At 25.0% G+C, this 57,671-nt stretch carries 44 protein-coding genes and 1 other RNA gene (1 of these 45 cut by a window edge); 31 read left to right on the top strand and 14 right to left on the bottom strand.

Annotated features, from left to right (window positions below; all coding sequences use genetic code 4):
- Nucleotides 1-831 carry the 3' portion of a DUF2130 domain-containing protein gene (locus T383_RS0101795; RefSeq protein ID WP_033159961.1) on the top strand. 420 nt of this gene lie to the left of the window's left edge, so 831 of the gene's 1,251 nt are visible here — the last part of the coding sequence; its start codon lies off the left edge, out of view; it ends in the stop codon at nt 829-831.
- A gap of 278 nt (nt 832-1,109) precedes the next feature.
- Nucleotides 1,110-3,710 (top strand): vitamin B12-dependent ribonucleotide reductase, encoded by a 2,601-nt coding sequence (locus T383_RS0101790; RefSeq protein ID WP_033159960.1) that lies wholly within the window; start codon nt 1,110-1,112, stop codon nt 3,708-3,710.
- 468 nt (nt 3,711-4,178) lie between these two features.
- Here the strand turns inward: T383_RS0101790 and T383_RS0101785 are convergent, their stop codons facing one another.
- Nucleotides 4,179-7,409: a hypothetical protein gene (locus tag T383_RS0101785; protein WP_033159959.1), complete on the bottom strand. Its 3,231-nt coding sequence runs from the start codon at nt 7,407-7,409 to the stop codon at nt 4,179-4,181.
- A gap of 628 nt (nt 7,410-8,037) precedes the next feature.
- On the opposite strand from T383_RS0101785, the gene pstB reads away from it, so the two are divergent.
- The 19 genes from pstB to T383_RS0101685 all read left to right on the top strand — a co-directional run bounded on the left by pstB (nt 8,038) and on the right by T383_RS0101685 (nt 34,286).
- Nucleotides 8,038-8,949, top strand: a complete 912-nt coding sequence (pstB, locus tag T383_RS0101780; protein ID WP_456299001.1) for a phosphate ABC transporter ATP-binding protein PstB — start codon at nt 8,038-8,040, stop codon at nt 8,947-8,949.
- 7 nt (nt 8,950-8,956) lie between these two features.
- Nucleotides 8,957-10,105, top strand: a complete 1,149-nt coding sequence (locus tag T383_RS0101775; protein WP_156940241.1) for a substrate-binding domain-containing protein — start codon at nt 8,957-8,959, stop codon at nt 10,103-10,105.
- Entirely contained in the window at nt 10,105-12,105 is a 2,001-nt protein-coding gene (gene pstA, locus T383_RS0101770) for a phosphate ABC transporter permease PstA (protein ID WP_033159958.1), read from the top strand. The genes T383_RS0101775 and pstA overlap by 1 nt, the downstream gene beginning before the upstream one ends.
- Entirely contained in the window at nt 12,095-12,799 is a 705-nt protein-coding gene (locus T383_RS0101765) for a PhoU domain-containing protein (RefSeq protein WP_033159957.1), read from the top strand. The genes pstA and T383_RS0101765 overlap by 11 nt, the downstream gene beginning before the upstream one ends.
- A 325-nt stretch (nt 12,800-13,124) precedes the next feature.
- Nucleotides 13,125-13,547: a hypothetical protein gene (locus tag T383_RS0101755; protein WP_033159955.1), complete on the top strand. Its 423-nt coding sequence runs from the start codon at nt 13,125-13,127 to the stop codon at nt 13,545-13,547.
- 87 nt (nt 13,548-13,634) lie between these two features.
- Nucleotides 13,635-14,087, top strand: a complete 453-nt coding sequence (rplK, locus tag T383_RS0101750; protein WP_033159954.1) for a 50S ribosomal protein L11 — start codon at nt 13,635-13,637, stop codon at nt 14,085-14,087.
- A 2-nt stretch (nt 14,088-14,089) separates the two neighbouring features.
- Entirely contained in the window at nt 14,090-14,764 is a 675-nt protein-coding gene (rplA, locus tag T383_RS0101745; protein WP_033159953.1) for a 50S ribosomal protein L1, read from the top strand.
- Between the two features lie 617 nt (nt 14,765-15,381).
- A complete protein-coding gene (locus T383_RS0101740) occupies nt 15,382-15,648 on the top strand; it encodes an HPr family phosphocarrier protein (RefSeq protein WP_033159952.1) in 267 nt (88 codons plus the stop codon).
- Nucleotides 15,649-15,660: 12 nt separating this feature from the next.
- Complete coding sequence (locus tag T383_RS0101735; RefSeq protein ID WP_033159951.1) at nt 15,661-16,143, top strand: 2-C-methyl-D-erythritol 2,4-cyclodiphosphate synthase; 483 nt, start codon at nt 15,661-15,663, stop codon at nt 16,141-16,143.
- Nucleotides 16,130-16,738, top strand: a complete 609-nt coding sequence (hpt, locus tag T383_RS0101730) for a hypoxanthine phosphoribosyltransferase (protein ID WP_084269048.1) — start codon at nt 16,130-16,132, stop codon at nt 16,736-16,738. The genes T383_RS0101735 and hpt overlap by 14 nt, the downstream gene beginning before the upstream one ends.
- A gap of 155 nt (nt 16,739-16,893) precedes the next feature.
- A complete protein-coding gene (ftsH, locus tag T383_RS0101725) occupies nt 16,894-19,047 on the top strand; it encodes an ATP-dependent zinc metalloprotease FtsH (protein ID WP_084269060.1) in 2,154 nt (717 codons plus the stop codon).
- The gene (locus T383_RS03750) at nt 19,001-19,666 is read left to right on the top strand and encodes a hypothetical protein (RefSeq protein WP_052663995.1); all 666 of its coding nucleotides are present in this window, start codon (nt 19,001-19,003) and stop codon (nt 19,664-19,666) included. The genes ftsH and T383_RS03750 overlap by 47 nt, the downstream gene beginning before the upstream one ends.
- Nucleotide 19,667: 1 nt before the next feature.
- On the top strand, nt 19,668-20,636 hold the full coding sequence (locus T383_RS0101715) for an MPN670 family protein (protein WP_033159950.1): 969 nt from the start codon (nt 19,668-19,670) through the stop codon (nt 20,634-20,636).
- A 73-nt stretch (nt 20,637-20,709) separates the two neighbouring features.
- On the top strand, nt 20,710-24,792 hold the full coding sequence (locus tag T383_RS0101710; RefSeq protein WP_033159949.1) for an ABC transporter permease: 4,083 nt from the start codon (nt 20,710-20,712) through the stop codon (nt 24,790-24,792).
- Between the two features lie 15 nt (nt 24,793-24,807).
- The gene (locus tag T383_RS03990; RefSeq protein WP_052663993.1) at nt 24,808-26,379 is read left to right on the top strand and encodes an ABC transporter ATP-binding protein; all 1,572 of its coding nucleotides are present in this window, start codon (nt 24,808-24,810) and stop codon (nt 26,377-26,379) included.
- A 195-nt stretch (nt 26,380-26,574) separates the two neighbouring features.
- The gene (gene secA / locus T383_RS0101700; RefSeq protein ID WP_084269046.1) at nt 26,575-29,121 is read left to right on the top strand and encodes a preprotein translocase subunit SecA; all 2,547 of its coding nucleotides are present in this window, start codon (nt 26,575-26,577) and stop codon (nt 29,119-29,121) included.
- A 90-nt stretch (nt 29,122-29,211) separates the two neighbouring features.
- Complete coding sequence (locus tag T383_RS0101695; protein WP_033159948.1) at nt 29,212-31,575, top strand: hypothetical protein; 2,364 nt, start codon at nt 29,212-29,214, stop codon at nt 31,573-31,575.
- Nucleotides 31,576-31,740: 165 nt separating this feature from the next.
- Nucleotides 31,741-32,898 (top strand): glycosyltransferase family 4 protein, encoded by a 1,158-nt coding sequence (locus tag T383_RS0101690; protein ID WP_033159947.1) that lies wholly within the window; start codon nt 31,741-31,743, stop codon nt 32,896-32,898.
- 188 nt (nt 32,899-33,086) lie between these two features.
- Nucleotides 33,087-34,286: a DUF5378 family protein gene (locus tag T383_RS0101685; RefSeq protein ID WP_156940240.1), complete on the top strand. Its 1,200-nt coding sequence runs from the start codon at nt 33,087-33,089 to the stop codon at nt 34,284-34,286.
- 128 nt (nt 34,287-34,414) lie between these two features.
- Here the strand turns inward: T383_RS0101685 and T383_RS0101680 are convergent, their stop codons facing one another.
- Nucleotides 34,415-34,579 carry a hypothetical protein gene (locus T383_RS0101680; protein ID WP_156940239.1) on the bottom strand — a complete coding sequence of 55 codons (165 nt, stop codon included), beginning with the start codon at nt 34,577-34,579 and terminating at the stop codon, nt 34,415-34,417.
- A gap of 406 nt (nt 34,580-34,985) precedes the next feature.
- On the opposite strand from T383_RS0101680, the gene T383_RS0101675 reads away from it, so the two are divergent.
- A complete protein-coding gene (locus T383_RS0101675) occupies nt 34,986-35,243 on the top strand; it encodes a hypothetical protein (protein ID WP_033159944.1) in 258 nt (85 codons plus the stop codon).
- A gap of 590 nt (nt 35,244-35,833) precedes the next feature.
- On the opposite strand, the gene T383_RS0101670 is transcribed toward T383_RS0101675, so the two are convergent.
- Both T383_RS0101670 and T383_RS0101665 read right to left on the bottom strand, forming a co-directional pair.
- A complete protein-coding gene (locus T383_RS0101670; RefSeq protein WP_052663991.1) occupies nt 35,834-36,661 on the bottom strand; it encodes an ABC transporter ATP-binding protein in 828 nt (275 codons plus the stop codon).
- Between the two features lie 3 nt (nt 36,662-36,664).
- On the bottom strand, nt 36,665-37,759 hold the full coding sequence (locus tag T383_RS0101665; protein ID WP_169735589.1) for a hypothetical protein: 1,095 nt from the start codon (nt 37,757-37,759) through the stop codon (nt 36,665-36,667).
- 189 nt (nt 37,760-37,948) lie between these two features.
- Here T383_RS0101665 and T383_RS0101655 point away from each other — a divergent pair, with 189 nt between their 5' ends.
- From T383_RS0101655 to T383_RS0101640, 4 genes are read left to right on the top strand one after another with little or no spacing between them, the layout of a single operon-like run.
- Entirely contained in the window at nt 37,949-38,992 is a 1,044-nt protein-coding gene (locus T383_RS0101655) for a ribose-phosphate diphosphokinase (RefSeq protein ID WP_033159941.1), read from the top strand.
- Nucleotides 38,935-39,498, top strand: coding sequence for a ribonuclease M5 (gene rnmV, locus T383_RS0101650; protein WP_052663988.1), 564 nt, complete (start codon nt 38,935-38,937; stop codon nt 39,496-39,498). Before T383_RS0101655 ends, rnmV begins: the two co-directional genes overlap by 58 nt.
- Nucleotides 39,491-40,333, top strand: coding sequence for a 16S rRNA (cytidine(1402)-2'-O)-methyltransferase (gene rsmI, locus T383_RS0101645; protein ID WP_033159940.1), 843 nt, complete (start codon nt 39,491-39,493; stop codon nt 40,331-40,333). Before rnmV ends, rsmI begins: the two co-directional genes overlap by 8 nt.
- A complete protein-coding gene (locus T383_RS0101640; protein WP_033159939.1) occupies nt 40,326-41,573 on the top strand; it encodes a replication-associated recombination protein A in 1,248 nt (415 codons plus the stop codon). Before rsmI ends, T383_RS0101640 begins: the two co-directional genes overlap by 8 nt.
- Here T383_RS0101640 and T383_RS0101635 read toward each other — a convergent pair.
- Nucleotides 41,570-42,472 (bottom strand): glycosyltransferase family A protein, encoded by a 903-nt coding sequence (locus tag T383_RS0101635; RefSeq protein ID WP_033159938.1) that lies wholly within the window; start codon nt 42,470-42,472, stop codon nt 41,570-41,572. The two genes, T383_RS0101640 and T383_RS0101635, sit on opposite strands and share 4 nt — an antisense overlap.
- A gap of 60 nt (nt 42,473-42,532) precedes the next feature.
- The gene (locus T383_RS0101630; protein ID WP_156940238.1) at nt 42,533-43,270 is read right to left on the bottom strand and encodes a hypothetical protein; all 738 of its coding nucleotides are present in this window, start codon (nt 43,268-43,270) and stop codon (nt 42,533-42,535) included.
- Between the two features lie 421 nt (nt 43,271-43,691).
- Between T383_RS0101630 and T383_RS03740 the strand changes: the two genes are divergently transcribed.
- From T383_RS03740 to T383_RS0101610, 4 genes are all read left to right on the top strand, one after another.
- Nucleotides 43,692-44,015: a hypothetical protein gene (locus T383_RS03740; RefSeq protein ID WP_052663986.1), complete on the top strand. Its 324-nt coding sequence runs from the start codon at nt 43,692-43,694 to the stop codon at nt 44,013-44,015.
- On the top strand, nt 43,960-44,949 hold the full coding sequence (dcm, locus tag T383_RS0101620) for a DNA (cytosine-5-)-methyltransferase (protein WP_211246830.1): 990 nt from the start codon (nt 43,960-43,962) through the stop codon (nt 44,947-44,949). The genes T383_RS03740 and dcm overlap by 56 nt, the downstream gene beginning before the upstream one ends.
- 2 nt (nt 44,950-44,951) lie before the next feature.
- On the top strand, nt 44,952-46,079 hold the full coding sequence (locus tag T383_RS0101615; RefSeq protein WP_033159936.1) for an MAG4270 family putative restriction endonuclease: 1,128 nt from the start codon (nt 44,952-44,954) through the stop codon (nt 46,077-46,079).
- Nucleotides 46,080-46,161: 82 nt separating this feature from the next.
- Entirely contained in the window at nt 46,162-46,602 is a 441-nt protein-coding gene (locus T383_RS0101610) for a hypothetical protein (RefSeq protein WP_033159935.1), read from the top strand.
- A 319-nt stretch (nt 46,603-46,921) separates the two neighbouring features.
- On the opposite strand, the gene ssrA is transcribed toward T383_RS0101610, so the two are convergent.
- Nucleotides 46,922-47,325: a transfer-messenger RNA gene (gene ssrA / locus T383_RS03840) on the bottom strand.
- A gap of 591 nt (nt 47,326-47,916) precedes the next feature.
- Here ssrA and T383_RS0101600 point away from each other — a divergent pair.
- Nucleotides 47,917-51,279 (top strand): hypothetical protein, encoded by a 3,363-nt coding sequence (locus tag T383_RS0101600; protein WP_033159933.1) that lies wholly within the window; start codon nt 47,917-47,919, stop codon nt 51,277-51,279.
- A gap of 82 nt (nt 51,280-51,361) precedes the next feature.
- Here the strand turns inward: T383_RS0101600 and T383_RS0101595 are convergent, their stop codons facing one another.
- From T383_RS0101595 to argF, 7 genes are all read right to left on the bottom strand, one after another.
- Complete coding sequence (locus tag T383_RS0101595) at nt 51,362-52,075, bottom strand: IspD/TarI family cytidylyltransferase (RefSeq protein ID WP_033159932.1); 714 nt, start codon at nt 52,073-52,075, stop codon at nt 51,362-51,364.
- Between the two features lie 15 nt (nt 52,076-52,090).
- Nucleotides 52,091-52,639 (bottom strand): phosphoribosyltransferase, encoded by a 549-nt coding sequence (locus T383_RS0101590; protein ID WP_033159931.1) that lies wholly within the window; start codon nt 52,637-52,639, stop codon nt 52,091-52,093.
- Between the two features lies 1 nt (nt 52,640).
- Entirely contained in the window at nt 52,641-53,942 is a 1,302-nt protein-coding gene (gene purB / locus T383_RS0101585) for an adenylosuccinate lyase (RefSeq protein WP_033159930.1), read from the bottom strand.
- Entirely contained in the window at nt 53,932-55,221 is a 1,290-nt protein-coding gene (locus tag T383_RS0101580) for an adenylosuccinate synthase (RefSeq protein ID WP_033159929.1), read from the bottom strand. The genes purB and T383_RS0101580 overlap by 11 nt, the downstream gene beginning before the upstream one ends.
- Nucleotides 55,222-55,307: 86 nt before the next feature.
- A complete protein-coding gene (gene rpmB / locus T383_RS0101575) occupies nt 55,308-55,505 on the bottom strand; it encodes a 50S ribosomal protein L28 (RefSeq protein ID WP_033159928.1) in 198 nt (65 codons plus the stop codon).
- A gap of 95 nt (nt 55,506-55,600) precedes the next feature.
- Nucleotides 55,601-56,536 carry a carbamate kinase gene (arcC, locus tag T383_RS0101570; RefSeq protein ID WP_033159927.1) on the bottom strand — a complete coding sequence of 312 codons (936 nt, stop codon included), beginning with the start codon at nt 56,534-56,536 and terminating at the stop codon, nt 55,601-55,603.
- A 4-nt stretch (nt 56,537-56,540) separates the two neighbouring features.
- Nucleotides 56,541-57,569, bottom strand: coding sequence for an ornithine carbamoyltransferase (gene argF, locus T383_RS0101565; RefSeq protein ID WP_033159926.1), 1,029 nt, complete (start codon nt 57,567-57,569; stop codon nt 56,541-56,543).
- Nucleotides 57,570-57,671 lie beyond the last annotated feature (102 nt).

Raw genomic sequence — 57,671 nt, 5'->3', positions numbered from 1 at the left:
CATACTCGTGATTTGCTTAATGTAAAACAATTAGGTGAAGACTTAGAAAAATGAAGTGAGAATGAATATAGAAAATATTTCCAATGATCAGAAGATACAATTTATGATAAAACAACAAAAGGTAGTTCATATCCAGATTTTTCTTTTAGAGTTTTTAATTGTAAAACCTCAGATTTAAAAAACTTATCAGAAGAAGATATGAATAGAATGACATTAGGTCATTGCATTTTAGAAATGAAAACTGAAGCAAATACAAGTATTAATAAGAAAAAAAATAAGGATCATTTAAAAGACGTAGAAAATGATCGAAAAAAATTGAATGCTGATACAGCTGTGCTAGTTACTGAATTAGAACGAGAAAAAACAATTCATATTGATAAAGCAGATTACTATGAAAATATTTATATTATTCGTCCTCAAATGTTAATTGCATTTTTAGGTTTATACCGTTTGGCTGTTTTATCAAATCGTGATATTAGAGAAAAACTTAATAATTACCAGTTGCAAAATAAATCAAGACATGAAATTGATAACATTTTTGAAACACTTAAATCAAATTTGATTGAAAAAAATGAATATATTAATGCCAGATGTGATGAGATTACTGGTGCTATTGATACAATTAAAAAAAATTTAGATACAATAGAAAATAAAAGCAATGTAATAAAAGGACATTCAAAATATTTGAAAAGAAAAATTGAAGATTTTGACATTAAAAAACCACTTAATGAACTAGAAAGTCTAGAGCAAAAAGATGTTTCAAACTATTCTTATTCATTAAATAACATAGAAGTGAATAACATTGAATCTACTATTGCAAATAACTTGTAGCAAAACTTTTAAAAAATAGTTGAAATTAAGAATAACATTTTACTAATTGACAAATTATATAAAGTAGTTTATTTTTAATTTGTAGTTTAAACTACTTAAAATAGATATTTTGAAAATAACATAATAAAGAGACAATTTTGTTGTTATTTCTAAATTTTATTAACTTTTAAATATTTTTTAAATAAAAATAAAAAATATCTATTATTATGTATACTTAATTACCACATAATACTTACTAAATTAAATGCCTTAGTTATTCAACCAGAAGGAATATAAACATGGATCACGTATATTCTTTAGATCAAATAAACAGTTTAAATGAAGATATAAAGAAATTTGACCATGTTTTTCCTATAAAGTTGGATTATGAAAAAACACTAGATGGAATTTCTCGCTTAGTGATGTTAGATAGATACTCACAAAAAGATGATTTATTAGTTACTTTAAAACCTAATGATATTGTTATTGCAGTAATAAAAGAAGACCCTATTTTTTCTGCTAGAGGTATTGGTAGGGTTTTAGAAATTAATGGGGATTTAATTAAACTTCAACTAGAAGAACAAGAAGTTGGCAAAATACCAGATTTTGAAAAAAATGAAAAAACCATAAAAGGAATAATTATTCGTAGAAAAAATCAAATTTCTAAGCCTTTAGAATTATTTTATGAACAAATTGCCAGAAGAGTTGCTAAAAATTTAGCAAGTGTTGAAAATAAACGTTCCAAACGTGAAGAATATGAAGAAAAATTTTATAAACAAATTTCATCAATGAATTTTGTTCCAGCAGGTAGAGTTTTATTTGGCGCTGGCAATCCATCAAAGGTAACTTATTTCAATTGTTTTGTTATGCCTAATCCTCAAGATTCTAGATCAGGGATAGCCAAACATCGTGAAAAAGTTATGGAAATAATGAGTCGTGGCGGAGGAGTTGGGACTAATGGTTCTTCTTTAAGACCAAAAAACACTCCTGCATTAAGTGTAGGAGGCCAATCATCAGGTGCAGTATCCTGATTAAATGATCTTAGTCAATTAACTCATTTAGTTGAACAAGGCGGTTCACGTCGTGGTGCACAAATGATTATGTTGAATGATTGACATCCAGATATTGTTGAATTCATAATATCTAAAATGCAAAATGCAAATATTTTAAAATGGATTTTAGAAAATATGAAAGATCCATTAATTGCTGATGTTGCAAAACAAAAGTTAAAATTTATACCTTTAACTGATTTTGAAAAAGAAGCACAACAAATAATTATTGATAATAGAAGTTCTGTTTCGATTCAAACCTATGAAAATGCATTAAAACTATTTAATGAGGGTGGTAGATGAGAAATAGTAAATAGTCAGTTTTTAACAGGGGCTAATATTTCTGTTGCTATTTCTGATGAATTTATGCTAGCAGTAAAAAACAAACAAAAATGGTTATTACGTTACCCTGATATTGCTGCTATGACAAAAAAAGAAAAAGAATACTATGATGAGCATTGACATGAAATAACAGATGTTCAAAAATGGCAAGACTTAGGTTTCCCAGTAAAAGTTTATTATGAAATTGAAGCAATAGATCTTTGGGATTTAATTAATTTTTGTGCTACATATTCAGCTGAACCAGGTGTCTTTTTTATGGGCACTGCCCAAAAAATGACAAATGCTCAATCATATGGACAAAGAATTGTTTGTACTAATCCTTGTGGAGAACAACCATTAGCTGCTTATTCAGTTTGTAATTTATCAGCCATTAATTTAGCTAATTTCATTGATAAAAAAACTAAAGAATTGAAACGTCAAGAATTAATAGAATCAGTTAGAATTGCTGTAAGAATGCAAGATAACATTATTGATGCAACACCATATTTCTTAGAAGAAAATGAGAAACAGGCATTAGGCGAGAGACGTGTAGGTTTAGGAATTATGGGTCTCCACGATATGTTGATTTGAGCAAATAAGCGTTATGGTTCTGAAGATGGCAATACTTTTATTGATCATGTTATGTATATTATTGCTGAAACAGCATATCGAGCATCTGTTGATTTAGCATATGAAAAGAAACCATTTCCATTTTTAAAACCTAAACTATTTAAAACATTTGCTAATCTACCTTTTGTAAAACAATTGCCAAGTGATATTGCTCAAAAAATTGAAAATTATGGAATTAGAAATTCTCATTTACTTACTATTGCTCCGACCGGTTCTACAGGAACAATGGTTGGTGTATCAACAGGATTAGAACCTTACTTTGCTTTTGAATATTATCGATCTGGCAGATTAGGTCAATTTACAAAAGTAAAACAAAAAATTGTGACTGAATGATTGAAATACAACAACAAAAAAGATGTAAATGGCGAAAATGTGTGAAATGAAAATAATTTACCTGACATTTTTGTTTCTGCAATGCAACTTACTCCAGAAGAACATGCAAATACTCAAATTGTTATTCAAAAATGAATTGATTCATCTATTTCCAAAACTGTAAATGCCCCAAAGGGATACAGTGTCCGTGAAGTAGAAAAAATTTATGAAATGTTATATGATGGCAAAGCTAAAGGTGGAACAGTTTATGTAGATGGAAGTAGAGACACTCAAGTTTTATCTTTAACTAATAATGATGAAAATAAACTAGAACAATTACAACTAAAAATTGATACAGATTTAATTGTTGACTCAAAAGAAGCACAAAACATTGTTTCTAAAGATCCAACCATTGTGGATTCTTTACCTAAAAGTAGTCTTAGTAACATTCCCAATGACAGACAAGATCGCAATATAGGCATTGAGCTTGGCAACAATTGCCCCGAGTGCAAAGAAGGAATTATAACTGACATGGGTGGATGTAACACATGTACAAATTGTGGAATTCAATGAAAGTGTGGATTATAAGCAACTTAAATCATATTAATTTTGTTTTGTGTTACAATAAGATTGGGTGGTATCAAAGTGTATATGGTACCACCTGGGAATGAGTCTTCTTTTCGAATTTCATGTTGCTCAACTTGTCCATAAAATTCTTGAAGTTAAATTTCTCTAAATTAAAAAAAGAATCATTGTTTTGCTTAAATGTGGATTCAATTTGAAAACCATTCTCCTAGATAATTAACTTTATCTTCCTCTTTTTTTCTCTCTACTAAATACATTACTTACCTTAACAGCACCCTAAATTTTATTTTTTAAGTTTTTCTCTTACTTAAACTATACGTAAATTTGTGCTTCTGTATCACCAAAGTATTAATAAAGTTTATCTTTTACTTTTAAGAAATGGTGTATAGTTATCTGAAGATCTAATAAGATCTAAAGATGTTAATATAAATAGTCCTTCTATTCTTATAAGGATAGAAGGACCTTTTATTTTTATCTAATTTTTTTTAGTTTTATTTTCCTTTTTTTATACAACCAAAAGGATAATGGAATTAAAATTAGGCAAGCTAAAATAATTGGAATTGTAATTCCTAATATTATAGGAACTGAATCATTTAAATTTGAAGAAGATGTTTTACTTTTTGCTTTAACTTCCATTTCATTGCTTAGATCTAAAAAGTTAATTTTTAAATTAGTAATTTCCAAATTTTTAGACACTAAAATTTCATTTTTATTAATGCTATTGATTAAAAAATTTATTATTTCATTCTCGAAAGGCATGATGTAAATTTTATATGCAGATTCAGTAATGTGTGTACTTGTATTTAAAGACAATAATAAACTATTATTATTTTCAATAATTTGATAACTTATAGAATATTTATTTTCATAATTATCATTAGTAGAATAATTTAATTCAATTTTATTTAAGTTAGTTTCAATAATATCTATTTTTAAATCTGTATAAGAAGATATTTGAAAGTTTATTTCATTTGTGTAAAAATTAATATTTATGTTTTGTTTAAATACAACAAAATTTAAATTAGTTAGCGCATTTTCTAAGCGTTCAATTAAATTATTGTATTTTTGTGAATCATTAATATCATTGATAGCAATTGATGGAGATAAAGAAAAAAATATCACTTGGTTTAATAAAAGATTATTTAAATCATCTTTTTGGAAATTTAAATTAATTGTTTCTTGTATTTGATCATTTTTAATTCTCATACACAATTTTTTATTTTCTATTTTGAAATCTATATCATCTAATGATATTAATTTTTTAGCAGCTTCTAATTTAAATAAATATGTCCTAATAGAAGGATCAATTATACTTTGATTAATAAATCACATATTATTTGGAATGATTTCTGGAAAATTTTCATTTCCAAAATTAATTAAATCATTTGAATTATTAATGCTCACTAAAACATAAAATGTACCTGTAAAATCATTAGGTTTTAAATCAATTCCATAAGTATTAATTATTTTGTTTAAATCACTTATTTCTGTTGATGTACCACTCAATATTTGAATATTATTTTTTTGAAAATTAACTGTGCTAGTTGCGCCACATAGGTTATCTTTTATAGTCCTTTCAATATAAAAGAATTTATCATCTAAGTTAGCACTATTGTCTATATAATCTGAAGCTAAAAAACCTTGTTTGTCTATATTTAAATTAATTTTAAATTTAGTGTTAATATCATTTATAGGGTTAATTTGTTGAAAATTTTTACGATATTTGATGTTATATTCAATAAAATTGGATCCTACATTTATGCTATTGCATATTGGGTATTTTCTAGATATTTTACTAAGTTCAATAGACTCAGTGTTTTCAGATGTGAATATTTTGTTTTTTAACATTAAGTCACTTATTTTTAGTTTGGCAATGTTTTGACTAGTTAAATTTTTATTTTGTAACAATATTTCATTATTAAAATTAATTGAATTAAAAGATTTATTTTCAAAAATAGAAATTTTTGTTGGTTCTTGATCTGCTTGTGAAACAAGTGCTTCAATTTTTAATTGCTCATAAATTTCTTTAAATAGTTCAGGTAAATCATGAAAAAAATAAAGGTTATCATCATTAATAATGTAATTTTCTTGAAAAATTTCCTTCATTTTTGGAATAATAGTATTATCAACTTTTCATGAATTATTTTGTAATTCATTAATTAATTTATCAAGATTTTCAAATGATTTAATATCATATTCAAAATTTCATAATGGATATAAAAATAACTTGATTTCATTGTCAGTTAAATTATTTAATTTCTTCTTAACTGTGAGTAATAAATTGTTATATTCATCAATTAAATTTAGTAGATTTAAAAAGTCATCATCAAATTTAAAACGAAGAGCTAAATTTTCATAATCTGTTTCATTGTAAACTGAAATATTATTTTTATTTCTATTTTTAACACCAGATTCGGGGTCTAAAATAATTTGATCTGCGATAAAATTATTTATATTGGAATAATATCTAATATTTTTAATACTATTATTAGTTACATTATAATTTACATAGGTATTTTGAATTTGATCTGGAACTAAATATTTGTATTGTTTAATTTTATAAACATTACTAACTAAATTAGATTGTTCCATTATTTGATTACTTGCTAAATTGCTTTGACTATTAATGCATTGATTAATATATGGAAAGTATTTAGGGTCATTTATTAGATTTTTAATTTCATTAATTTTGTTTTCTCTATAAGACAAAAAGTCAGCATAATCTTTTAATGTATTTCAACTATTTTTATTTTTAACAGATAAATAACTATATCTAATATCATAAGGTTTAGAAACACTAATATTGTAGATTTCATTATTTAATTTAAAAGTTTGTGGATCAATTGATATTTTAGGTAAATATTTAGCATGAACTATAAAACCTGCTCGGAAACCTTGACTCTCTTTTGGGCCTAATATAATTGTATTGGAATTACTATCTCAATTGCTACCAGCACTTCCAACTTTAAAAGTAAATTCACCTTTTTCATTTGGGTCTGTAGCATCATATGGAATAAACATTTCTGATTGTTTGTAACCTGCAGGGAATTCTACAGTAATAGGAATATCAGAACATTTATAGGTCATTGCATGTATACAAAATTTATCATATGAATAACCCATTTGATTTTGATAAATATCATTAACACTTTCTTTTATTTGTTCAGATTCTCCAGAAGTTCCATACATAGAATTTGCTGTGTATGAATAGATAAAACAATGTACATCACCAAAGTGGCGGTGTTTATCAGAAAATTCTAAATTAGAACTAGCTTCTAAAAATGGAGTAAAACCTTCAATAACAGCATAGCTATTAATATCATCTAATATTAAATTACATTTATTTCAAAAATCATTTATAACATCTATATTAACTTTGGACGCCACTGCATTTGTTTGTTTTTTTAAAGATAATAATCGAAATGGATCATAGATTATGTTATTGTTTTCTATAGAAACATTTTGAGATGCTAAAACTGGATCACTATTTAATGTATAACCTATGTACTCTTTATTATTTAGTTTTTTAACTGATTCAGTTTCAATTTTTTGAAGAAAATTTGGAGAATCAATATTTTTTTTGTTAATTTGATTGTTTAAAAATAAATTTGTTTGGTTTATAACACAAAATGAAAGTATTGTAACTATACTTGCAATTAGGATTCCAATAATTAACAAGAATTTTAATTTTATTTTTTTCATTAGTTCCCTCCACATATATAAGTTCAAAGAAAATTTAAATTTGGATAAAATATTTTTAAAATGAATAAAATAACCAAAAAAAATATATTCATTTATAATTATTTTTGAACTTATCCTCATGTGTATCGATATGAAAGGGATTTATATAAAATTACTTTTTAATTCTTACTTTATTAATTTATTGTTAGGAAGCCCAATTAAATTTGTTTTAAAAACATATCGTTTATAATTTGATAAGATGTTTGACTCTAATAATCAAAAATTAAATTTAAATCGTGAAGACATAGAGCCTTCAAAGATTATTTCTACTCAAAATATTTCAGATGTAAAATTGCAAGAAGAAGAATCAAGCAAACCCTTTGTTGTTGTAAAATTGACAAAAGAGCAAAAGCAAATAAATAAGAAAAAACTTTTGGCACAACGTAAAGAGTACAAATTAAATATTATTGAATTAAAAAATAAACTAGCTAAGATGATAAAGCAAAAAGATTATCTTTATAAGACTTTACCATCTATTCATCTTGGTTTACTAAAAACTCAAATAATAAATTTAGAAAAACAACTTAACATAGTTTCTGACGAGGAAAAAGTCAATATTCAACAAAAAATTGATGAGACAAAAAATAACATTTTAAACATTAAATCTTATATAAAGACAATTCCAAATGTTTTGGAGTTACGTAGTCAAATTAAATCTATAAAAAAAGATATTTCACAGTTAAAAATATTAGCAAAAGACAAAAAATTAAATTTAGAAGTTTTTTTAAAAGACTTTAAAAATACAAACGTTTTTGAAGTGAAAAATTTTTGCCTTTGATATAAAAATGGTGAAAAAAATGCATTGTCTGATATAAATATTGAAATTCAAAAAAATAAGGTAACAGCTTTAATTGGGCCATCAGGCTGTGGAAAATCTACTTTTTTAAGATCTTTAAATCGAATGAATGATTTAATAGATGGTGTAAAAATTACTGGTGACATTTGATTTTTAGGAAAAAATATTTCTTCTAAAATTTTGACAGATCTAGAATTAAGAACTAGAGTGGGTATGGTTTTTCAAAAACCAACACCTTTTAATTTGTCAATATATGAAAATATTGCTTATGCATTAAAATCACATGGAATCAAAGATAAAGAAGCAATAAAAGAAATAGTTATAAATTCTTTAAAAGATGCAGCTTTATGAGATGAAGTTAAAAATATTCTTCATGAAAGTGCTTTAGGTTTATCTGGGGGCCAACAACAAAGATTATGCATAGCAAGAGCAATTGCATTACAACCAGACGTTTTATTAATGGATGAACCAACTTCTGCATTAGATCCAATTGCAACAAGCAAAATTGAACAATTAATATTTAAGTTAAAGGAAAAATTTACTATTATAATCGTTACTCATTCCATGGCTCAAGCGCAAAGAGTTAGTGACCAAACTATTTTCTTTTATCAAGGTAAAATTATTGAATTTGGTCAAACTAAGCAAATATTTACAAAACCCCAGCAAGCACGAACAAAGGATTACATAAGTGGTCGTATTGGTTAATAGTAAAATGCAAAAACAAAGAAAAAAATTTTTGTTTAATTTAACTTGTGTATTTGGGATTGGTTTAATTTGCTTGCCTTTTTTAAGTTCTTGCGGCAATTTCATTGTTATTGACTCAAAAGGTTCTAGTTCTGTTCAGCCACTTTTGTCTAATTTGGGGAATGAATATAGCAAAAATAACGGAGTAGAAATTAGTGTACAAGCAGGAGGATCTTCTGTTGGAATTTCTTCAATTGCAAATTTACAAACTTTAATGGGAAATGCATCAAAAAGTCCTAGAAGTTCTGTCGAGAATGATTCAGAACTTACGAATAAATGAAAGGTTAATAATTTAAAAACTATTACTCTAGCTATTGATGCAATTGGCATCTTGTTATTGCCACCTAAAAATGTAGATAATAATTGAGATATTAATCAAAATAATATTGCTGATTTATACAATGCATTTGCTGGTTATAATTCTATTCCTCTTAATAGATTTTATTCAGGAAATTCATCGATAAGTAATGAAATTCTAATTACACCATACGCTAGAAGTGGCGGTTCACTTTCTTCTGGAACAGCTGAAGCTTTTTTTAAAGATTCCAAACTAATTGATACCACCACATTAAGTGCACAAACTCAAAATGCTTTAAATGGTGGTAGTTATGGACCAATTACAAGAATAACAAATGAATCTAATAGTGAAGCTTATACTAATTTTAAAACTAATGCAAAGACTGCTGGTTCTATGATTTATCTTAGTTTAGGTTTTATTCAAAATAATATAAATACTATTTTAAATGATGGGTTTGTTGTGATGAAATGTAATGGAGTCGAAGCTAATATAGATAATGTTTCTGCTAAAAAATATAATTGAACTAGGCCATTTAATACAATTATCTCTTTAAATAATACTAATAAACTCATTAATGTTCAAAAATTTGTAAGTTGAATTTTATTTTCTAAATATTTATTTCCAAGTGAATTTGAAATTGTTCAAAAAATTTTTTTAGATCAAGGATTAATATTTTTAAATGATGATCAATTAAAAGTTATGTTTTTAACTGATGTAGTTACAAAAGATCTAACATTAGAACAATTAGTTTTAACAAAAATGGATTTATTTTGAAAAAATGACTTCCAATTTAATCCTGTTAGATTTGGAGTTGAGTAATGATTTTTAAAATAAAAAATAAAAATTCTATTGAACAAGTGTGAAATAAAATTTTAAAAAATCATTTTTTTAAAAATCTTACATTTATATTTGCTTGATTTGTTGCTATTCTTTTTATAGGCATTATCATTTTCATTATTATTCAATCAGTGCCAGGCTTTGAACAATATGGATGATCTATATTCACTAGTGAATATAATTTAAGTAATGGGCAAGCTGGTATATGATTGCCATTATTTATTACTTTACTTATTACTATGGGTTCTTTATTAGTTGCAGGTCCTATTGGGATTAAAACGGCTGTTTTTTTAAAATATCGAACACCTCAAAAGTATGTTAAATTTTTAAGAATTGTAATTAATTTGCTAGCAGGAATACCATCAGTTGTATTTGGATTATTTGCAGCAACATCACTAGGTCAATTAATTCAATCAATTTTTAATTTGTCAACATCTTGAAACTTAATAACAGCATTTGTGATGCTTGCTTTTATGGTTTTACCTACAATTGTTGCTTTGTCATACAATGCACTAGATGCAGTATCTAATGAATTTATTTTATCACCTATTGCTTTGGGAACATCTAAAACTAAAGCAATTTATAAGGTTGCTAAAAAACAAGCTAAAGTTGGCATTGTAGTAGCGATTATTGTTGCTATGGGAAGAGCAATTGGAGAAACCATGGCATTAAATTTTATTTTAACATCTCAAAATTTTAATCAAGTTTTTGATAGTGGTCTTGGTAATGTTTTTTTATCTGGGTTAAAAACTTTAGGTTCAATTATTTCATATAATTTTTATAGTGAAAATAGTTCAAGTTCAATGCGTGGCGTCCTTTATGTATTTGCATTATTTCTTTTTTTTATAATTATTATTTTAAATGGGTTTATTTTGTGAATGACAAAAGAGAGCACACAAAAAAAATATCCTTGATTATTTAAAATACAACAAATATTCTACAATGTAGTGACATTTATTCCTAGGTATATTGCTTTAACATTTGAAAATTTAACAGCTAATACTATGTTTAAAATAACTACTCATAATATTCATGAAACATCTACTTATATAAAAAAAAGATTAAGAAATAATCATTTTTTACATATATATGATATTTGAAAAATATTTTGAGAATGATGCGCGGTAATTATTTGTTTTGTATTCATTACTTATTTATTGCTTTATGTTTTAATTAATGGTGGGTCTGCTGCTTTTTTACCTAGTGCTACAATTAATTCTATTGGAAATGATAGTACAGGAAGGGCAATTGTTAATACGATAATAATAATTATTATTTCCCTTACAATTTCATTCCCAATTTCTTTATTAACTAGTTTATATTTAAATGAATATGCCAAAAGTAATAAATGAAAAAAAGTAATTTTATTTTTTGTAGATTGTTTAGGTTCAACACCATCTATTGTATTTGGTATTTTTGGTTTAACTTTCTTTTTGCAATTTTTAGGTTTTGCTTCAGGCGGACAATCAAGCAATTCTCTAATTGCAGGAATATTAACTATATCTATTGTTGTACTGCCTACATTTATTCGAACAATACAACAATCACTTAATAGCATTCCAGTTGAGATTAAAATGAATTCTTATGCACTAGGTGTTAGTAAATTTGAAACTATTTATAAAATTATTATTCCAATGGCTATAGAAGGAATTTTAACAGCAATTATTTTGTCAATTGGTAGAATTATGGCCGAAACAGCTCCTCTTTATTTAACTGCTGGTTTAACATCTTCTAATCATATTGATTTGGGCCTTTGAGGTCAAACTTTAACCACAAGAATTTATGCACAATTATTTTCTACTTCAGCAAATGCAACATCTATTATGTTTGAATCTGCTTTTATGGCAACTATATTAATTTTAATTCTTGTTATAATTAGTAATCTTATTGTTCCATGAATTTTTAATAATTCTAGAAAAATAAAAATGTATTGAATGAATATTAAAATTTTTAAAAGAAGGAAAAAATTAAATGGCCATTAATTACGGAACTTTAAAACAATCTGAAAAAGAATTAATTTCTAAATTTTATGATTATTTAGAACATACATATCAAATGCATTTAAAAGTTTTAGAAGCATTAGATTCTTATGAAGATTTAATAAATAAAAATAAACTTTTACAAGAAATTTATGAGATGGAAAAAATGTCAAATATTATTCATTCAGATTTATTAGATGAGTCTGTATGGATAATATCTAAAGAGCAACCTCAAGCAAGTCATTTGCGGTTTGTAATTGCAATTATCAATTCTATTAATGATTTAGAAAGAATATGTGATTATGCAAATAATTTATCAAAATTTTTAGATCGAAATTTAACTATTTATACACCTGCTTTAAAAGTTTTAAAAAATTTAGAAAACAAAGCAATAATTAATTATCAGAAAGTTTTTGATTTTTTTAAACAAAATGATGCTTCTGAAGCACATAAATATGTTTTAGAATTGCAAAAAAAATTTTGAAATGAATACTCAATGTCTTTAAAAACTTTAAAAAATATTTATGTAAATGAAAATGAAGTCTTTAATAATAATAACAACAACACAACTGAATATTTTATTGAATTAATTTTGGCTATTAAGAATATAGAAAGAATTATGGATCATGTAATGAATGTTGTTAATCATTTTGTTTTTATTAAAGAATCTAATTTCTTTTTTAGAAAAAAAGATTAATTTTTATATACAAAATGAATATGGATAAAAATTACAAAATTGGCAAAAATATTTCATGGTGAATTACATTTTTATATGTATTTTGACTTTGCTTGCTAATTGGAATTTGCATAAATACAAGAAGTGAAATTTTTATCGCTTTAATTGTGTTTTTTTTAGTTACAACAGTTGCAACATTTATACTAATTTTGATTTCATGCAAAAAACTTAATGAAAAAAATTTTTTTATTAAAAAAAATTGAAAAATAATTATTATGTTGTTATTATGTCCATTTTCTTTTCAATGAACAATGAAAAATAAAATTTAATTATTATGAGGCAATAAATGAATAACAAAGAGTCAAAAGACCTTTTAAAATTAAAAAAATATTTTTTGTTTATGTTTTCATGATTTATTATTTTTATTACATTTTTTTTAATTGGATTCTTTGCAATCATTGTGATTGCTTTTATTCATAAAAATGAGACCAATAAGGATGTCCTCTTATATTCATTTATATTTTATTTAATTGTTACATTTTTAATGATTGCTATTTATTTTGCTATTGGTTCTAAAGTAGCTAAATTCTTAAATAAAAATCCTGTAGCAGTAGTGATTTATGAAAAAAATGAATTATTAAAAAATCCATTTAATTTAATAAAAGAAATTAAAAAAATTAATTGTAGTTATCATGATTTAAAAAATGGAGCTAGCGTTCAGGATATAAAGATTAAATATTTTTCTTCTAGTTCTAAAGATTTAAAGTAAAATGTTAACGATATATTTGTCTAAATGCAGGAGAGGATTTAAATCCTTGCATAACTGCAAAAAGAACATGAGGTGTTGCTTTTACATATGGCAAAAAAAGAAGTTACAAGAGTAGCTAAGATTGAATTAATTGGTGGTCAGGCAAAACCAGGACCTGCTTTGGCTTCAATTGGTATCAATATGGCTGAATTTACAAAACAATTTAATGATAAAACCAAAGATAGAATGGGCAAAGTAGTTCCATGTGTGATTACTGCTTTTAATGACAAATCATTTACTTTTGTTTTAAAAACTACTCCAACAACTATGTTGTTAAAAGAAGCTGCTAAAATTGAAAAAGGTGCAAAAAATGCTAAAACAGATAAGGTTGGCAAAATAAGCAAAGAAGCAGCAATTAAAATTGCTGAATACAAAATGCCTGATTTAAATGCTAATGATATTGATGCTGCACTTAGATTAATTGCTGGCACTGCTAAACAAATGGGCTTAGAAATTGAAGGAGTTAGTCCAATCAAACCTAAAAAAGAGGTTAAAAATTAATTATGGCTGGTAAGAAATTAAAAGCTGTTTTATCTAAGTTTGATTTTAAGAAAATATACGAACTTACTGAAGCAATTGATATAGTTAAAGGTTCATCAATAACTAAGTTTGACTCTTCTATTGATATTGCAATTAAATTAAATTTGGATACTACTAAAGCTGAGCAACAATTGCGTGGAGCAATTACATTACCACATAATGTAGGTAAGTCTATAAGAATATTGGCAATTACTGACAACCCTAAAGAAGCTTTGGAAGCAGGTGCTGATTTTGCTGGTGACACAGATAAAATTAATGATATTAAATCTGGTTGATTAGATTTTGATTTAATAATTACCATGCCTAAGTTTATGATCGAATTAGGAAAACTGGGTAAAATCTTAGGACCGAGAGGACTAATGCCGAACCCCAAAACTGGAACAGTTACTACAGATGTTGTTGCTACTGTTAAAGAATTTAAAAAAGGTAAAAAAGAATATCGTACTGATACTTTTGGCAATATTCATTTGATGGTTGGTAAAGTATCTACTCCAACTGCACAAGTTGTTGAAAATTGTAATGTTTTATTGGATTTAATTAAATCTAAACGTCCTTCTACAGTAAAAGGTACATACATTCAAAATATTGCTTTATCATCAACTATGGGGCCTAGTGTTAAAGTTAAAATTAATTTGTAAAAAACTTTTAATTAAAAATTAAAGTTATAAGTAGTCATATCTTTTTGATATAGTTTATTTATTGTTTTATTATGAATTTTAAATTTAGTTAAATGATTACAATTGATAACTAAATATGATTTTAAACTTATGAAAACGAACTAGTTATTTATATTGTTAAAACAAAAAACTAGATAAATTAATTGTTTAATTTTTAAAACAATTTAAAAAATTTTATAAACATTAAATCTTATCTACTAATAAACAATAATGTTTTGTTATTTTTGTCTAATGATAATAATTCATGAAATAAAGATTAATCTTAACAATGAATAAAATAAATTATTTAAAAAATTAGTAAATTAACTTTGTTTTTAATTAAAAAATCAAACTAAGTAATGAAAAAAATAACGAATCAACAAATTGCAAACTGATTAATAAAAAAACTCAATTAATTTCATCACTGCATTTTTTAGAATTGCAATATAAATAATGAATAATATATCAACACACAATAAGTTGATAATTTAATTATTACTATACAATTAAATATAATTGTATTCTAAATACTATCTTAAATAACTTTGAAATTTTGTAAAATTAAACATAGTTGTAAGAATGTTTAAAAGGGTTTAAAAATGAAATCAATTACTGTTATTATTCAAGATCCAGCTGGGTTGCATGCTAGGCCAGCTACTTTATTGGTAAAAGCCGCAAGTCAATATAAATCAAAATTAGAAATTAAAAATTCTTCTAATTCAACTGCTAATCCTAAATCCATTATTAGTTTGTTATCATTGGGCGTTAAGCAAGGAGAAACTATTGAAATTATTGCAGATGGTGAGGATGAAATGGATGCAATTACAGGCATTCAAAAAGCTTTAGAAGAAAATAATTTAATTTAAAAACACATTATTATGCAATTATGTATAGGTCTTGGTTTTGATAATCATCTCTTGGAAGATAAAAAAAATAATTTTGTAAAAATATGTGGTTTAAAAATTGAATGTGACTATAAAATTATAGCTAAATCAGATGGTGATGTTGTGCTTCATTCTTTGTCTGATGCTTTATTAGGTTCTTTAGGTTTAGGAGATATAGGTTTATACTTTCCTACTAGTGATTCTAATAATGATAATTTAGATTCAATTATTATCATAAATAAGGTACTTCAGTTAATAGAACAAAAGCATTATGAAATTGTTAATGTTGACTTAAATATCTTCTCTGAATATATTGAAATTAATCCTATTCGTAATTTGCTTTTAGAAAATTTAAGAAAAATTTTAAAAACAATTAATATTAACATAAAAGCGAAACATTATGAAAAACCTATAAAAGAATTATCATGTCAAAGTATTGTTTTGCTTCAAAAGAAGATAAATTATGAGCAAAGATAAAAATGTAAATTTAGAACTTACACCACAAAAATTAATTAGATTTAAATTAGATTCAAGAATTGAAGAATTACTAATTACCCCGGATGAAATTGAAATTGGATGTCAAAAAGCAGCAGATTGAATTAATAAAAAATACAAAAATAAAAAATTTATGATGCTTGGTATTTTAAAAGGATGTATTCCTTTTATTGGCAAGTTAATAGACAAAATTAAGCCTGACATGACATTAGATTTTATGACAGTTTCTTCATTTAAAGGCAAAATGGTTGCTGAAGGAGCTCCGAAAATTGTTATGGATTTGTCTGAAAATGTTAAAGGTAAAAATGTTTTATTAGTTGAAGATGTTGTAGACACAGGAAACACAATAAGCTTGGTTATGGATATGTTGAAATTTCGAGGAGCTAAGTCTGTTAATTTAATTACTTTTATTGACAAACCAGATAAAAGAAAAACAAAAGTTAAAATTGATTATTCTTGTTATACATTACCTGATAAGTTTTTAGTAGGTTTTGGATTAGATTATGAAGGCATGCTTAGAAATCTCCCATACATTGGTACATTAAAAAAATCTGTTTATGAAAAAACTAAAAAATAAGCACTTTTCTTAATAATTTGGTTTTTTATTTATAATATATTAAGTTAACAAAAATCATAGTAAATTTCTGTATGCTTGGTTTTTGTTTTTCATCGCACATAAGTGAGTAACTTTGAATGGCTATTAAATCTTCTAATAACCTAGACGGCAATAAAATGAATGAAAACAGGATGGATCCTGCTAAGCGTCGTTCATTGATTGTTAACATAATAGTTTGAACAATTATTTTAGGTATTATTATTGCAATAATTGTGGTTGTTTCTTTACCCCAAACTAGTGTTATATCTATTACCTTTTCTGTTGGTGCTGATGGCAAATTATATGCTTTATTACCAGGTAGATTAGATCAATTGTTGGTAAACCCAAATTCTTCTTTTTCAACTAGTTTAATTAGTGATACAAAATTTTGAACTCAAATAAATATTGATCAAGTTGGGAATGTCTTAGTTCAAGGTCAGTACAATCCTGCTGATGGAACTTGACAAATTGGTAATTTAATAATTAACAAAGGAGCAGGTTCAGGAACATTTGGTTTGAAAGAAACTGATGGTACGATTTCTGATATAACACAAAGTTTAGTGGGTTATAGAGATGCTCTTTTAAGAGTTGGAAATATCCAACCAACTAACACTGCTGCTCAAACAACTTTAAACATTTTAATTTCATTATTACCAGTTATCATAATGATTATTATTTTCTCTTTCTTTTTCCGTGCTTTACGCAAAGGAGTTGGTGGTCTTGGTGGTGAAGGCGAAGGAGAAAGTGTTTTTACAATTGGTCGTTCACAAGCTAAATTAGCTAAATCTGGAGTTAGATTTAGTGATGTTGCAGGCATAGAAGAAGAAAAGAATGAATTAATTGAAATTGTTGATTATCTAAAATATCCTGAAAGGTATGCACAAATGGGAGCAAGGGTACCAAGAGGAGTTATTTTATATGGACCTCCTGGTACTGGTAAGACTCTATTAGCAAAAGCAGTAGCTGGCGAAGCTGAAGTTCCTTTCTTTCAAGTTACTGGTTCTGCTTTTGAAGATATGTTGGTTGGTGTTGGTGCCAAAAGGGTAAAAGACTTATTTGCTAAAGCTAGAAAAGCAGCTCCTTGTATTATTTTTATTGATGAAATTGATTCAGTAGGTTCTAAACGTGGTAGATTTGAAGTTTCTAACTATTCACTTGCAGAACAAACTTTAAATCAATTGTTAGCTGAAATGGATGGTTTTAATAATCGAACTGGGATTGTTGTTATGGCTGCTACAAATCGTCTAGATGTTTTAGATGATGCTTTATTGCGTCCAGGTAGATTTGATCGTCATATTCAAGTTAATTTACCCGATGTTAAAGAACGTGAAGCTATTCTTAAAATTCATGCAAGCAATAAAAATTTATCTGCTAAGGTTAATTTAAAAGATATTGCAAAAAGGACTCCTGGTTTTTCAGGTGCTCAACTTGAAAATGTTTTAAATGAAGCAACGTTATTAGCTGTTCGTGCTAAGCGAAATGCTATTACAACTGGTGATTTGGATGAAGCTATTGATAGAGTAATGGCTGGACCTGCTAAAAAATCTAGAGTTATGACAGAATTTGATAAAAAACTTACAGCATATCATGAAGCTGGTCATGCACTTGTAGGTTTACACCTTGAAGGAGCCGATGAAGTTCAAAAAATTACTATTATTCCAAGAGGCCAAGCAGGTGGTTACACATTATCTACCCCTAAAGATGCTGAAATGTTAATGAAACGTAAATCTGATCTATTACACATGGTAGCAAGTGCTTTAGGAGGAAGAGCAGCTGAAGAATTAATTTTTGGCAGTAATTCAATTACAACAGGGGCTTCAAATGATTTTTATAAAGCCACAAATATTGTTAAAACAATGGTTACTCAATTAGGTATGAGTCGATTGGGAATGGTCCAATATGTTCCAAGCGAAGGTGTAGTTAATCCAAATGCTCGGTTGTATTCAGATAAAACTGCTGAGGAAATTGATAAAGTTATTGCTGAAATTATTTCTGAACAATATGAAGTTGCTAAAAAAATTCTTCAAGATAATCGCGAAGAACATGAATTAATTGTTCAAGCATTGTTATTACAAGAAACTATTTTGAAAAAAGATATTGATTATATTCATAAAGAGCACAAATTACCACCTGAAGCTTTGGCAATTCAAAAACAAAATGAAGAAGCAAGCAAGAAAAAGCATGAAGAAGTTGCAGATAAAGAACCAAATGATGCTTCTAAAAAAATAGTTGAACCAAAAAATAATGGAAACACATTATCTGAATCAAACAAACCAAAACAACCAAACTAATTATTTAGTTTTAAGAAAATTTATTTTTGCATTAGTTTTTCATTTTTCCAAAAATGAAAAAAAGATTAATAGTTTAAGTAATTATTTAGGTTTTGAAAATTTAGGAACTAAATTAACTATTTATTTTCAAAAATTAGAAAAAATCTTTCAAAAATATGATAATTCTGAATATCATTTACCTATGATTGATTTTTTTGAAACTACTAAGAATATTTTTGATGATTTACATGGAGAAATAATTTTTTATTGATTTTCAATTTTTCTAAAAAATTGATATTTTTATAAAAGTTTTGATCCTAAGTTAGCAATTATAGATTCTTTATATAATGCAACCCTTGACATAGAAAAAAAATTTAGATTAAGTGTTAAAGACAAAAGTTTTTATTCAATCTTGTTACCATGTATTAAATTTATTTATTTTAATAAAAATCTAGATACTGATGAATTAAAAAATAAGTTATCAGTTATTTTAAATTCTAGTTTAAAGCAAAATATTAATTGTAAATCACATTGAAGCAAGATTAGATATCTTGGCAAAAGAAGTATTGGAATTGTGGATCCTTGATCATATGTAATTTATTTAATATTTGATTTTTTTATAACAAGTAATCATGCCTAACATGCCTAAGAACAAATCTGAAATAAAAAAAATTGATCTTATTTTGCTAGATCAAAAAAATTTTAAAAAAACTACAACTTTAGGAACAGTCTTTATAATATTTCTCTTAGTTGGATTTATTTTAAATCAATATTTTTTGGTAAAGAATCCTTTGGCATATTATTCTGTTCTAGGAGTTTTAATTTTTTTTACAGTTGCATTATTTGTTATATTTTTTTTAATTAATTTTATTAGAACTAAGCGTTTCTTATTGTTTAATAAACAAAATCATGAAGATAAATTAATTGAAAAATATAATTTGAATTCTAATGTAGATTTTTGCAAAAATATTAATTTTGATCCTTCATTAGAAACTATTCCAATACAAAATTTTAGACCACTTTATTTACCTGCTTACTTTGAATATTTATCTAAGTCAAATGATTATTTAATAAAATTTAAAAATGATGATATGACAATTCAATTTGTTATTGGGACATTTAAATTAGTATCTAAACTACCACAATTATCTTTAGAACCAATTAAAAAAATTTTAATAATAAAACTAAATTCTTTTGGCGATGAAAAATTTTATATTTGTAAAAAAAATTCAATATCAACAAAACAAATTTCATTGCAAATTAATTCAGATGAATTTGTAATAAATTCTGATTTAGATAAAAATTATTTAATTTATCAAGAAAAAAAGGGAAATAATTTAAATTTTAACAATGAATTTTTACAAAATAATATGTATCGCTCTTTAACTGATAATAAAAATTTTGAGTTGTACAATACCAAGGAATCTGCTTATTTAATATTTGAATTGCCTAGTACATTTATGGATAGTTCATTAAGGCCGGAAGAAAGCATAAAAAATTTTGATAAAAACTTAGAAAAACAAGCTGAATATGATCTAATTATTTTAGATCTTTTGAAAACAATGAAAAGAACAATTGAATTAGATTTGTTAATAACTAATGAATTTTAAATATTAATTAAATCATTTAATAAATAAGGTTATAATTTAATCCATAAATAACTTATTGAGGTCTTATTTTCTTTTGAAAAATCTTTTTAAAAATGTTTTTCGTTCTTTTTCAAAAACTAAGACTGCTATAGTGGCATTGTTCTTTTTAATGTTTTTATCTTTAGGTGTATTTGCCGTATTAGATAATACTTCACATAATTTAAACAATTCATATGTTTCATTAGTTAAAAAAGGCAATCTTAATGATTTTGTTGTTAATGAAAAATATGATTATGGGCCGATGCAATTTGATGCATTAGATAATTCAACTGGGCAACCTGTAACTGAAACTATTACTGTCGGAACACCAATTACAATTAAATTATCAGATGATTCTAAAAATTATTTAGTTCAAAATGCATACAATCAAAACAAAGCAAAATATGAAAAATATTATGTTGGTTTTATTATGCCATGGCCGACAAATATAGGAGCATTAACACCATACGAATATGTAATATCACAGTTAAATGACACTAGTTTGATTTTTGGGAATTTATTAAAAAATGATTACAATATTAATGTTAGGTCAGAATTGGATAGTTTAGGTTTAACTTATCGTAATTATGAGTCTTTAGAAATAACTGATGGCAATAAATTAAAAAAAATTGTTAACTCTAATCCTCAGGATAAAATAAATAAATTAGTTATTTATGAAGGAGATCAGTTATCACAATCAATGAATGATCTTTTTCTTGTATATCAAAATATTTATCAAAAAATTCATGATGCTAATAGTGCCAGTTTTTTATCTGACCCTGTAGCAAATTCAATAGATCCTTCTACTCATTTGCCTACAATCCAAGAAAATCAATTAATATCTTTTTATCAAGCATTAAAAATAAATGCTGATCCTAATGCTGACTCTAGTTTAGTTCAAATTATAAATATACTTAATACTGCAATTCAAAATAATGGTAAATTAACAAATGTAGCAGATCAAAATCAACTGTATCAAATTTTTGGAAGTAATTCTCAGTTTACAAATGAAGGATATGCTTGAAACATTTTATGAAATAATACTCATGTTATATCGATGATAGATCCAACTTCTTTTGAGGTTATTATTTCACCAAGTAATTGAAAATATTTAAGTTCAGAAAAAGCTATATATTCAAATACAAGCGAATGAGACAACATTAAAACTAAATCTTCAAAAGAAATAAATAACTGAATCAAAAATTTAGATCCTAGATATAAAATCAAAATTGGAAGTATTGAATATTTAATTAGAGGTGTGGGTCTAACACCTGATTTTATGTATCCAGTTTTTAATATTAGTTCTTTGGTTCCAGATCCCCAAAATCAAGAACTTTATTTTACTAATAATAATGGTTATGGCCTAATACATAAATCATTTTTAACAAATCCAATAGAAAAATATATTGTTGGTAAATTTAATTCTTCATCAACATCACAACAGCAACTGGATGAACTAAATCAAATTAATAACTGAGCATCAACAAATATGTCATGACCATCAAATGTTAAATCAGCATATTTAAGTACTGATCAAAGCAATTATTTAAATTTAAATGCTATTAGAACAACTTTTGTTACATCATTAATAAACACAATAACATTAGTTTCTGGCATTTTAACTAGTGTTATATTAGGTTTAGCTTTATTTGTAGGTATATTGGTTATTGTTAATTATATGCGTAAAAATAAATTTAGTTTTGCTGTTTTGCAATCTAATGGGTACCCTAAACATAAAATTGCTTTTAGTTTATTACCATTTAGCACTATACCAATAATAGTTGGTTCTGTTTGTGGTTATTTAGTTGGTTTTTCTTTGCAAAGAGTTGCATTAAATATTTTTTCAAACTATTGGTTTATTCCAACCTATATATCTGCATTAAATCCTTTAGTGTTTTTAGTTACCATTATTTTTCCAGTTATTTTCTTTTTATTATTTACTTTTTTAGCTGGTTTATTTTTTCTTCGTTCTAATGTTGTTCAAAGTCTGAAAAATGACAGTGATTATAAAATTTCTCGATTTGCTTTAATAATGAAAACACCATTTTCTGCATTTAGTGTTTTAACCCGTTTTCGTGCAGCAATTGCTTTTAATGCTTTTTTAAAGCTTATTGTTTTGTCAATTTTATCTGGATCTGTTATGGTAGTTTCTAATTTTGCATTATCATCAATAGGACTTTTTGATAGGGCAAGACAAAATACAATAAATAGTCATAGATATGAATATGCTATTGATTTAGAAACTCCTACTGAACAAAGTGGCATTTTAAAATACCAACCTTTATCAAGTTTGGGTCGAACTGATGCTTTTACAACAACAGATAATCCTGAGTATTTTATGAATAATTCTAGTTATGATGTGTGAAACTGAGGTAGTCAAAATGTTAAGTCTCAAAAATTTCAATGAGATAATATTCATATTACCAACATTAATGATATGACTTATCAAACATCAAATATTACTTATTTAAAAAATTTAGTTCAATCAAAAATAATGTTGGACTATACCATTAATGGGTTAGGTAGTACAACAAACCCATGATCTTTATCTTCATCATTAATGCCGGTAAATCAAATGGCAGCTTCAAATTATTCATATCAGAAATTATTAGAAGCTATTTATACAGATCCAAAAACTACACCCGAAGAAAAAATAGAAAATGAAAAATACATAGTTAGAACTCCAAGTATAGATGACCCAACCAAAATAACTTATTCTATTAATAGTCAAAATGCTGTTAATTCTACTTTATCAATTATTTTTAGTGGAGTTCTAAAATCTGATTATTTGAAGTGATTAAATAATAATTTAAATAAACTTGAAAATCAATATTTTATAGATGAAAAAGGACAACCAATATTAGATTATAAGATTTCATACAATGTAATAGGACTTGATAATCAAACTATAGGTAACACTGCAGAGTATAAAAATGGGGTACAGTCTCCTAAGTATTCATATACAAGAATTGATGCTATTGATAAAAATGCAAACACTATATCCATTAAAGGAATTAAAAATTGAATTAAAAATCAAGTAATTCCAGATGACTATTTAGGTCCTGTTCTTTCTGATAGTAAAAAAAATATTATCAACGAAAAATTATTTAATTCATCAGTAAATAATCCAATAATAATTAATTTGTATACTGCAAAAAAATATAATTTAAGTATTGGTTCAGAAATTACTTTAGATGTCATCAATACTTATGACAGAATTACAAGGAAACATAATAAAGAATTAACAAATATACCTGTAACTTTTACAGTTGTAGATATTTGCAATTCCGCTAAAGATAATGAAATTTATATTTCCTATGAAAATGCAAATAAGATTTTAGGATTTCCTCAAGATGTAATTAATAAAAATCTAGCTTTTAATGGCGTTTATTCACAAACATTAAATACTTTAGACTATTCAACAAGTTTATTTTCGGCATCAGGTTTATTTCCTGGCACAAGTAGTTTTGATAGTAGTAATAATTTAATGTTACAAATTATTAAATCTACTTTAAATAACTATAATCCATCTAGTGATAATTTAAATAGCTTAAATACTAAAAACTTTAAAGCACTTGAAAAGGCGTTATGTAGAACTTTAAATAAAACTGATGATCCAGCAAAATGTTTACAGGAATTAAATAGCTTGTATTCAGGACTACCATATACAACAATGATTGATTACATTGATAATTCAGGTTCCAATAATCAGTTATTTAATACAATTGCTCAAACAACTACTACAATTCAAAATATTGTTATTGGAATTGTTTTGCCAATAGCAGTTTTAATTGTTATTTTAATATCTAATATGTTGATTGAAGAGTTACGTAAAATTGGAATAAAACTTAAAGCATTAGGTTTAACAACTAAAGAAATTTTATTAAGTTTTTTATCTATTTATGTACCTGTGTTTTTTATTGGATTAATTGTATCAATTCCAGTAGCTTTAGGTTTAATTTCCCAATACAATACTATTGTCTTTAATGCATCTAATATTGCATTATTGGCATCATTATCACCAATAACTGTTTTAATATCTATGGTTGGTTTAACATTGTTATTTTCATTATCATTTATTATTAATTGATTTGTATTAAGAAAATTAAGTATTACACAAGAAATGAAAAGTTTTTAAAAGGTATTTCTCTTTATGTTCAAAAATAAATTAGATGAATCATTAGTTAGCAAAGATCTACTGCCCCTTGAAGAAAAAACTGAAGTAATAACAGATTTTGTTTTTTTTAAGCAAAAGGTTTATGATTTTTTAAATTTTTGAGAAAAAAATCTAAATACTAAAATTCAAGATATTGAATTATTAAAACAATCTTTTTTTATTAAATTAAAAATAAACTTAAAACACAATGAAATTAAAAGATTATTTAAAGATATTAAAAAATATGTAAATAAACCTGAATCAGTACCAAATTTTTTAATTATTAAAGAGAATAATACAACAACATATAATTTTCAAATATTAAATAAAATTTTAATGAGGCAAATAAATGGTTTTCTTTCATTTATAGAAAATCTAACATCATTAGACCATGGCAAAAACATTAATTCAGTTACATCATTTGTTGATAATAGTCAAACATATTCACTCGCATTAAAACTTGATGAAGAATCAAGTTTTCAAATGGTCAATGATTATGAAAAGAAACTTTATAATTATTTTGAAGAATTAGATAAAAATATTTTTGATTTAGCAAGCATGGGAGTTTTTGATAAATTTCAGAGTGCACATGATGCACTAAAAATTAAACGAAATGCAAAAATTGATAATTTTGTTAAAACATGAAAATCATCTAAAAAAATTGCTAATTTATCAAAAAATGATAATAAATCTACTTTAAAAAAATTTTATAAACAATATGACAATTTAAAGAAAAATTTAGAATACCTTTTTTGAAAAATTGAAGTACATAAAATTAATTTTTTGAATAAACCTCAGAAAAAGATTAAAAAAGATAAAATTACCAAAACCTTTCCATATATTGAATCTGATTACATTATTGATTTGGAAAATGTGTATAAATATTATAGCAATGGAGTTACTACTAACCGGGTATTAAATAACATTAATTTAAAAATAAAAGCTGGTAATTTAGTTGTTATTTTGGGTCCTTCAGGATCTGGAAAAACTACTTTATTGAATATTATCTCAGGAATGGATAGGGCCACTTTTGGAAAAACAATTATTGCAAACACAAATTTATTAAATTTAAATGATTCACAATTAACAGAGTTTAGACGTAATAATATTGGTTATATTTTTCAACAGTATGGATTATTGCCTAATTTAACTGTAAAAGAAAATATTGAAATTGGAGCTTTTTTACAATCTAATGCTAAAAAACGTTTAAATATTGATAATTTGTTGCATGATATTGGAATGTTTGAATACCGTAATCGTTTGCCTTCTGAATTATCTGGCGGGCAGCAACAAAGGGTTTCGATATTAAGAGCAATAGCTAAAAATCCTAAAATTATTTTTGGTGACGAACCTACTGGAGCATTAGATGAAGAAATGACTCAAATTGTTTTAGAACAATTTATTAAAATTAATAAGGAACATAAAACAACAGTTATTATTGTTACACATAATCCATTGATTGCTGAACTAGCCACATGTGTAATTCGTGTTCATAATGGTAAAATTAAAAGCATTGTTTATAATGATAATCCAAAAAGTGTTTCAGAAATTAAATGAAGTTCTGACTAGCTTATGACTGTAATAAAGATATAACTAAATTGTTGAAAATAAAATAGTCGATTTTATTATTATCATTTAAATAAATAGGCATTAAACACTAATTTTAATCATTTTTTTGTGTTAAAATTTCAATATAATTAAGATAAAGTTTAGATATTAAACTTTATTTTTGCATGTTTGCTAGTGCCTAAATAGAAGGTTCCAATGTTAAATAAATTTTTTAGATTGATTTCACCTAGAAATAGGATTTTAAATAAAGCTGAGAAAATAGCTTATAAAATAGATGAATTAAAGGATGAATATCGTTCTTTAACTGATGATCAATTGAAGTCCAAAACATCTTTTTTTATAAAGGAATTAGAAGCTGGCAAATCACTTGATGATATTGCAATTCATGCATTTGCAACCATTCGAGAAGCAGTTTATCGTGAAAATAACCAATTTGCATACTTAGTTCAACTTGTAGGTGCATATGTTGTATATCAAGGCGATTTTGCTGAAATGATGACAGGTGAAGGTAAAACTTTAACATTGTTTTTAGCTGCATATGTTAATGCCTTAGAAAAAAAAGGCGTACATATTGTAACTGTTAATGAATACCTAGCACAACGTGATGCAGAATTAGCAGGGCGTATATTTGCTCGATTGGACATGACAGTAGGTTGCAATACCTCTAATTTAGCTCCAATTAAGAAAAAAGAAGCCTTTGCTTGTGATATTACTTATACAACGAATTCAGAATTGGGTTTTGATTATTTAAGAGACAACATGGTTGGCAATTATGATGATAAAAAAATTCGAGGATTGCATTATGCTATAGTTGATGAAGGTGACTCTGTTCTAATTGATGAAGCTAGAACGCCATTAATTATTTCAGGACAGCCTAAAAAAGATTTTAGTTTATATTTTGCAGCTGATAAGTTTGTTTCTACTTTGCATGAAAATGATTACAAAATTGATGAAGAATCTCGATCCCCTTCACTGACAGAAAGTGGAATCATTAAAGCTGAAAATTTTTTTAAGGTTAAAAATTTATTTAACATTGAAAATTCTGATTTATTTCATAAGATAAGTAATGCTTTAACTGCAAACAAAATATTTGAAAATGGTAAAGAATATATTGTTAAAGATAATCAAATTTTGATTGTAGATCATTTTACTGGCAGAATTTTAGAAGGCCGTAGTTACAATAGTGGATTACATCAGGCTGTCCAAGCAAAGGAAAGAGTTCCAATTGAACCTGAAAATGTTGTAGTTGCAACCATTACATATCAATCATTTTTTAGATTGTACAAAAAATTAGCTGCTGTTTCTGGTACAGCATTAACTGAATCAGAAGAATTTTTAAAAATTTATAACTTAGTTGTTGTTCCTATACCTACTAACAAACCTGTAATTCGAATTGATCACCCTGATCATGTATTTGGTAACGCTAATCTTAAGTGACAAGTTGTTGTAAAAGATATTTCTGAACATCATGCAAAAGGACAACCAATTTTAGTTGGAACAGCCAGTGTTGAAGACTCAGAAATTTTACATAATTTATTAAGAGAAGCAAATATACCTCATGAAGTTCTTAATGCCAAAAATCATGCCCGTGAGGCAGAAATTATTAGCAATGCAGGACAAAAAGGTGCTGTTACAATATCTACAAATATGGCTGGTCGAGGAACAGACATTAAATTAGGAGAAGGGGTTTTAGAATTAGGTGGACTTTATGTAATTGGCACAGAAAGACATGAATCTAGAAGAATTGATAATCAATTACGTGGGCGTGCAGGTCGCCAAGGTGATGTTGGAGAAAGTCGTTTTTTTATTAGTTTTTCTGACAGTTTATTTAAACGCTTTGCACAAGATAAAATTGAAAAGGCCATAATTAAATTGGGTGATGATTCTTTTGATTCTAACTTTTTTTCTAGAATGTTAGATAAAACTCAAAAAAAAGTTGAATCAATCAATTTTGATGTACGTAAAAACTTAATTGATTATGATCATGTTTTGTCTAGTCAACGTGAATTAATATATAAACAACGTGATAAAGTGCTATTGGCTAAAGATTTGTCTGGTATTATTCAAAACATGCAAAAACAATTAGTTGCTAGTTTAGTTGAAAAATATCGAGATGCTAAAAATCAAAATTTAGTTAATCATAATTATTTATCTGATAATCTAAATAATAATTTATTAGGCATTGGTGTAACGACTCCATCTGATTTTGAAAATTTAACAATTGCATCTGCCAATGAAAAAGTTAATTTATTTATTTCTGATATGGTAAATAAAAAAATTAATATGATTACACCTGCAATCGCCACTAAAGTTTTTAAAGATATAATTATCCAATCAATTGATAATTTGTGAATTGAACATTTAGATCGGGTTTTAAAATTACGTGAAGGTGTAAGTTTAAGGTCTTTGGAACAAACAAGTCCTTTAAATATTTATGTTAAGGAAGCTGACATTTTATTTAATCGAATGTTAGCTGATGTGGCAAAAGCTGTTATTACCAATATTTGTCAAATTTCTACACCAACAACACAAATTAATCAAGAAACCTTAGATTCTGTAGCACTACAACAGCGAGCAGAGGCATTAGAACAGTTAGAAATCATTAAACGTCAACAACAAATGCGCAAAGAGTTATTAGAAAAACTTCAAAGTGAGACATTTGCAAAGTTAAGTGTTGAACCAACACCAATAAATGAAGCAAATAACAACAATGTAGAACCTCTAGGTAATAGTTCTAATTAAAAGAGCCATGTAACGATTTATTTGTTTTAAATAATTTATTTATAATTTATTAAATTTGGTTTAGGATGCTTATAAAATAAAATTAATTTAATGATCTTTTTTTTAATTATTGGTCTTTTTTTAAGTCCTTTTTTATTAAATACAATTAAAGTTCTTTCACTTAAAAAAAAATTGTGAATGGAACCTTTATTTTTCATTTTATTTGTTTTATTTTTTTTACAAATAAGCTTGTCTTGATTTTCTTTACTTCAAATTCCATCATATTTTCTTTATGTTATTTTAGCTTATTTTTGTTTTTTTGTAATTATTGGATTTTTGTTATTTTCAATAATAAAACTTATTTTTAATAAGCAAATAAATTGAAGAAATTTAAATTGAAAAATTATTTTTAAACATAACTATTCTTCTATCATTTGTTTTTGTTTGTTGCTTATTAGTTTGATTTTTTTAGTTTCCTTTCCAGATATCATAACTTTTTCAGATACTAATGCATATATTTCTATTAGTAATTATTTTAAAAATGGTCATTACACAATGAATAACAATGATCCATTGTCATACATATATCTATTGCCATCTGGATTTTATTTAAATAGCGCTTTTTCTAGTCGTGAATATTTGCCTGTTGCATATAACATTCTTTGATCTTTATTAATTTTTTATATTTTTTATTGGTCTGTTAAATATTTTGTAGATACTAGTTCATTTCATTGGATTGAAAAATATAAATTAATGTTTACTGCTTTATTTTCTTCATTGTATGTTTCTATATCTTTTATTATTATTTTTTTATTACCCTCAGGTAATTATGAAATTCAAGCGTTATTCATCTTTATTGCTTTTATTTTTGTATTAACCAAATCTATTCATTATGTTCCTGTTTTACTTATTGTTTCTCAATTTTTTAGTATTACAGGCGCTTTAATAAATATTCCTATATTTTTAATTAGCTTCATTTATTTATTTTTTGCAGGTAAACGATTATATATAATGTATGCAACTTGAATTGGCATATATTTTGGATTTATTTTATTAAGTATATTTTTTCAAAATAACTCATATTTACAAACTTTATTTATTTTATTAGGTTTATTTTTATTATTAAGTTTTTCTTTAGTAACTTTTTTATTATCTAGAAACTATAAATTTATTTGACTATATAATTATTCTTTTAATTGGAGATTTAATTTTAATAAATTAATAAAATCTATTAATTTGAAATTGTTATTTATTTTTGTAATTTATATTTTGGCATTTATAGAAATGTTTATTGTTACCTATTTTATTACATTAAATACCGTTAAAGATTTATTAATTCTATTATATTTAGGTGGAGGCATTATTTTTCTTATTTATGGTTCTTACTACATATATTTATGAATTAAGCATCAAAAAGAATTTAAGGCAATTAGATGAATTATTGTATTCCAATTGGGTTATATAATTTATGTTTTAGCAACTCAAGGATTATTTAATTTGTTTAATGCAAATGCATCATCTTGAAGAATTATTCTCTCAACAATTACTTTGGGATATGTTTCTACATATGTTGGATTAATTGTTATTTTATTGTTAAATATCATTAATAATGACTATATTTACTTTACCAAACAAATGTGAATTCATAAAAAGAAATATATTAAAAAATTATATTTAATAAACATTGGTTTATCCTCTAGTTTAGTTGGTTGTGCTTCAATCTTAACAATAGTTTCTTGGACAATTAGGTGAAATTGAATAAATCAAATTAATGATAATATAGTCTCTAATAGACAGAACTTTCAATTGAATTTAGAAGATTATGAGCAACTAAATATGATTAATAACTTAGTTAGAGCTCCAAATAATATTGCAACTAATTATTTTGAAAATAAACCTTCTATAATTCCTTATTCTTATTATTCAGATATTAATTTAAGTTTGGAATTAAATAATTGTTATGCTTTTACATATGGGCCAACATGGGAAACGGGTTTATATAATAATTTTGTTCTTGGAGATGCTTGATTAAAAGTTTTCCAAAATCGCAGCATAAGCACCTTAATGTATGTTGATAATCAAAATACAACAATTAATTTCAATTATATTTTGCAAATGGCTATTTCTAATATTAATCGAGATTTAACTATAGATTATCCAAATATTCAAGTAGCACCAAAGTTAATACCAAAAAACCAAAATTATACTTTAATTAATAGTAATGATGATGTTCCCATAACCACTGATCAAATTTCTGTTCATGGAGCACCTGATTTTTTAATTCTAAATAAAAATACAGACTACTATTCTTCTTTAGAAATAATTAAATCTTTTTATTTATATACGAAACTAAATCCTGACATAAATTCAAATAATTTTATTTTTAGTCTAACTAATACTTATGGTTATCAGTTTATGAAGGAAACAAAAAATGCAATTTATTTTTACAATAACAAAACTTTTATAACAAAGTAATTTATTCATTTTTTAAAAATCTAAAAATAATAAACATTTTTATTGTAGATATTGTTTATTGCATTTTATATAATTGTTCACATATAAGTAATAATTTAGAAGTTAGATTAAGATTAAATTCATTATTTAAAATAAGGTCTATAAAATTTTTTCTAAATATAACAAATGAAAAAAAAAGTTTTAATTATTAACAATCAACAACATAACTACGCAGGTGGTGTAGAAAAATATTCTCGTAATTTAATTACTATTTTGCATAGTCTTGATTATGAAATTTATGAGTATGCTACTTTAGAAAATATTCAAAATAAAGTTTGCGAACCTATTCAATATGTTAAGCAAATCAATTTTAAATATAAAAATAAGTTTCAAGAGTTAAATTTAAAACAATTTAATAATAATTTATTTACTTTTTTATTACATGCAACAGATGAAATTAAAGTAATAAAAAAACAACGTGAACATTTAAAAGAAATTGCTAAAAATTTTGATTTAATTATTTGTAATACCAATTTTGTTGGAGGTTTGAATGATAAAGATCATTCAAAACTAATTTGAGTTCAGCACTTTGATTTTGCTACTTTAAAACATCTAGTTTTAATACCTCGATTAATTTTAAAACTTTTTACTAAAATGACATTCCCATATAAAGAAATTAAACAAAAAGTTGTTTTTTCTAGAAGAAGCAAAGATTTGTATAAAAAATTATTTTTTAATTTATACAAAAAATCAAAGTTTTATGAAATACCACTTACAATGAGTAATGATTTAATTAAACTTCCCCAAAATATTAATAATAAAATTTACAAACCTATTGCTTTCATGGGAAGACTTCAAGATGAACATCATAAAAAAATTAAACTTGCTAATAAAGTTGCTAAACATTTAGGCACAAAAATAAATGCATATGGTACATATTCAGATAATTTCTTAAAAAAATATCCTTATATTAATTTTTTAGGATCTTACAAACCTACTGATTTAGAGAAAATTTTGAATGACTCTTCATTAGTTTTAATGACAAGCAAATATGAAGGGATGCCATATGTAGGTATTGAAGCAATCAATTATTCGACTCCTATAATAGTTAGAAATTCTTATGCAGAAGCAAAAACTTTAGTCATGCATAATAATGGGATTCTTTTAAATAAATTTATGAAACCTAAAACAATTGCTAAGGAAATTAAAAATTTATTAAATGATAAAAATCGTTATACTGAAATGGTTCATAATACACTTAAATTTCAAAATGAACTTTCGCATCAAGTTTTTGTAGATAAATGAAAAGAAACAATTGAAGCAGTGATGAAAGAAAATATTTAATGAAAATTAATGTAGTGATTTACTTGCTTTTATAAAAGTAAAATAAACAATATATAATTATCTTACATTTTAAGCATTTATTTCATAAATTGGGTTCATTAATGGCATTCCAATCTTCTTTTGTTATAGAAAGATTAATTATAGGCATTTTTGTATCTTTAATTTTGGTTTGTTTAATAGTTTTTATCATGTTTTGTAAAATCAAAAATAAATACAGACCATGATTAAACTGAGGTATATCTTTTCAAAAAGAGAATCCTACATCATATTTTTCATTTTTGAAGAAAACAGATTATTGAATTTGATTTGTAGTTTCTTTTGGTTTTTTTATTTGATTATTTGGTGCATATTGGGTAGTAATTTTTATTGAAATTTCTGAATTTTCTTCTGCATCAAAAATGGCTATAGCTCATGGTGGCATGCATTTTATTTGGAATCCTAACAAAATTCTTTCCAATGGATATGTTGGAGGTTTTGATGCTATTTTTGCCAATAATGATCAATTACCAGAAGAACAATCAACATTAATGCCTTTTGTTATGCATCAATTTAATGTATCTCGCATAATATTTAATTTAATTTACCAAACCTTGGCAGGCACTGATTCATATTTTTTTTCATTGCCAAATTCTAGTGATCCCACATTACAAAATATAGCAATTGATCAATTAAATACTGATTACAATAATTTATATAATTCTTTATTACAAATAAATAAAGAATATATTGACTCCAACACTTATAATGTTGTTCATTCTTTAATATATTCTGCTATATTTGTTACTCCCTTGTGCCAATTTTTATCTATTGCTTTGCCTATATCAATTATTTGTTCATATAAAAAAGACTATGCATCCACATTTTCAACATGAGGATCAATTGGTGGTTTTGTTGTAATTTATGGGGTAGTTGTTGGTAATAATAATTTAAATGTAACTTGGCAATTTATTTTTTTTGATGAACAATTCTTTTTTGGTTATCATTTGTATTTACTATTTACTTCTATTTCATGATTAGTTTATACAAGTAGTTTTCATTTAAAGCATTTTTTATCTTCTAATATTTTTATTTGGCTATACGGATTTTGAGTTTTATTTTCTACCAATATATTTGGTATTGATTACTTTACAACAGGATTTACAAAATTAGATTTTTCTTCTGTTGGTACATACAATATAGTTTATTCATTAACAAAATTACCATTCCCACTTATTTCAATTTTAATGTTTATTTTTTTTATATTTACAATGAATTTAATCATTTTAATTAAAAATACAATTCATTTATTGTATGTTAAAAAATCTAATAATTATGATCAATATTATGGATTTTTACATGAATTTAAGGATTATTGAAATAAAGTAAAAGTATCTTTTGAAAAAAAATAAATTAAATTTACATATTTCAAAATTATTATGGAAATTAAAGAAAGAACGAGAGAGTCTTTCTTTAAAATGACAATTGTTCTTTTAATAATGAAATTAATTGGTAGTCTTAAAAGTTTTATCTATTCAATTTAAATGTTTTTTATTTGTTCTTGAACTTTTTTATCTAAATTTGTTATCAAGTTTTTTTTTAAAAATGGTTCAACCTTAGTAGGGCATCCTTTATCAAAAATAATTGAATACGAATATGAATATAAAGAAGATAGGTTATTTTCATTATTAGATTTGAAGACCAAATTTATACTAAATTTTGTTGATTTTAGTTCATATATAAATTTATTGTTATTTTCTAAATGGCATGTGAACATAACTTTTTAAACACTAATTAATGTTAACAATTGGTAAATATTTCTTTTGATAAATAAAAAACCAAGAGTTATTTAAACTGTTGGTTTATTGTCTTTGGTTTCCTAAAATCCAAAACAATGTTCATTTAATAATTTTACTATTAATCTTAATAGTAGTTTACAAACTGTTAAAGTAGCAACATAATTTTTATTTGAGAAGGCATAAGGTAGTGGATTGTAACTACCTTTTTTCATTTATCAATTATAATTAATATGCATTTATTGTTAAGTATTACAAGATGCTTAGCAGTAAATTGCATTAGTCATCTTGTAATACATGAAAAGATATTTATTTATGCCTATAAAAAAATGTGAATGTCAGTTATGTATTGCAGGACTAACTGATCATGAAAGAAGAATTACTAAATTGGAAAACAAAAAGAAATCCAAAATGCCTGCATGGTTTCAAGAATGAAATGAACATGTTTTTGAATCTAGAATGTCTAAACTTGAAAAAGATGTTCAATATCTAAAAGAAAATGCAGTCATGAAAGATGAGTTTGAAAAGTTTAAAAACTCTTTAAAACCATCTGCTTTTAAAGATTCCAAGTAAAATAATTCTTCTTTAATACCACCTTGTTGAGCAGGGTGGTTTTTCATAATATGTAATTAAATGAAAGGCACTTACAAACATTACTCTAGTGCCCTACACTAAAGTAGTATTTTGCTTATACAAAAAAAGAGGTGGTTTCCCATTTTTATATAACTACTCTAGTTTTAATTATGTTATAGCAATTTCACCATAAAAATAATTGTAGTAAGAAGCAAAATGATAATAATTTGTTTTATTATCAAGTTTTATTTGTCAATCTAAAATTTTACTAGGTTTTCTAAATAGTTAAAAATAGTTTTTATTTTACTTTTAACTATTTTTATTTATATTGTCCTAAAAAAAGTTAATTTAAAGTGCCATAGTAATATTGAAGTGCTTGTTGAAGACCAAATTTAAGTTTCATGTAATCAAGAGTCCATTGGATAGCTTTCAATCCTAAAGTCTAACTCTAAGTGCAACACTTGCATTCACACTATTATATTAGATTAAACCTAATAAATTACTTGTTAAATGTTGTATTGCAACTAAAATATCACAACAAAATATGTATCCATAAAAAAACAAAGGGCATATTTATGGATTTAATGACTTTAATTAAGATTTTTATTAAAAAAATTTATTAAAGAACCATATTTATTTATTAATTCCTCTTTGGATGTATCAATAATTTTTTTACCTTCTTTTAAGAAAATAATGTGATTACTAATATAGTCAATTTCTTCAATATCATGAGATACTATTACAATAGTGATTTTATGTTTAAATGCATAGTCTTTTATAAATTGTTTAATTCTAGTTCTAATTTTAATGTCTAAACCTGTTGATAATTCATCTAAAAACAAAATTTTTGGATTATGAATTAATGACAACATTGTGTTTACTCTTTGGGCTTCTCCGCCAGATAATGAAGATAAATTTTTACGATAGATTTTATTTATACCAAAAATATTCATAAGTTCATTTAACTCAAAATTTTCAATTTTAATGTTATATAACTTAATAATAAATTTAAGAATATCAGCAACTGTCAAATTACTTGGATAATTTGTGCTTTGAAACTGAATGCCAATTTTATTTTTAAAATTTTGTGATCCTAAGTTGTAAATAATATTTCCACTAGTTGGTTTATTTAGACCACACATAATTTCAATTAAAGTTGTTTTTCCTGCTCCATTTGCACCTAAAATAGCTGTATGTTCATTTTCTTTTATTTGAAAAGAAACATTATCTAATGCAATTTTAGTTTTTTTCTTTATTACACCAATATGAAATATTTTAGATAAATTATTTACAGTAATAATGGGTTCACCAATATTATTAATTTTTTCATTTATATATCCATAGGGTTCATTATCAATGTTCAATGATAAATGATTTGATGATAAAGAATGCTTTGTATTAAATAATCTTTTTTTCATCATCTATCCTCTACTATTTCATTTAAAATTAGCTGTAGAAATACCAAATGCTATAGAAGCAAATACAAAAGGCATAATAAAGGACATAATTTTTTCTAAATTTACTCATAATATTCTAATATTAGGTATTGTTTGATTTATACTCGTCCCCATAGATGCTGCTACTTGCATGAATGGCACATTTGGTTCCCAAATATTACTAAACTGAAAATTAAATAAACTTGAATATGGTTTGACTGTTTGTGAATCTTGAATAATAGCAGCAACATTTGTTTTATATATAAATCCTTTGCCAGAATCTATTGTTGTAATTGGAATTTGATCTAGTGTATTGTTTAATATGTTTTTACTTATTTGTTCAATTGTTAAGGAGTGAAATTCTCCATTAGAATTATATTCACCTATTAAATAGTTATGAGTTGTTTGCAATGCTAATAATGATTCTACTTTTGATGATAAATTAGTATCAATATTTCAATTTGAAAGTTGTTCAAATGTAAATTGATATTGACTCATAGATAAAACATAATTAATATTTGCAAATCATGATTCAATAGCTAAACTTGATGTGTATTTATATGGAGTAATATAAGATAAATATTGCAAAATTGGTATATTAACAATCATAGAAAAAGGGACCATTGCACCACCAACAAACATAGAAGCAATAATTAATAAAAGTCCAAATGTTTGTATAGCTAATACACTTTTAAAAATACTAGCACTTAAAAAACCAATTGACAATGATAAAAGAATAGTTAATATTTGCGCAAATGCTCAAGACAAATAATCTGCAGAATTATAGATACTAAAAAAATCTACTTTATTAAAACTTGGATCATTTCCATATACTCCATAGATGTAAGCCATAGATATTAGTAAATTAAGTATTAAAGAGATAATCATGAAAGATGTAAAATAAAGTACTATCGAAGTCATAAAAACAACAGGTTTAACGTTTGTAACTCCAATTCGTTTCAAAATTACTGAATTTCTAAATTCAAAAATAGTTTGAGGAACTATAATTGCTCCAGTGCAGATTATTGGAATTGATAATGCATTGGCCAAAATAATAGTTGGCAACGTAAACAATGACATTGAAATTATCATAACTAGTGGTGCAATTATAAATGTAAAAAAAGGGCCAGATCAAGATTTTCAAAAGTATTTATTAATTATGTTTAAAACACCAAGCATTTTTTCTCATTTTTATCATTATTTAAATTTGAAAATATATACTAAAAGTATACTAAAATATGAACTACTAATGTTGGGAAAAACATATAAATGTCAAAAGCAGGAACAAAATATTTTTTAAACAATCATGTTATTTTTGGTTTAACTGGTTCTAAAGAACTTGCAAAAAAAATTTGCAAGTTATTAAACATTTCATTAGGGGAAATGGAAATTAATCATTTTATTGATGGAGAAATATATGTAAGATCTGATATTTCTATCAGAAATAAAGATGTTATTTTAATTCAATCAACTTCTAAGCCAGTGAATGAAAACTTAATGGAATTATTAATTGCAATTGATTCCATAAAACGTGGTTCAGCAAAATCAATTACTGTATTTATTCCTTATTTTAGTTATGCAAGACAAGATCGCAAGGTTAAAGGTAGAGAACCAATTAGTTGTAAATTAATTGCTGATTTATTAGCAAAAGCGGGAGCAACAAGGGTTTCATTGACAGATATTCATAGCGAACAAGTTCAAGGTTTTTTTGACATTCCAGTAGATACTTTAAGAGCTGCACCTGTTATGTTATGTGAATTGTTATCTGAATATAAAAATAATATTACAATTGTTTCTCCAGATTATGGAGGAGTTAAGAGGGCACGACGAATAGCAGAATCATTAGATTTGCCATTAGCAATTGTTGATAAAAGAAGACCGCGCCCAAATGTAGCAGAATCTATTAATGTTTTAGGTGATGTAAAAGATAAAATATGTGTATTAATAGATGATATGATTGACACTGGTGGAACTGTAATATCTGGTTCTAAATTATTAAAAACTAAAGGTGCTTCAGAAATTATTGTCATGGCTACTCATGGGTTATTTAATGGAAATGCCATTGATGAATTTGTTAAAGCTCATAAAAATGGTTATATTAGTAAAGTCTATATTTCTGATACAATTACCCCAAGAAATGAATTAAACAAAATTCCAAATTTAAAAATAATTTCTTTAGATAAATTTTATTCTCAAATTATAGAGTGTTATATTTATGGAAATTCAGTTTCAGAAATTTATGCAAAATACAAATTATGAGTAACTCAAAACAAAATTCAAACCAAATCAAAGAAACCATTAAAGAAATTATAATAGTTGAAGGGAAAACAGACACGCAAAAATTACAAAAATTATTTAATGTAAAAACAATAGAAACAAACGGATCTGCTTTAACAAAGGAAACTATTAACCTTATAAAAAGAGCTGCAGAAACAGTAGGAGTTATTTTATTTTTTGATCCAGATTATCAAGGAAATAAAATTCGTAAATTAGTTTCTCAACACTTAAATTTTTACAAAGAATGTTTTATTAAGGTTGAAGACATTAAAAAAGATTCTGAAAAAAAAGGTATTGCTGAAGCAAATGATGAAGCAATTATCTTTGCATTAAAAAATTATGTAACTAATTCCTTTAAGAATGAAGAAATAATTACTTGAAATGAATATTTAAATTTAAACTTAAATAGTAAAGAAAAAAGGATTAAAGTTTGTAATTATTTAAAAATTAGTTATGCAAATCATAAGCAATTATTTAAAAAACTTAACTTACTAGGAATAAACTTTAATGAAATTCAAAATTTTTTAGATAAAAATGATTAACGATAAAAAATTTTATGTTATTGCAACGCCTATTGGTAATATGCAAGAGGTAAATCCAAGAATTATTGATTCAATTAAAAAGTGTAGTTACCTTTTTTGTGAGGACACTAGAGTTACACAAAAATTTTTAAATTTAATTAATTTGACAACTCCTTGACCTAAACTCATTAGTTATCATAAATTTAATGAAAAAATAAAATTAAATTCATTATTAAAATTAGTTGATGATTTTACATGTGGTCTTATTAGTGATGCAGGATATCCATCTATATCTGATCCTGGTAAAATTATTATTAATGAAATACGTCAAAATTTAAAAAATGTAAAAATTGAAGTAATTAATTGTGCAAGTGCTGTTTTGTGTGCTTTAGTTGGTTCAGGTTTTAATAATCAAAATTTTTATTTTCATGGTTTTTTAAATAAACAAACTTCTTTTGCACTAAATGAACTAACTTTGTTAAAAAAAATAAATACAACTTTAATTATTTTTGAATCTGTTCATAGAATTATTAAAACTTTAAATTTAATTAAAAAAATTTTTTTAAATAACAAAATTTGTGTAGCAAGAGAGTTAACTAAAAAAAATGAAACATATTATTTTGGAACTATTGATGAAATTATTGATAAATTAATTATTAAAGGTGAATTTGTTATTTTGATTGATAACACTGAAAATTTAAATTTAAATTGTATAAATAATCAAAATATTGTTGATATTCAAGAACTTGTAAATTTAGGTTTACGTTTAAAAGATGCATGTAAATTTATTGCAAAAAAAGAAAATTTAAATGCTTCAGATTTGTATGAACATTTTCAGAAAGAAAAATATGAATAAACACGAACCATTAGCTATTCAAGTGCGACCTAAATGTCTTAAAGATGTGATAGGTCAAAATCATTTGTTAAATCAATTTGGCGTTATTCCGCGCATGATTGCAAAAAAAGAAATATTTTCATCGATTTTTTATGGGAAACCTGGAATTGGTAAAACAACTTTAGCAATAGTAGTGGCTAATGAGTTAAATGTTCCATATCAAATTTTTAACGCAGCTAATGATAACAAAGATAAGTTAGTTGAAATTTTAAATTTAGCTAACTTATCATCAAATTACATTCTCATTGTTGAAGAAATTCATCGCTTAAATCGAGATCGTCAAGATATTTTACTTGATAGTTTAGAAAAAGGTAAAATTAAATTATTTGGAACTACTACTGAAAATCCCTTTTTTGTTCTAAATCCAGCTATAAGAAGTAGATGTCAAATTTTTCAATTAAAACCTTTAACAACTGAAGAAACTTTTGAAGGACTTAAAAATATTATTCAAAAACTTCAAATTAAAAACATTTCCACAGAGATATTGAATTTAATTGCTAATAAAACTCAGGGAGATTTGCGTGCTGCTATTAATTTAATTGATTTACTAACTAAACTTTATCCTAATGAAATAATTGACACAAATATTTTACAAAATGTGTTAGTTGAATCATATGTAACTAATTCACATTATGATGATGAATTTCACAATTTAAAATCTGCTTTGCATAAATCAATTAGAGGAAGTGATGTAGATGCATCATTACATTATTTGGGAAGAATGATTGTTAGTGAAGATTTAGTATCTATTTCTAGACGTCTTATAATGGTTGCATATGAAGATATTGGATTAGCTAATCCAAATTTATGTATGAGAGTATATATAGGTATTCAAGCAGCTAAAGAAGTAGGATTTCCTGAAGCATCTACGATTTTATCAAATTTAGTTATTGAAATGGCATTATCACCTAAATCTAATTCTAGTGCAATTGCAATACATAAAGTTTTGACAGACATTGCAACTGGCAATGTCTTTTCTATTCCAAAGCATTTGCATGATAATCATTATAAATCCTCTACAAAATTAGGTGTAGTTGGATATAAATACCCTCATGATTATCCTAATGCTTGAGTAGAACAACAATATCTACCAGATGAATTAAATGGCAAAGTTTATTATGAGCCAGTAGAACATAGTCAAAATGAAATTAAATTAAATTCTTGGCGCAAAAAATTAGATCGTTATAAAGAAGATTATTAACTTTCAATAATGAAATATTTTTTTAAAATTAAAAAATAAATTACATACATTATTCATCTAGTACTTCAAGGAAAAAAAGAAAAATTAAATTTCCTAATTACATGAAAAGTATAAAGGTTTTCTTTTAATAATTTTCGAAATTTATTTCTTATTATATGAATTGCTGCAATTTCTTGAGCATCCAATTTTATTAATTCAAGACAAATATCAATTTCAGTTAAATATCTATTTTCATTTCAAGGTAATGACATGGAGTTACCGATTCTTTTATAATTATATGTACCTATTGGTTTATTTAAATGAAAAATATTGCTTGAGCAATTAATTGCATAAGCAGTAAATATTGCATCCTGATAAAATAAATTTTCACGTAAGTAAGGAATTTTATAAAATAGTTCATTAGATAAAAATTTTCCTATGGGCACGCAAAATGGTGTTTGCATTTGATATTTTTTATTAGGATATTTTACAAAATATGAGTATGTATAAATTCTAGTAGATATGTAATCTTTTCTTTTTTTGAAATCAGCAATAATCAAGTCAATGTTATTTTTATTAATATTATTAATTAATTCTAAGGCATTTGCAAAATACACATCATCTGCATCTAAAATGGTAACATATTTACCTTTTGCTAATTTTTGTTTTTTTACATAGTTAATAACTGATCCTCAATTTTTATTATTTTTGTAAAAATATTCAATTAATAAACCACATTTATTTTGGTATTGTTGAATAATTAATTTTGTATTATCTATTGATCCATCATCAATTACCAAAACTTGAATTTGTTTTTTATCAAAAGTTTGATTTAAGATAGAATCTAAAGCACTTTTTAGATAAAATGCTGCATTGTATGTAGGAATAATAATTGTAAATGTGTAAGCAAAATCTTTCATTATTAGATAATAATTTATTTAACAAAAAATAATTTAACAATTTACTATTTATATTAATTTTTAAATTTTTTTTATCAATTTATTAAATGAATTACCAAACATCTTTTTAAATTGATCTAGATTAATATCTGAACGTTTGCGATTTAATAAATTTGAATTTATTTTCATTTTTAAATAACCAATGGAATGGTTATTAAATAATTGACTTGGATTTCAAAAATCTTTAGGTGGAATAAAAGCATTTAGGTAATCTAAGAATTTATTTTCAAAACAATTAATTTCTATTTTATTAAAAAAGTTACATATGTTTTTAGATAAAATTACATCATTTTCTAAATCAGTTATTGATTGATTTAATAAGTAATATTCTAAAATTGACACATAATTAGGATTAATTAATTTTTTTGCTTCTAAAAAAGTAGAAATGTTTTTATAGTAATTTAAATCTTTTGTAAAAAAATCATTAAATTTAAAATCTAAATAACCAAAATATATTGAGTTTTTATTTTTGACTAAATTTGATTCCATTAATATTTTGATAATTTTTTTTGCTAAATTTTTATTTTGATTAATTAAATTTAATTCCAAAAATGCATTTCAAGTAAACTTGTTATTAAATTTTTTTAAAAGATTTTGAAATTCAAAAACAAAATGTTGAAGTGATTTTTGCATTAATTTATTTGAAAAAATTTCTGCTAAAATTCGTTCCTTTTCATTTTTATCAATACCTAATTTAATTAAAAGGGATCTATTTAAAAAAAATAAATGAATTAAATTTAATTCTCTTTTAATATTCATAAAAAAAACATTAAGCAAGTATCTATTACTAGAAATATGTATTTTTTTATTTTTATATAATTTTAAAATTTCATCTATTTGCATTTTAATTCCAACATTTTGATTATATATCTCTATGGAATAAACTAAATTTTATTAATAAAAATTTATATCTGTTTAATTTATTTATTGATTAATAAGTCTGTATCAATATCAATTTTTTCATCTTAGGTATTGGTCAATTTAAACCTTAAGTTATATGGGATATAGCATATTGTATTTATGAATTTATGAATCATTTCAAGACTATAACATCCTTATGGTTGTATTTTATATATCAATAAAAATATTTTTGTTATTTTATTCATTTTACATAAATTATTTTTTCTTACTATTTATAAATTTTGATTACGTTATAATTTAAAAAATATTTTTAGAGATGATGAGAAAAAAAGAAATAAGATTGTTTGAAGCTTTTTCTGGGATTGGATCACAGTTTAAAGCTTTAAAGTTAATTGCTAACAAGAAGAATTGGAATATTAAATCAGTTGGAATAATTGAGTGGTACATTTATGCAATTATTGCATATTTAGAAATTCATTATCCAAATACTATTAAACATTTACCTTTAAATTGAAAATCAGAATTAAATTTTGAAAAGTTAGTATTATCATATGATTCAAAAAAACCAATTTCAAGTGCAACTTTAAATAAGTTATTTAATAATATTTCAAGTTGCGAACACACACACACACACACAATCTAGTTGTAAATGTAATAAAATAATTAGTTATATTTATACTTCAAAAATATTATTAAATAATTTATTTGATATTAAATTGGTAACTCACAAAGATATTCCTAAAAATATTGATATCTTTACTTATTCTTTTCCTTGCCAAGATTTATCAATACAAGGCAAACAAAATGGAATGACTAAAAATTCTAATACTAGAAGTAGTTTGCTTTGAGAATTAGAAAGAATATTTAAAGGAATATTTAGCCAAAACAATTTTTCTCAATATTTACTACCAAAGTATTTACTACTAGAAAATGTAAAAAACATTACAGGCAAAAACCATATTGAATCATATAAAAAATGATTAAATTTTTTAAAAAAACTAGGTTACGAATCAAAAACATACATATTAAATGCTATTAATTTTGGGTCACCACAAAATAGAGAACGAGCTTTTTGTTTATCTATTTTAAAGGCTTTTAAAGACAAAGTTAATTTTGTTTTCCCAAAATTAGAAGATATTAAATTTGCTAAAAAAAAGTTATCTGATGTTTTACTTCCAGAGTGTGATCAAGATGAATCACTTTTATTGCCTAGTTTATCTAAATATAAATTATCTAACCCAACAACTTCAAGTAATGGTATTAAAAAATCTACATTGATAAGTTATTCAAAGTTTAATTCAGAAAGTTATGTTTATTACAAAAACGGAATTGGTCCAACACTAACTGCTTCGGGTGCAAACAGCAGAATTAAAGTAATTTTGAATGAAGATATACAAAATCCACTTATTCGTAAAATGAGTGCTATGGAAAGTTATATGTATATGGGGTTTCAAAAAAAAGATTATGAAAATGTCAAAAAATGTAACTTATTAACAAATGAAAAAATTATTTATACAGCTGGAAATTCTATATCTATTCAAGTTTTAAAAGAAATATTTAGTAGGCTAGTTTTTTAATTATGGATCTTAATGTTAATGATTTTCAATTTAAACAAGTTGAAGTTCATTTGACTTCAACTTCAAAAAAGTCAACTACTAAGATAGTTTATAAATTATTAATAGATGAAGAAAACTTTATACATGATTATAAAATTTCATTTGATGAATTAGAAATTTGTCGTGACACAACAGAAAGACATGAAAATTCAAAAAAAAATTCTAAAGCATTAGAATATCGTAAAAAAATTCTAGAATTTTTAAAAATTGACCATAGATTTAATGGAAAAAATAAAGAATATATTCAAATTGATAAAACTTCATTAAAAAACCTTAATGAATACATTTCTGATTTTAATTGAGGTTTTGATATAACATTCCAAAATGTTATATATATAATAACAGGTTCAAATCCTCCAGGCGAAGGAAGAAACAAATCATTTTTTGTATGAAAAGATAAAGATAAAAATGAATTTAAAATGGGGTTTTTGCTTAAATTATTAAGATTAGATGCAAAGTTTAAACAAAGTTTATCATATGAAAGTGTATGAAAAGATGATTCTTTAGAAAAAATACCCTTTGAAAAATGGATAGAAAATAAATTGCTTAGCAATAACACAATAAAATATTATTTAAATTTATTTACTAAAGATTCCAAAGATTGAGAAAAACATTTTAATGAATTTACATGTAATATAAATAATTTTTCAAAAATCTATAAAAAAACACATGATGAAATTGGTAAATTAAGAGCAAAATTTAAAGAAAATGTTCGTAAAGAATACAACAAGTTAAAGGAAGAAGAATTTTGTATAAATTTTTTTCAACCAGGTCGTAATTTAAAGTGAGATTTTGCCCACATAAAACCTGTTCATCGAATAAAACAAGAGTATTTTCAATCTAAATCTAAAGATAAAAAAAAGTTAAATGAAATATGTGATCCAAAAAATTTTTTACCATTACCAATAAACATTCACAAAATGTTTGATAATAAAGAAATATGTTGAGATAGAACGGGCAAGTTAAAAATTATTAAAAATGATAAAAATTATAGTCCCAGTGATGATTTAAAATATTTTGAACAAATTAAATATTCTTTTTTAGAAAAAATAAAAAAATATTTAGAGGAAATACAAAAGTACTTTATTTAATTGATGGTTTTCAATCTAATGTATTATATACTATTATACTTATAAAAGAATTTTGTCCATCAACAAGTTATTTTGTTAAATCATGCACTTACGTATTCGATATAAACCTAATTATTTAAATTTATTAGAAAAAGAATTAATTAACCATAAAGTAATTATTAAGCATGATAAAAATGGTTTTACATCTTACACAGTAAAAGACAATTTAGATGATACTTATACAATAGATGAAAATAATTGGGACCATGCTGATGCTATTATTGCTAGTAAAAAAGGTTATCAAAAAATAAAAAGTATTATTCAAGGTATTCGAAAAATAAACCAGACATTAAAACCAGAAGATCAATTTGTTATAACTTTTTGTATAAGCAAACTTGAGTACTTTAATAATCAAATATCTTCTAACTTCGATTATTATACAAATTTTACAACAGAAGATTTAATCAGAAATTTAGCCGAAAATACAATTAATGAATGTTTACCAAATCATAAAGAATTAATTATTAACATTGAAAAAGTTTAATGCTAATTTATTAATGAGGTACAAAAATTTATAATTATCTTACTTTCTAGTAAACATAATTCAGATTAAAAAGTAAAACTATAAATCAATAAATTTTATTTTCTAGAATGATACTCTAAATACAACACTTATATCTACAATACTATATTAGATTCAATCTAATAAATCAGTTGTTAAATGTTCTATTATTACTAAAATATCAAACAAAATATGCATCTATAATCCATAAAAGACAATAGATGCATATTTAGAGTAACACTCTAAGCACAACACTTACATTTAGTTAGTGTTTATAAAATTTTGGCGGCAAATTGCCATATGGTGGAGATGACGGGAGTCGAACCCGTTTCCACAAATAATTTTTTCATAAAATCTACAGTTTAGTGTTATATGTTTTTATGTCTTTATCAATTAAGGCTATAACACAACCATTGATAAACTAGTCTATACAATTTAATTCTAAATTATAGACATCATTAGAACTAGTTACACGACTAATAGAACAAAGTAGTTTTGTAACGTAACTACAATGAGCAGTTAACTTATGGTCTTACTGACTCTATGCTAATGCATAGTTAAGATTAACTTGTTGATTGATTAATAAGTTTGTATCAATATCAACGTTTTTGTCTTTGTTGTCGGTTAATTTAAACCTTGAGCTATAAGGGGCAAACCCCACTGCATTTATGAGTCCATCATTCATGTCGAAACCGTGACATCCCCATGTTTTTATTATATCATCTAGCAATTTTTTATATAACATTAAACAATGTTATTTATATAAAACAAATCATAAAATAAAGAAATTAATCATTGTTCATGTTGTAAAAATTTTAATACTAAATAAATGAATAAATTTAATATTAATTTGAAATTAATATAAAAAAATAGTGTTACATAAACTAAATAAAAAATTGATTAAAATCTGGACAAGATTTTTGGTTCATTTTATCACCCATTATTTATTAAATAAATTTTATAATGGTAACAAAATTGAAAATAGATACATTAAATTAAAAATTAATTTGATGAAATCATTGTATAAATTATTTTTATTTATAAAACAATAACATAATATTAAATCATTAATATAAAAGTGGCATAAAGAAGCTATTTATAAAAATTAAATTTTTACTTAAAAACTTAAGAAAGTCTTAAATATTAGACACAAGAAAAACTAAAATAACTTGTTTTTATTAAAAAATCATTTATAATAATAAACCCAAAAAAATTAAATAATTTTTAACTACTTTGGGGTTTTAAAGTTGAATTAATTTTGGATTCATTCTAAAAAGAAGAGAGTAATTAGAGAAAATGAAACATAAAATTAATGGGAAATTATTATTGTCCTTGGGGACATGTCTGACATTAGGTGTGGGTTTATCTGTAGGCATTGCTTTTGGTTTGAGTGCAAAAAATAAAGATTTAACTTTGAATAACCAAAGCAATAAGTCAATAGTAAGTGCTAATGTTGGTAGCAAAGTAGGCAAGATCCGTAACTGACATAACACTAATTTTAGTGGCATTGAAGTAACTAATGGTGGATTTATTGCTTTAACTGGCACAAGCTCTATAACTAGAGTTGATACTTTTGGCAATATACTATGAGAATTTGATCCAGAAGCATTATCTAAATCTGATCCAATTACCTATTCTAACTTTGTAGGCAAAAAAGTTGTTGAAGCAGTTGAAGATGAAAGTAATTCAAACATTTTTTACTTGTTGTTGATTCCAAATGCTGCTGCTGATGAATTAAGTGATATTGATAAAACTGACACTATTTATTATGACAACATGGTTGGAGCAAATAATGTTTCTAATCAAGCAACTATTGTTCAAATAACTGAAAGTGTAAATTCTTCTTTGATTGGTGATACTCCATCATTTGTTATAAACAATTCTATTAGTATTGATCCAGAACAAATGGTAATGAATTATCCATCATCTTGAAATAGTACTCAAACTACTAATACATTCTTTAGTAACCAAGATCATCCATCATGATATATTAGCAATAATAGTCAATCAATTAGTAATCCTGGAAATAAGATGGTTATGCCATGAAAACAATATGTTACTAATTTAGGCAATATGTATGCTAGAAATGGTGTTGTTTTTATTTTTGGTGGCAATGGTTCTGTTTATAATGATCCTGAAGCGTTAAGTATTGGAATGTGAAGATTAAATTTTAGTACAAATCAATATTCTGGAATTCCTTATGCTTATGTTTTGGCTGGAATGAAGTATTTTGGTGAAATTAGCAATACTGATCCATACAAATGATGTTATGCTCCAATTGGCCAAACAGATGATTTTAATTATGTTCCACGTTTAGCAGTTGGTGGGGTTCAAAAATCAACCAATTCTAATGGAGATACTTTTTTATACTTAGCAGGTGGAATTACTGTTGGTCAAATTGCCAATTCACAAACTCGCGATGCCGGCATTAAAAATCAATCAAGCACTGTAGTTTCTTTACAAGATAAGCGTTCATTGCAATTAACTGGGCAAAATATTGTTTCATCACCTCAAAAACCAGATCGTAACTCTATTGATCCTTGTTTATTGTTCGGGACAGCTCTAAATATTGATACATTAGAAGTTGTTCAAGTTTCATCTACAACTAAAATTTCCAATGTTAATAACATACTTTACAATAATAGTTATTTTGATATTGGTGGAACAGTTGGAACAAGTTCTAGTATTGGAACATATTATTTCTTTAATGATATGAGAAACCATGAAGTATTTGCAGGATATGAGGACCCTAAAGATGTTCCTTTATTAGATGAAAAAGTTCCAATTTATAAGACAGAAGCTCAAAAGATATCTCATAATGAAGGGCAAAGACGTAGTTTTAGTTACAATTTAAAACCAGTTTTCAATTTTGGTTCAGTTGAATATATTACTGAAAACACTTGTAATTCAGATGGAACTGTTAATGATGCAGTAAGATTAGGAACATCTAAGGCTTCTTATTCTTATAACCTTACACTTTTAGCTGAAAATGCTCAAAATTATTACTATCCAACATTATCATATGGTTATTCATTAAAGAGTGTATCTTCATTAACTAAGGTTAAATCTACAACTTCAAAAGGAACACTAAATGGTTATGCAATGCAAGTTGGTAAATCAATCTTGTACTTAAATGAGCCTAAATTTGATGACCTTTCAATTATTTCTCATGGACCATCAACTGTATCAATTGGTGATAGCAATCTTGTAGGGAAAGCATATTATTCTAGTTCAGAATATATTTACAAATATAACGCATGAGATAATCAAATGGATTATACATACCGTGCATTTAGTTCTTCTGGTAATTACTTAAATGATAATAGATTATTAAGCATGGGTGTTGGTGAGTATATAGCTGGTATTAAGGAATTTAATGATACTGTTCCTACTATAGCATCATCATTTAAAATTGCAAATGATCCTTATGGTTCAACAACTAATATGTACACACGTGATGCTACTTTATCTTGAAATACTTTCACAGGTTTAACATCTATTCAAGGTGGAGCTTTTGTTTCAAGTAGTTGATTCAATCCAACAAATAACAATACTCAATTTTTAGTAACAGGAAGTCCTTTAATTACAGAAACTGATCCTAATGCTTTAACTCAAAATTGAACTTTTAATGAAGGCACTAAAAAAGCTTGATTTGAAAATTGTGATTCTAGTGTTACTACAAATAATAATACAACTCAAACATTACAAATAGTTCCACAATATAGAAATGTTGATTCAAGTTTACAAAGTATTAATAATTATTTTTTAAATACTACTTCTACAATTGCAAAAATAGCAATTCCTATGAGAACAAAATTTGATTCTAGTGAATCTAATTATTTATTTGGACAAACAAGTAGTGGTTCAGGATTATCTTATTGTGAAATGGGATCAGTTTATAACATTCCTAATCAATATAATATAGTTGATATAAACAATAGAGATACTATTTTAGGACAAGGAAACTTTTTAGATACTTTGAGTAAGGATTTTGTAACTAAAAAAATAAATAATTATCTTGAAGCAGTTCCTTTATCTACAGTTACTAATAATCCTAGTGATACAACTACAGTTAAAATAATTAATTCAGAAAATCTGTCCAATTTCTTTAAAGTAATAAAATTACCTAAAGTTAATTCAAATACTCAATTAAAATATGGGTCAGTAATTATTATGGCTCAAGAAGGAACTCAAAATAATTGAATTTTAACTCCTTATTCTTGAAATGAAATTTCAAGTAGATATGAAATTATGCCTAAAGATTCTAGCAACACATTGAATATTTGAGATTCTAGTATAGCAGGTTCAACAGTTGTTCCTCCATCAAATCCAGCAACTCCTGTTGCTCAAGAATTAGATGGTTGAGTAGTACCAGTAGCTTCAACAGTCCCTTCTTTAATATTTGTTGGTGTTTGTGTTACAATAATTCTTTTTGCTTTTAGTCATAAAAAAACTGAAAATATGAAAAAGAAATTGCTAAAGAAATTTGTAGTTCAACAACAACCAGTTTCAAATAATTCTTTGAACATTCAAGCAAAAAAACAATTACCTCATAACTTTGTTTCTAAAAATAATATTAAACATTTCCCAAAAGCTAAAGCACCTGTAAGAAGAACTATTAATACAAATGCTCCAATTAGAAATTTTTCTGTTGCTTAAATAAAGTTTATCTTTGTAATAAAAAATAGTTTTAAGAGAAAACACACCCTATCTGTAATTTAAACATGTATGGGGTGTGTTTTTATTTTCTTTGGGTCATTTTGTAAATAAAGTTAGCTAATTTTAAATCTAATTCATTTGTTATTTTAATATTTTTATAATCACCTTCAATTCAAATTACTTTATGTTTAAATTGTTTAATTAATCCACAAGCATCTGTGTGCTTGAGTAAAATTTTATTGTTGCTATGCATATAAATTTTTTTAGCTATTTTTCAGTTAAAACTTTGAGGTGTTTGTTCTAAAATTAATTTGTTGCGATTTAAAATGCTTGTTAATCAAAAATTTTTATTTAATTCTGCTACAGTATCATTAGGTTGAATGCCTGTGGAACAAGCTCCATATTTTTTAGCATTTTTAATGTTATTTAAAATGATTTTTTTACTAACAAATGGCCTTGCTGCATCATGAGTCAATAAAATATCATCATTATTTAATTTTTTATTTTTATTTAATCAGATAATAGCATTTTTTAAAGAAAGATTTCTATTGGATCCTCCAATACAAATATCTATGTAGGCAAATTTATTTTTTAAATTATTAATAATTATTTGTGTCTCTTTTAAATATTTTTTATTTGCTACGACTAATATATGTTTTATTTCTTTAATACAAAATTTTTGGATAGCTAAACTTAGAATTGAATCATTCTTATTTAATTCAATAAATTGTTTAGGAATTTTAAAGTTTTTTAACCGTTTACCTTCCCCTGCAGCTAAAATAATTACATAATTCATATTTTAATAAATGTTTTATTTTTGATATTCTTTTTTCAAAATGCCTACATATGGTAAATTACGCCATTTGTTATTGCAATCTAGACCAAATCCAACTATTCATTTATCAGGTAATATCAAAGGCGAAAAAAAGCTAATATTTTTTTTATTAAGTTTATTTTTTTCTTTTTGAAATAAACTAACTAAAGTTATTGATTTAGCCTTTCTTTTATTCAAAATGTCAATTAAAAAATTCAAAGTGGCTCCGCTATCTACAATATCTTCAATAATAATTACATTTTTATTTTCTACATTGTTACTAGTATCTAAAATTATTTGTGGAATTGTTTGATTTGTTCCTTCAACATAAGATTTGACAGCAAAAAAATCTAGTAAAATATTTCCATTTAAAAGAGGAATTAAATGGCCAGCAAATGGCAAAGAACCTTTTAATACACTTATTACAATATATTCATTATTAGCTTTTATTATTTTTTCATTTAACCATGAAGCACATTTATTGATCCCTTCAATAATATCTTCATAAGTAAAAATAATTTTTTCAATAATTGGATTTATATTCATCTTATTCTCAAATCTTTATTATACTTTCAATTAATTTAGGTATGTGTCTAATATGGTATCTAGGTTCCATGTATGATTTTATATTTTTTAATTCAATAGGTTTTGATATTTTTGAATTTATTATTTTAATTATTTCATCAATATTTTTGGCATTATTGATGTATTTTTTTATTATTTCATAAGCAACAATACGATCCATATTATGTTCTTTTATTAAATAAAGCATTATTGTTTGAGCGTATATTTTAGGTTCTGATTGCGCCAAGTTATCCAACATGTTTTGTTTGTTTACAACTAAATTGTTTAAGACTTGGTTAAATTTTCTTAATATATATACAACTAAACTTAAAAAATCTTGATTTAAAATTCTTTCAGTTGATGAATGTGATATATCTCTTTCATGTCACAATGTTATATTGTCATATATTGTTGATGAATAGGACTTAATGATTCTTGATAAACCACAAATATTTTCACAGTTTATTGGATTCTTTTTTTGTGGCATAGCAGATGATCCTTTCTGCTTTTTACCAAAACCTTCATTTAACTCATTTACATCTTCTAATGCTAATAATCTAATTTCATTAGCAAAACTAGATATTAAATTAATTAGTAAAATTAATGAACTGAAGTAATATGCATGGCGATCTCTTGATAAAATTTGAGTTGAAATGGTTGCTGCATTTAATTTTAATGATTTACAAACATATTTTTCAAACTCTATATTTGGCAAATGAGCATAAGTACCAACTGCCCCACTAATTTTTCCCACTTCTATTAATTTAGATATTTCTTGAAAATTTTGTTTAGTTCTTTGAAGTTGATCAAATCAATTAATTAATTTAAATCCTAAAGTGGTAGGCTCTGCATTTTGTCCATGAGTTCGGGCAAGCATAATTGTGTATTTATGTTTTATGGCTAATTTCTTAATAATTTTAATAACTTGATTTAATTCATTTAAAATAATTTTATTTATTTCTTTATATAACATTCCATTTGCTGTATCAACAATATCAGTAGAAGTTATTCCATAATGGATTCACCTTTTTAAAGGAGTTTTTGTAAGTTTATTTAAAGATAAAATAAATGCAAATACATCATGTTTTGTTTCTTTTTCATATTTATTAGTTAAATTTAAACTTCATTGAATTTTTTTATTTAATTCTTCTCATTCAGTTTTTGTAATAAATTTATACTTATATAAACCATTAATAACAGCCAATTCAACTTGAAATCATCTTTTCAATTTTTCATTATCGCTACAAAGATAATCTATTTCTTTTATTGCATATCTAGAAATCATTATTATTGCCAACTTTAATTGTTTGATTTTTATTTGCTCCAACTGAGATAAAAGCAATTTTTACATTTAAAAATGATTCAATAAATGACAAATATTCTTTGCATTTGTTTGGTAAATCATTGTATGATGTTATTTTTTTTATTGGTTCTAACCAACCTTTAAAAGTTTTATAAATAGGAACACATTTACTATATTCATCGTTATTAGATGGAACAAAATCAATTTTTTTATTGTTTAATTTATAACCAATGCAAGCTTTAATATTTTTTTGTGTATCCAAAACATCTAATAATGTAATTGCAATAAATTTACAACCTGATATTTTTATTGTGTGTTTTAAAGCGACTAAATCAATTCAACCAATTCTTCTAGGTCTTTTTGTAACTGTTCCAAATTCATTTCCAATTGAACGAATTTCTTCACCTATTTTATTATCTAATTCAGTTGGCATAGGACCAGATCCAACACGTGATAAATATGCTTTAACAATACCTAAAACAGAATTAATTCTATTAAATTCCAAACCAGAACCTGTATAAGCTGATGTTAAGGGATTACTAGATGTAACATATGGATATGTTCCAAAGTCTAAATCTAGCATTCCTCCTTGGGCCCCCTCAAACAAAATTTTTTCATTTTTTTCAATAGCTTGATTTAATATCATATTTGTATCTGCTACAAACTTTTTAATTTTTTGTCCTAATTTAAAATATTTTTCAGCTAGTATTTTTGCTTCAAATTTAGATTCGTTAAAATGTTCAAATAAAATATTTTTATCTAAAAGAGCTATTTGAATTTTTTTTGTTAATGAATTTAGATTAAATAAATCAGATATTCTTATTCCTACACGATTAATTTTATCACTATAACAAGGCCCAATTCCTCTTTTAGTTGTGCCAATAGAATTTTTTCCTTTTAATTTTTCATTTATAACATCCATTAAAATATGATAGTCCATTATTACATGTGCTCTATCAGATATATAAAGGTTTTTTATTTGAATTTTATTTTTTTTTAAATAATTTATTTCATCTAATAATGTTTGAATATTAATTACAACGCCATTACCTATTATTGAAGTTTTATTTTTATAAAAGATACCTGAAGGAATTAATCTTAAACTATATCTTTTATTTTTAATTTGAATACTATGACCAGCGTTGTCTCCACCTTGATATCTAACTATATAATCATACTTATCTGCTAAGATTTCAGTAAATTTACCTTTGCCTTCATCGCCAAATTGTGTTCCTATAATAGTTAAACAATTATTTTTCATATTTAATCCTTATTATTTTTAATAAAAATGAAAATACAGTAAGGCACCCTTGTGAGCACATTACTGTATTTCATTTTTTTATTACATTAAGCTAAACGGTTTTGTTTTTTTAAAGTTCTAATAGTTCTAGCACTAACTTTTACCTTAGCAATTTTACCATCTTCTGTTTTTATTTTAACGTTTTGTAAATTTAAATTTCAACGACGTTTAGTAATATTTAGTGCATGGGACCTACTATTTCCACCTAGTGGTCCTTTATTTGTTAATTCATCTTTTCTTGCCATAAAAATGAACCTTTAATACCTATTAATTTTCAAGACATTTAGAATTATAAACTAATATCACTAAAAATAATCAAGCAAAATATGTAAACACCAAGTTATGCAGTTACTTTAGTTCCAATTTTACCAGCTAAAATCTTAGATAAATCTTTTAAATCACCAATGTATGCAACACGTTTTTTATTTTTTTCAACAAATTTAATTGCTGCTTCAACTTTTGGTTTCATGCTTCCAGCAGCAAATTGTCCATCTTTAAGATGTTTTTGTAATTCTTTAACAGTTACATGTTTTAATGATTTTTGATTTGGTTTATTAAAATTAATTGCTACATAATTTACTGCTGTTAAGACAACAAAAATATCTGCATTTACCAAATCAGCAATTTTAGCTAGAGCAAAATCTTTATCAATCACACCGTCTACGCCAACATATTTTTTGTTTTTGTTGATAACAGGTATACCACCACCACCACCAACAATAACAGTAGAGCCATTATCAACTATTTTTTTGATTGTATTTATCCCTAAAAAATTAACTGGAGCTGGACTTGGAACAACCTTACGATACCCTCTGCCAGAATCTTCTATAATTTCACTACCAGGATTTTGTTTTTTAGCTTCAGCTAAAGTTTTATAAAATGGTCCAACTGGTTTTGTTGGTTTTTTAAAAGCAGGATCTTTATCATCAACAATAGTTTCTGTTAAAAAGTATACAACTTCACTTTTTATTTTGTTTTCTAAATATGCATTTGTTAAAGCTGTTGTTAAATGATAACCAATATATCCTTGGCTCATACCACCAGCTTCAGGGAAAGGTACAGAAGGATTTTTTTGGTTAAAATTATTTGCATCAGCAAAAGCATTGTAAATCATTCCAACTTGTGGACCATTACCGTGCCCTAAAATAATTTGATATTTTTCTTTAGCTAATTTAGCAATAATTTTTGCAGGAAATTGAACTAATTTAAATTGTTCTTCTGGTGTATTCCCTAGAGCATTACCACCCAATGCAATTACAATTCTTTTTCCGGCCATAGAACTAATAACCTATTGTAGCTAAAATGATGGCTTTAATTGAGTGCATTCTATTTTCAGCTTGATCAAAGCATTTATTAAATTTGGATTGGAAGACTTCATTAGTTACTTCCATTGCACCTGTTGCAACTTCAGGGTGTTGAGAACCAAATTGATTTTTAATTTTCATTGAAAATTCAGTTTGATCATCATGGAAAGCAGGAAGACAATGTAAGAAAATAACCCCTGGTTTAGCAGCTTTAATCATATTCATATCAACTTGGTATGCTTTTAATTCTTGAATACGAGTTGCAAATAAACTAAAGTCCTCACCTAAAGATACTCAAACATCAGTGTAGATAACATCAGCATCTTTAGCAGCTTTAATTTTGTCAGTTTCAAAAGTTAATGAACCACCATTTAATTGAAACAATTTTTGAGTTTTTTGAATAATTTCAGAATCAATTTGACTCTTATAGCTTTCTGGACCAGCAAGAACAACATGCATACCATAAAAGGCTGCACCAATTACACAAGTCATTGCAACGTTATTTTTAATGTCTCCAGCGAAAACAATTTTTTTGCCTTTTAAATCACCTAATTGTTCTTGCATAGTCATTAAATCAGCAATCATTTGAGTTGGATGTTCTTTTTCACTTAATCCATTTCAAATTGGAACTCCAGCATATTTAACAAATGTATCTACATCTGCTTGTCTAAAACAACGGAATTCTATACCATCATAAAAACGACCTAAAACTTTCGCTGTATCTTCTACAGATTCCTTTTTACCAAAATTAGAACCCGCTGAACCAATGTAAGTACAAGAAGCACCTAAATCTGCTGCAGCAACTTCAAATGAACACATTGTTCTTGTTGAATCTTTTTGAAATAAAATCACAATATTTTTACCAACTAATGGTCGATTATTTTTATGTAAACCTTGATATTTAGATTTTTTCAAAGATATTGATAGATCAACTAAATACTTAATTTCTTCTGTTGTGAAATTTAGAGCTGTATCTAAACTTCTACCTTTCAAATTTACTGGCATTAATAAACTCCTTAATTTTAAGTCTAAAACTTACTAAATAAAATGTTAACCTTAGTTTGTATGCTAAAAGTTAATTTAACAATTTGGTTAAATTGCCAAGAT

Origin of the sequence: Mycoplasmoides alvi ATCC 29626, assembly GCF_000701785.1 — a bacterium.
Classification (GTDB): Bacteria; Bacillota_I; Bacilli_A; order Mycoplasmatales; family Mycoplasmoidaceae; genus Mycoplasmoides; species Mycoplasmoides alvi.
Note: the sequence above shows the minus strand (reverse complement) of the source record. Positions and strands in the feature narration are given on the sequence as shown.